At 75.0% G+C, this 56,157-nt stretch carries 51 protein-coding genes, 1 pseudogene and 2 riboswitches (2 of these 54 running past the window's edge); of the genes and pseudogenes, 33 read left to right on the forward strand and 19 right to left on the reverse strand.

Annotation, left to right across the window (positions count from 1 at the left end):
- Positions 1–431: the beginning of an extracellular solute-binding protein gene (locus NPS70_RS02160; RefSeq protein WP_256522020.1), read on the reverse strand. It extends 847 nt beyond the left edge of the window; only the first 431 of its 1,278 coding nucleotides appear in the window; its start codon is at positions 429–431; the stop codon falls past the left edge of the window.
- A 349-nt stretch (positions 432–780) separates the two neighbouring features.
- On the opposite strand from NPS70_RS02160, the gene NPS70_RS02165 reads away from it, so the two are divergent.
- Positions 781–1,806 (forward strand): LacI family DNA-binding transcriptional regulator, encoded by a 1,026-nt coding sequence (locus NPS70_RS02165; protein WP_256522021.1) that lies wholly within the window; start codon positions 781–783, stop codon positions 1,804–1,806.
- Positions 1,807–2,213: 407 nt separating this feature from the next.
- Here the strand turns inward: NPS70_RS02165 and NPS70_RS02170 are convergent, their stop codons facing one another.
- From NPS70_RS02170 to NPS70_RS02190, 5 genes are all read right to left on the reverse strand, one after another.
- The gene (locus NPS70_RS02170; RefSeq protein WP_256522022.1) at positions 2,214–5,024 is read right to left on the reverse strand and encodes a DUF5682 family protein; all 2,811 of its coding nucleotides are present in this window, start codon (positions 5,022–5,024) and stop codon (positions 2,214–2,216) included.
- Positions 5,021–6,145, reverse strand: coding sequence for an AAA family ATPase (locus NPS70_RS02175; RefSeq protein WP_256522023.1), 1,125 nt, complete (start codon positions 6,143–6,145; stop codon positions 5,021–5,023). Before NPS70_RS02175 ends, NPS70_RS02170 begins: the two co-directional genes overlap by 4 nt.
- Positions 6,146–6,227: 82 nt before the next feature.
- Positions 6,228–7,610: a VWA domain-containing protein gene (locus tag NPS70_RS02180; protein ID WP_256522024.1), complete on the reverse strand. Its 1,383-nt coding sequence runs from the start codon at positions 7,608–7,610 to the stop codon at positions 6,228–6,230.
- Positions 7,607–9,034, reverse strand: a complete 1,428-nt coding sequence (locus NPS70_RS02185; RefSeq protein ID WP_256522025.1) for a hypothetical protein — start codon at positions 9,032–9,034, stop codon at positions 7,607–7,609. Before NPS70_RS02185 ends, NPS70_RS02180 begins: the two co-directional genes overlap by 4 nt.
- A complete protein-coding gene (locus NPS70_RS02190) occupies positions 9,004–9,519 on the reverse strand; it encodes a hypothetical protein (RefSeq protein WP_256522027.1) in 516 nt (171 codons plus the stop codon). The genes NPS70_RS02185 and NPS70_RS02190 overlap by 31 nt, the downstream gene beginning before the upstream one ends.
- Before the next feature lie 447 nt (positions 9,520–9,966).
- Here NPS70_RS02190 and NPS70_RS02195 point away from each other — a divergent pair.
- The 3 genes and pseudogenes from NPS70_RS02195 to NPS70_RS02205 all read left to right on the forward strand — a co-directional run.
- A pseudogene (locus tag NPS70_RS02195) lies at positions 9,967–10,620 on the forward strand (phytanoyl-CoA dioxygenase); the annotation flags it as partial.
- 177 nt (positions 10,621–10,797) lie between these two features.
- Positions 10,798–13,038, forward strand: a complete 2,241-nt coding sequence (locus NPS70_RS02200) for a helix-turn-helix domain-containing protein (protein ID WP_256522218.1) — start codon at positions 10,798–10,800, stop codon at positions 13,036–13,038.
- Between the two features lie 12 nt (positions 13,039–13,050).
- Entirely contained in the window at positions 13,051–13,608 is a 558-nt protein-coding gene (locus NPS70_RS02205) for an XRE family transcriptional regulator (RefSeq protein WP_256522028.1), read from the forward strand.
- Positions 13,609–14,071: 463 nt separating this feature from the next.
- Here NPS70_RS02205 and NPS70_RS02210 read toward each other — a convergent pair whose 3' ends face one another.
- Entirely contained in the window at positions 14,072–15,697 is a 1,626-nt protein-coding gene (locus NPS70_RS02210) for a hypothetical protein (protein WP_256522219.1), read from the reverse strand.
- A gap of 463 nt (positions 15,698–16,160) precedes the next feature.
- On the opposite strand from NPS70_RS02210, the gene NPS70_RS28660 reads away from it, so the two are divergent.
- From NPS70_RS28660 to NPS70_RS02230, 4 genes are all read left to right on the forward strand, one after another.
- Positions 16,161–16,745 (forward strand): TetR/AcrR family transcriptional regulator, encoded by a 585-nt coding sequence (locus NPS70_RS28660; protein ID WP_256522029.1) that lies wholly within the window; start codon positions 16,161–16,163, stop codon positions 16,743–16,745.
- Between the two features lie 45 nt (positions 16,746–16,790).
- Complete coding sequence (locus NPS70_RS02220; RefSeq protein ID WP_256522030.1) at positions 16,791–17,291, forward strand: nitroreductase family deazaflavin-dependent oxidoreductase; 501 nt, start codon at positions 16,791–16,793, stop codon at positions 17,289–17,291.
- A gap of 118 nt (positions 17,292–17,409) precedes the next feature.
- Entirely contained in the window at positions 17,410–18,072 is a 663-nt protein-coding gene (locus NPS70_RS02225) for a TetR/AcrR family transcriptional regulator (protein WP_256522031.1), read from the forward strand.
- A complete protein-coding gene (locus NPS70_RS02230; protein ID WP_256522032.1) occupies positions 18,072–18,971 on the forward strand; it encodes an endo alpha-1,4 polygalactosaminidase in 900 nt (299 codons plus the stop codon). The genes NPS70_RS02225 and NPS70_RS02230 overlap by 1 nt, the downstream gene beginning before the upstream one ends.
- Positions 18,972–19,103: 132 nt before the next feature.
- On the opposite strand, the gene gdhA is transcribed toward NPS70_RS02230, so the two are convergent.
- Together gdhA and NPS70_RS02240 are read right to left on the reverse strand one after the other, a co-directional pair.
- Positions 19,104–20,459: an NADP-specific glutamate dehydrogenase gene (gdhA, locus tag NPS70_RS02235; protein ID WP_256522033.1), complete on the reverse strand. Its 1,356-nt coding sequence runs from the start codon at positions 20,457–20,459 to the stop codon at positions 19,104–19,106.
- Between the two features lie 154 nt (positions 20,460–20,613).
- Complete coding sequence (locus tag NPS70_RS02240) at positions 20,614–22,284, reverse strand: FAD-dependent monooxygenase (RefSeq protein WP_256522034.1); 1,671 nt, start codon at positions 22,282–22,284, stop codon at positions 20,614–20,616.
- Positions 22,285–22,525: 241 nt separating this feature from the next.
- Between NPS70_RS02240 and NPS70_RS02245 the strand changes: the two genes are divergently transcribed.
- The 7 genes from NPS70_RS02245 (at position 22,526) to NPS70_RS02275 (ending at position 27,846) form a co-directional block, all read left to right on the forward strand.
- Positions 22,526–23,647 carry a SchA/CurD-like domain-containing protein gene (locus NPS70_RS02245; RefSeq protein ID WP_256522221.1) on the forward strand — a complete coding sequence of 374 codons (1,122 nt, stop codon included), beginning with the start codon at positions 22,526–22,528 and terminating at the stop codon, positions 23,645–23,647.
- A 73-nt stretch (positions 23,648–23,720) separates the two neighbouring features.
- Entirely contained in the window at positions 23,721–24,146 is a 426-nt protein-coding gene (locus NPS70_RS02250; RefSeq protein WP_256522035.1) for a cupin domain-containing protein, read from the forward strand.
- The gene (locus NPS70_RS02255) at positions 24,143–25,411 is read left to right on the forward strand and encodes a beta-ketoacyl synthase (protein WP_256522037.1); all 1,269 of its coding nucleotides are present in this window, start codon (positions 24,143–24,145) and stop codon (positions 25,409–25,411) included. The genes NPS70_RS02250 and NPS70_RS02255 overlap by 4 nt, the downstream gene beginning before the upstream one ends.
- Positions 25,408–26,646 (forward strand): beta-ketoacyl synthase N-terminal-like domain-containing protein, encoded by a 1,239-nt coding sequence (locus NPS70_RS02260; RefSeq protein ID WP_256522038.1) that lies wholly within the window; start codon positions 25,408–25,410, stop codon positions 26,644–26,646. Before NPS70_RS02255 ends, NPS70_RS02260 begins: the two co-directional genes overlap by 4 nt.
- 78 nt (positions 26,647–26,724) lie before the next feature.
- Positions 26,725–26,982: an acyl carrier protein gene (locus tag NPS70_RS02265; protein ID WP_256522039.1), complete on the forward strand. Its 258-nt coding sequence runs from the start codon at positions 26,725–26,727 to the stop codon at positions 26,980–26,982.
- Positions 26,983–26,984: 2 nt separating this feature from the next.
- Positions 26,985–27,473 (forward strand): SRPBCC family protein, encoded by a 489-nt coding sequence (locus NPS70_RS02270; protein WP_256522040.1) that lies wholly within the window; start codon positions 26,985–26,987, stop codon positions 27,471–27,473.
- 40 nt (positions 27,474–27,513) lie between these two features.
- On the forward strand, positions 27,514–27,846 hold the full coding sequence (locus NPS70_RS02275) for a TcmI family type II polyketide cyclase (protein WP_256522042.1): 333 nt from the start codon (positions 27,514–27,516) through the stop codon (positions 27,844–27,846).
- A gap of 75 nt (positions 27,847–27,921) precedes the next feature.
- On the opposite strand, the gene NPS70_RS02280 is transcribed toward NPS70_RS02275, so the two are convergent.
- Entirely contained in the window at positions 27,922–28,965 is a 1,044-nt protein-coding gene (locus NPS70_RS02280; RefSeq protein WP_256522043.1) for a methyltransferase, read from the reverse strand.
- 79 nt (positions 28,966–29,044) lie between these two features.
- Positions 29,045–30,112: a nitrous oxide reductase family maturation protein NosD gene (locus NPS70_RS02285; RefSeq protein WP_256522044.1), complete on the reverse strand. Its 1,068-nt coding sequence runs from the start codon at positions 30,110–30,112 to the stop codon at positions 29,045–29,047.
- Between the two features lie 183 nt (positions 30,113–30,295).
- Here NPS70_RS02285 and hemC point away from each other — a divergent pair, with 183 nt between their 5' ends.
- Positions 30,296–31,231 (forward strand): hydroxymethylbilane synthase, encoded by a 936-nt coding sequence (gene hemC, locus NPS70_RS02290; RefSeq protein WP_256522046.1) that lies wholly within the window; start codon positions 30,296–30,298, stop codon positions 31,229–31,231.
- A 60-nt stretch (positions 31,232–31,291) separates the two neighbouring features.
- Here hemC and NPS70_RS02295 read toward each other — a convergent pair whose 3' ends face one another.
- Positions 31,292–31,837, reverse strand: a complete 546-nt coding sequence (locus NPS70_RS02295) for a hypothetical protein (protein WP_256522048.1) — start codon at positions 31,835–31,837, stop codon at positions 31,292–31,294.
- A 302-nt stretch (positions 31,838–32,139) separates the two neighbouring features.
- Here NPS70_RS02295 and NPS70_RS02300 point away from each other — a divergent pair, with 302 nt between their 5' ends.
- From NPS70_RS02300 to NPS70_RS02320, 5 genes are all read left to right on the forward strand, one after another.
- Complete coding sequence (locus NPS70_RS02300) at positions 32,140–32,961, forward strand: metallophosphoesterase (protein WP_256522049.1); 822 nt, start codon at positions 32,140–32,142, stop codon at positions 32,959–32,961.
- On the forward strand, positions 32,958–33,698 hold the full coding sequence (locus tag NPS70_RS02305) for a 4'-phosphopantetheinyl transferase superfamily protein (RefSeq protein ID WP_256522051.1): 741 nt from the start codon (positions 32,958–32,960) through the stop codon (positions 33,696–33,698). The genes NPS70_RS02300 and NPS70_RS02305 overlap by 4 nt, the downstream gene beginning before the upstream one ends.
- Positions 33,699–33,918: 220 nt before the next feature.
- A riboswitch (cobalamin riboswitch) is annotated at positions 33,919–34,043 on the forward strand.
- 80 nt (positions 34,044–34,123) lie between these two features.
- Positions 34,124–35,188, forward strand: coding sequence for an ABC transporter substrate-binding protein (locus NPS70_RS02310; RefSeq protein ID WP_374211921.1), 1,065 nt, complete (start codon positions 34,124–34,126; stop codon positions 35,186–35,188).
- 14 nt (positions 35,189–35,202) lie between these two features.
- Positions 35,203–36,354 carry an iron ABC transporter permease gene (locus NPS70_RS02315; RefSeq protein WP_256522054.1) on the forward strand — a complete coding sequence of 384 codons (1,152 nt, stop codon included), beginning with the start codon at positions 35,203–35,205 and terminating at the stop codon, positions 36,352–36,354.
- Entirely contained in the window at positions 36,351–37,166 is an 816-nt protein-coding gene (locus NPS70_RS02320; protein ID WP_256522055.1) for an ABC transporter ATP-binding protein, read from the forward strand. The genes NPS70_RS02315 and NPS70_RS02320 overlap by 4 nt, the downstream gene beginning before the upstream one ends.
- Before the next feature lie 7 nt (positions 37,167–37,173).
- On the opposite strand, the gene NPS70_RS02325 is transcribed toward NPS70_RS02320, so the two are convergent.
- Positions 37,174–37,986 (reverse strand): class I SAM-dependent methyltransferase, encoded by an 813-nt coding sequence (locus tag NPS70_RS02325; protein ID WP_256522056.1) that lies wholly within the window; start codon positions 37,984–37,986, stop codon positions 37,174–37,176.
- The gene (locus NPS70_RS02330; RefSeq protein ID WP_256522058.1) at positions 37,983–39,188 is read right to left on the reverse strand and encodes an alpha-hydroxy-acid oxidizing protein; all 1,206 of its coding nucleotides are present in this window, start codon (positions 39,186–39,188) and stop codon (positions 37,983–37,985) included. The genes NPS70_RS02325 and NPS70_RS02330 overlap by 4 nt, the downstream gene beginning before the upstream one ends.
- 507 nt (positions 39,189–39,695) lie before the next feature.
- Between NPS70_RS02330 and NPS70_RS28440 the strand changes: the two genes are divergently transcribed.
- Complete coding sequence (locus NPS70_RS28440) at positions 39,696–40,601, forward strand: class I SAM-dependent methyltransferase (RefSeq protein ID WP_308314969.1); 906 nt, start codon at positions 39,696–39,698, stop codon at positions 40,599–40,601.
- Positions 40,602–40,769: 168 nt separating this feature from the next.
- Here NPS70_RS28440 and NPS70_RS02345 read toward each other — a convergent pair whose 3' ends face one another.
- On the reverse strand, positions 40,770–41,840 hold the full coding sequence (locus tag NPS70_RS02345; protein WP_256522060.1) for a hypothetical protein: 1,071 nt from the start codon (positions 41,838–41,840) through the stop codon (positions 40,770–40,772).
- 195 nt (positions 41,841–42,035) lie between these two features.
- Positions 42,036–42,785, reverse strand: coding sequence for a (2Fe-2S)-binding protein (locus NPS70_RS02350; protein WP_256522061.1), 750 nt, complete (start codon positions 42,783–42,785; stop codon positions 42,036–42,038).
- Between the two features lie 167 nt (positions 42,786–42,952).
- Positions 42,953–43,074, reverse strand: a riboswitch (cobalamin riboswitch).
- A gap of 173 nt (positions 43,075–43,247) precedes the next feature.
- Between NPS70_RS02350 and NPS70_RS02355 the strand changes: the two genes are divergently transcribed.
- Complete coding sequence (locus tag NPS70_RS02355) at positions 43,248–43,514, forward strand: metal-sensitive transcriptional regulator (protein WP_256522063.1); 267 nt, start codon at positions 43,248–43,250, stop codon at positions 43,512–43,514.
- A 94-nt stretch (positions 43,515–43,608) separates the two neighbouring features.
- Here NPS70_RS02355 and NPS70_RS02360 read toward each other — a convergent pair whose 3' ends face one another.
- Positions 43,609–44,940 carry a sodium:proton antiporter gene (locus NPS70_RS02360; RefSeq protein WP_256522064.1) on the reverse strand — a complete coding sequence of 444 codons (1,332 nt, stop codon included), beginning with the start codon at positions 44,938–44,940 and terminating at the stop codon, positions 43,609–43,611.
- 380 nt (positions 44,941–45,320) lie between these two features.
- Between NPS70_RS02360 and NPS70_RS02365 the strand changes: the two genes are divergently transcribed.
- Both NPS70_RS02365 and NPS70_RS02370 read left to right on the forward strand, forming a co-directional pair.
- On the forward strand, positions 45,321–45,623 hold the full coding sequence (locus NPS70_RS02365; RefSeq protein ID WP_256522066.1) for a metalloregulator ArsR/SmtB family transcription factor: 303 nt from the start codon (positions 45,321–45,323) through the stop codon (positions 45,621–45,623).
- A complete protein-coding gene (locus tag NPS70_RS02370; RefSeq protein ID WP_256522067.1) occupies positions 45,620–46,012 on the forward strand; it encodes a VOC family protein in 393 nt (130 codons plus the stop codon). Before NPS70_RS02365 ends, NPS70_RS02370 begins: the two co-directional genes overlap by 4 nt.
- 66 nt (positions 46,013–46,078) lie before the next feature.
- Here the strand turns inward: NPS70_RS02370 and NPS70_RS02375 are convergent, their stop codons facing one another.
- Complete coding sequence (locus tag NPS70_RS02375) at positions 46,079–47,683, reverse strand: ABC-F family ATP-binding cassette domain-containing protein (RefSeq protein ID WP_256522069.1); 1,605 nt, start codon at positions 47,681–47,683, stop codon at positions 46,079–46,081.
- 293 nt (positions 47,684–47,976) lie between these two features.
- Here NPS70_RS02375 and NPS70_RS02380 point away from each other — a divergent pair, with 293 nt between their 5' ends.
- Together NPS70_RS02380 and NPS70_RS02385 are read left to right on the forward strand one after the other, a co-directional pair.
- Positions 47,977–49,182, forward strand: coding sequence for a cation:proton antiporter (locus tag NPS70_RS02380; RefSeq protein ID WP_256522071.1), 1,206 nt, complete (start codon positions 47,977–47,979; stop codon positions 49,180–49,182).
- A gap of 123 nt (positions 49,183–49,305) precedes the next feature.
- On the forward strand, positions 49,306–51,207 hold the full coding sequence (locus NPS70_RS02385) for an alkyl/aryl-sulfatase (protein WP_256522075.1): 1,902 nt from the start codon (positions 49,306–49,308) through the stop codon (positions 51,205–51,207).
- A 696-nt stretch (positions 51,208–51,903) separates the two neighbouring features.
- Here NPS70_RS02385 and NPS70_RS02390 read toward each other — a convergent pair.
- Positions 51,904–52,161 (reverse strand): lipopolysaccharide assembly protein LapA domain-containing protein, encoded by a 258-nt coding sequence (locus tag NPS70_RS02390; protein ID WP_256522077.1) that lies wholly within the window; start codon positions 52,159–52,161, stop codon positions 51,904–51,906.
- Positions 52,162–52,341: 180 nt separating this feature from the next.
- Here NPS70_RS02390 and NPS70_RS02395 point away from each other — a divergent pair, with 180 nt between their 5' ends.
- The 6 genes from NPS70_RS02395 to NPS70_RS02420 all read left to right on the forward strand — a co-directional run.
- Positions 52,342–52,782: a DUF6325 family protein gene (locus NPS70_RS02395; protein ID WP_256522079.1), complete on the forward strand. Its 441-nt coding sequence runs from the start codon at positions 52,342–52,344 to the stop codon at positions 52,780–52,782.
- 98 nt (positions 52,783–52,880) lie between these two features.
- On the forward strand, positions 52,881–53,177 hold the full coding sequence (locus NPS70_RS02400) for an SHOCT domain-containing protein (protein ID WP_256522081.1): 297 nt from the start codon (positions 52,881–52,883) through the stop codon (positions 53,175–53,177).
- Between the two features lie 341 nt (positions 53,178–53,518).
- On the forward strand, positions 53,519–53,869 hold the full coding sequence (locus NPS70_RS02405; RefSeq protein ID WP_256522082.1) for an NADH-quinone oxidoreductase subunit A: 351 nt from the start codon (positions 53,519–53,521) through the stop codon (positions 53,867–53,869).
- A complete protein-coding gene (locus tag NPS70_RS02410) occupies positions 53,860–55,074 on the forward strand; it encodes a hypothetical protein (RefSeq protein ID WP_256522083.1) in 1,215 nt (404 codons plus the stop codon). Before NPS70_RS02405 ends, NPS70_RS02410 begins: the two co-directional genes overlap by 10 nt.
- Positions 55,067–55,996: an NADH-quinone oxidoreductase subunit H gene (locus tag NPS70_RS02415; protein WP_256522084.1), complete on the forward strand. Its 930-nt coding sequence runs from the start codon at positions 55,067–55,069 to the stop codon at positions 55,994–55,996. The genes NPS70_RS02410 and NPS70_RS02415 overlap by 8 nt, the downstream gene beginning before the upstream one ends.
- Before the next feature lie 19 nt (positions 55,997–56,015).
- On the forward strand, positions 56,016–56,157 hold the 5' portion of the coding sequence (locus NPS70_RS02420; RefSeq protein ID WP_256522085.1) for an NADH-quinone oxidoreductase subunit J. The gene runs 428 nt beyond the window's last position; 142 of the gene's 570 nt are visible here — the first part of the coding sequence; its start codon is at positions 56,016–56,018; its stop codon lies off the right edge, out of view.

Genomic DNA, 56,157 nt, shown 5'->3' on the forward strand with positions numbered 1-56,157 from the left:
CCGTCGTACCTGGTGGACGCCGCGGCCTGCGGAAGGAAGTCCTTCTCGTCCTTCAGCGCGGAGGTGCCGTCGAGCGGGGCGAGGTAGCCCAGGTCGGCGAACTCGGGGGTCCAGGCGACCTCCGAGCGGATCACGTCCGGGGCGCCGGAACCCGCCTGGGCGGCGTTCTTGAACTTGTTCTGCGCCTCACCGAACGGGACGTTGACGTAGTTGACCTTCACCTCGGGGTGGAGCTTGGTGAAGTCCTCGGCGATCTTCTTGAAGACCTTGTCCTCGCTGCCGACCGTGGAGGTGTCCCACCAGGTGACGGTGCCGCTGAGCTCGCCGCCCGCGCTCTTGCCGCCGCTCTCGCCGCCGTTGTCCCCACCGCACGCCGTCGCCGACACGGCCAGTGCCGCGACCAGAGCGGTGGCCGCTATGCCACGCCGCATGTGAACTCCTTCAGTGAAGCCCGGAAGGGCGGAGGCTCAGACCTGGCCTCCCGCCGACCGCTTCCTCGCGGTGCCGGGTTGCCAGGAACGTAACAGGGCTGAAAACCATCGGAAAGACCTTGCGGCAACTTTCTGCAAGCCGGGGGGATCGTTACATCCGCGTGTCTGGAGAGTTGCCGTTCACTCGCTTGACACGGCGGCGGAACCAGGGTGCCCGGCCCCGCAAGACTTCGGCAAGACCTCCGCAAGACTTTGCAGCGCTGTGACGAGCCTCTCGCCGGGTGCGGACGAACGCACCGATCACACACCTGGTGGGCAATTCACCCACCGCCCGGTACAGTCCCCTTCCATGACCGCGCGGCTCGCCGACATCGCAGCCCAGGCGGGGGTCAGTGAAGCCACAGTCAGCCGCGTGCTCAACGGCAAGCCCGGCGTGGCCGCGGCCACCCGCGAGTCCGTTCTCGCCGCACTCGACGTGCTCGGCTACGAGCGGCCCGTCCGGCTGCGCCGCAGCAGCGCCGGACTGGTCGGGCTGATAACCCCCGAGCTGGACAACCCCATCTTCCCCGCGCTCGCGCAGGTCATCGGCCAGGCGCTGACCCGCCAGGGGTACACCCCCGTCCTGGCGACGCAGACTCCCGGCGGCTCCACCGAGGACGAGCTGACCGAGATGCTGGTCGATCGCGGTGTCGCCGGGATCATCTTCGTCTCCGGACTGCACGCGGACACCACCGCCGACACCGGGCGCTACGACCGGCTGCGCGCCCAGGGGGTGCCACACGTCCTCGTCAACGGCTTCTCCCCGGCGGTGCAGGCGCCGTTCGTCTCCCCCGACGACAGGGCGGCCATGCACCTGGCGGTGGGGCACCTGGCCTCGCTCGGGCACTCCCGGATCGGGCTGGCCGTCGGGCCGCGGCGCTTCGTGCCGGTGCTGCGGAAGATCGAGGGCTTCGAGCGGGCGATGGCGGAGCACGTCGGGCTGACCGGGGAGGAGGCGCAGGCGCTGGTCCAGCACTCCCTCTACACCCTGGAGGGCGGCCAGGCGGCCGCCGCCGCACTCATCGCCCGGGGCTGCACGGCGGTGGTGTGCGCGAGCGACATGATGGCGCTGGGCGCCGTGCGGGCGGCACGGCAGCAGGGACTGCGGGTTCCGGAGGACGTGTCGGTGGTCGGCTTCGACGACTCGCCGCTCATAGCCTTCACCGATCCCCCGCTGACGACGGTCCGGCAGCCCGTGCAGGCCATGGGGCAGGCCGCGGTGCGCGCCCTGCTGGAGGAGATAGGGGGCACGCCCGCCCCGCACAGCGAGTTCGTCTTCATGCCGGAGCTGGTCGTGCGGGGGTCCACGGCTTCGGCCCCCGTGGGCCGGGCCTGAGCGGTCCCCTCCCTCCCCGGCGGGGTGCGTTGCCGCCGCGGCAACGGCCGCGCGGTCGCCGGTCCCGCCCGGGACCGGAGGCTGCGGTCCGCCGCGATCCTTCCTCTCGGACGGCGGCCGGAGGCCCGAGGGGTCTCCACGGCGGCGTGGCGGCTCCAGGAACGCATCCCTCCGGGCGGCGCCGGGCAGCGGGCCCGCCCGCGCTCTCCGCGCCCGGGTGTGCCGCCCGGCCCAGCCGGAGAGCGCGGCGGACAGGGTACGGGCCGGGGGCTGCCGCTCGGATGGATCGGGGCGGACCGGGACGTCCGCCGAGGTCCGGGCCGGAGCCCGTCAGCCGGGCGGCGCGGCCGGTGCCGGGCGGGAGCGGAGGAACCGCCGGCCGATCCCCTCCCGCCCGGCAAGCCCGGTCATCCGGCGGCGAGCAGCCGCGCCAGCGCGGAGGCCGTCGACGGATGGCGGGCCGCCAGGGCCGCCCCTCCGCCCTGCGGCGTGGTCCAGCCTCCGTCACAGCCCAGCAGTGCCGCCAGGGCGTCGCACGCGGCGGGGTGCTCGGCCAGCAGAGCGGCCCCGGCGGCGCCCCGCGCCGGCCGTTCCGCACGAGGCTCCTGCTCGGCACGCCACGGCGGAGTCCAGGCGTCCAGTGCCTCCAGGCGCCCGGGGAAGATCCTGCCGGCCTCGCGTATCAGCAGCGGTGCGAGTTCGGCGCCACCGCCCTTGAGCGTGGTGATGAGCGTCGGCAGCCACGGCAGCAGGACCGGGTCGGGCAGCCTCCCGAACGCGTTCGACACCACCTCCACCACGAGGTCCGTCAGCGCCGGTACGGGCTCCAGGGCGTGGACGAAACCGCTGAGGTAGCGGGGGAAGGCGGGCACGACCAGCGGGTTGCCGAGCATGTCGTCGCAGCGGGTGCGCAGTTCCTCGCGGGAGACCGTCCCCAGCTGGACCTGGGCGGCCCACAGCAGGGCCGTCCTGGACGGCTCGTCGGGGTGCGACTGCGCCACCGCCAGCTCCAGCTGGGAGCGGTCGCAGCCGAGCGAGAGCGCCAGGGACTCCATCCCGAACAGGAAGCCGAGCATCGCGGCCACCTGCCGGACGGTGGCGTCCTCGTCGGTGAAGGCGGTGGGCAGCAGGGTGCAGTAGTGGGCGTAGCCGGTCCTGACGAAGGACTCGATCCACGAGGGCAGCCCGTGTTCCGCGGTGCGGTAGTAGGCCAGCAGCCGACGCACCCGGCGCAGCACCTCCGGTGCCCCGTCGACGCTGCGCTCCGCGGCCAGCACCTCCAGGGCGCGGGTGCCCAGCTCGTCGGCGAGGCGCCGGCTGCCCAGGTACAGCACCGCGTCCTCGACCGCGCCCAGGACCTCGGCCGCGGTGGCGCGGGGTCCGTAGGCGGTGCGCCGCAGCCGCTGCTCCAGGACCTGCTCGATACTGACGCCCTCGTACCCCAGCTCGATCAGGGCCCGCTGGTGGGTGCCCAGAGCCAGGTCCCAGGACTCCTGGAGGGATCGTTCGCCGAGTCCGCGCTCACCCATGATCGGACGGGCCGCCCCCGGCGGCAGCAGGCGGCGCAGCATCCACAGCGCGTCGGAGCAGGGCCGGAGCTCCGGACTGCCCACCAGGTCCAGCAGTGCCCGTTTCACTCCGCGCTGCTCGATCTTCAGGCCGAGCGGGGCGAGGCGGTCGTACACGTCGCGGGCGAGCGGGGGCAGGGCGTCGTAGCCGACCCGGCCGATCCGGTCGCCCCCCATCATGATCTCCACGAGGCGGGCGACGTCCCGCCGACCGGGGACACCGTCCTTCTCGATGCAGGTCACCGCGGCGTCCTGGAAGTCGTACGGGGTGGGCTTGGCCCGGTCCCGCATCCCGGCCAGGAGGATGGAGGTCTCGAAGACGGCGATGGCGTCCGCGGTGGAGGCGAGGTAGCCGTTGCGGCGGGCCGCCCGGACGATGTCCACCGACCAGCCCAGCAGTTCGGCCTCGTCCAGTGTGTCGATCACCGGCGGTCTGCGCAGGAATCCCGAGAGACGGTCCTCGAAGGGTGCCGGCGGGGCGGGAACCGGTACGGCGGCACCCTTCCCGGCCCGAGACCCCGCCGCGCCCGCCTGCCCCGCCAGCCGGTAGGGCCTGACACGGGTGCGCTTGAGGTTCTTGGCCCACTGCGTCGCCGCGATGGAGACCGATCCGGAGGCGAGACCGAACTGGGACTCGATGGCCACGTGGCTGGAGGGGATGAGCCCGTGCTGCCAGGTGGTCCCGCTCGGCGGCGCGATCCGGTAGGTGTCCGAGCCGGCCACCCCGAACTCCTCCACGCGGCTGGCCGCGTGGAAGGCGCCGCAGACGTAGAGGCAGTCGGCCGGGTCGATGGACCCGGCGGCCAGGTGGCGGCGCATCCGCGTCCACATGTACCGCTCGCGGTCCTCGTCGACCCGGACCCGGTCGCCGTCGCCCGGTGCGAGCCGGCGGAACAGGCTGCCGACGAGGAACATCACCTGGCGGTAGGTGTCGTGGTCGCCGTCGCCGAGCGGCACCTCCACGTACTGGTGCCACCACTCCGACCAGTGGCGCACCTTGCCGTGCCGCAGCAGGTGCTCCTCCAGTTCGGCGAAGCGGGGCCGCAGGTCGCCGATCTCGATGCCGACGGCCTCGCCGTGCAGCGCCGCACCGTCCTCCGCCGGGCGCCCCTCCTCCGCCTCCTCGTCGGCCGTCCGCTGCTCACGGGGCTCCTCGGGCTGCTGCCCTCGGGCGTCCCACTGGAAGACGTGGTCCGAGGAGCGGTCCACCAGGACGAGTTCGACACCGGGGGTGTCCAGGGCGTAGGCGATGGCCTGGTACTCGGCGGATGCCTCGGTGATCGGGGCGACGACCGACAGCGGGGCCCACTCGGCCGGGAAGCCGTCGATCTCGCTGGCGAAGGCCTGGACCGCCACCGGGAGGCGGCAGTTGCGCAGCTCGCTCAGCAGGGGCGCCATGTCCTCGCACAGCTCCAGGTACACGACCTTGGGCTGCTTCTCGCGCAGGCGGCGGGCCATGGCCGTGGCGGAGGCGGGCGAGTGGTGGCAGACCGGGAAGATCTCCAGCGGTTCGTTCAGCGCGCGGTCGACGTCGTCGACCATCCCGAGGAGGATGCCCTCCAGGGCGTCCTGTCCCCCGGCGAATACCTCGGCGGCCTGGTGCAGTTGCTCCCGGAGCGCGCCGAACGGGGTCGGGTCCTGGGCGCTCACGACAGCGTGGCGATCGCGTCGCGGCCGCCCTCCAGGAACTCCGGCCAGGAGCCCCCCTTCTCCTTGCTGCGCGGCTCGACCACACCGTGCAGGTACTTGTTCAGGATGGCCAGGTCCTCCGGCTCCCGGCGGGTGAGCGAGCCGACGAGGGAGGCGGCGAGAGTACGCGCGGTCAGGGTGCGCTCGCCGAAGAAGGTGCTGTGCAGCACGGCGTCCTCCAGAACGCCGATCTGCTCGGCCGTGGAGAGCGCGGACTCCAGCTTCTCGTCGTCGCTCCCCGCCGCGGCGGAGGTGGCACGCAGGTCGGCGAAGCTCTGGAGCAGGACGTCCAGCAGGGTGGGCGGAACGTCCAGGTCGATCGCGTGGCGGCGCAGCAGCTCCTCGGTGCGGAAGCGGACGATCTCCGCCTCGCTCCTCTTGTTGGTGACGACCGGGATGCGGACGAAGTTGAAGCGGCGCTTGAGCGCGGAGGAGAGGTCGTTGACGCCGCGGTCGCGGCTGTTGGCGGTGGCGATCACCGAGAACCCGGGCTTGGCGAAGACGATGTTGTCCCCTCCGCCGTCGCTCTCCAGCTCCGGGACGGAGATGTACTTCTCGGAGAGTATGGAGATGAGTGCGTCCTGGACGTCGCTGGTGGAGCGGGTGAGCTCCTCGAAGCGGCCGATGGACCCGCCCTCCATCGCGGTCATGATCGGCGAGGGGATCATCGACTCCCGGGACTGGCCCTTGGCGATGACCATCGACACGTTCCACGAGTACTTGATGTGGTCCTCGGTGGTGCCGGCCGTGCCCTGGACGACGAGGGTGGAGTTCCGGCAGATGGCCGCGGACAGCAGCTCGGCCAGCCAGCTCTTGCCGGTACCGGGGTCGCCGATCAGCAGCAGTCCGCGGTCGGAGGCGAGGGTGACGATGGAGCGCTCGACGAAGCTGCGGTCGCCGAACCACTTCTGGGCGATCTCCCGGTCGAGGCCGTCGGAGCGCTCGGAGCCGAGGACGAACAGACGGACCATCTTCGGGGACAGCCGCCAGGAGAAGGGCTTGGGGCCGTCGTCGATCGACTCCAGCCAGTCGAGCTCCTCGGCGTACTTGATCTCGGCGGGAGCGCGCAGCAGGTCGGACATGGAAGGGCCTTTCGGGTGGGTGCGTGGGCGGGGCGCGGTGGGCGGGGCCCGTTTCGGGCCGGACCGCCGCAAGGGCGGCCCCTCAGGTGAGGAAGGTCTTGAGTTCGTGGACGAGCTTGTCGATGTGGCCGGAGATCACCGGTGTGCCGAGGGCCTTGAACCGCTCCCGGAACCAGGGGTTGACCTCCTGGCGCCCGGAGCTGGTCACGGAACCGACGGGAATGAACTTCGCGCCGGAGCGGTGGACCGCCTCGATGCCCTCGAACAGCGGCTGGGACCGGTCGAACTCGTAGAAGTCCGAGATCCAGACCATGACGGTGTTCTTCGGTTCGGCGATCTTCGGCCGGGCCATGGCCATGGCCACCGGGCCGTCGTTGCCGCCGCCCAGTTTGGTGCGCAGCAGCACGTCGAAGGGGTCGTTCACCCAGGGGGTGAGGTCGATGGCCCGGGTGTCGTAGGCGATCAGGTGGACGTCCACCTTGGGCAGGCCCGCGAAGATCGAGGCGAGGATGGTGCAGTTGACCATGGAGTCGACCATGGAACCGGACTGGTCCACCACAACAATCAGCCGCTGCGGCGTCGTCCTGCGGACGGTGTGCCGGTAGTAGAGACGGTCGACGTAGAGGCGCTCCTCCTCCGGGCTCCAGTTGGTGAGGTTCTTCCAGATGGTGCGGTCGAGGTCGAGGTTGCGGAAGACGCGCTTGGGCGGGACCGAGCGGTCCAGCTCGCCCGCCGTGGCCTTCTCCACCTGGGTGCGCAGGACCTCGGCCACCTCGTCCACATAGCGGCGGATGAGGGACTTGGCGTTGGCGAGGGCGACCCCGGAGAGGTTGCCCTTGTCCCGGAGCAGCTGCTCGATCAGGGACATGCTGGGCGTCAGGCGCGCGGCCAGCCGCGGGTCGGCCAGGACCTCCCGCAGGTGCATGCGGCCCACCAGGTCGGCTTCGATGGACCCCAGCTCGCCTCCGAGGCCGCCTTCCCTGCCCGCACCCGCGGCCCGGTCGGCCCGTAGGGCACCCGGGCGGCAGCCGAGGGCCCTCTCCAGCCAGCCCGCGTCCGACTGCCAGCGCGCCAGCCGGTCGGCGGTGACGGTGCCCGAGCCGGTGGCGAACACGTTCAGCAGGACCTTGGAGGCGAGGGCCGCCCTGCGGACCTCTGCGGCCCGGTCGCGGTCGCCGTCCGGCTCGGCCTCGGGCGTCATCAGTCCGTCGAAGGCGTCGGCCAGCTCCGGATGCCGCTGGACGACCGAGTCGACGGAGGTGCCGGGGTCGAGCAGAGCGGGCGGCAGGCCGATGTCCTCGACGACGGCGAGACTGGCGGACTCCAGCGTCTGGTGCTCCTCCGGGTCGAAGAGCCGGGACAGCAGGCGCCAGTAGAGGACCTGGCGCCGGTTGTCGTGCGGGTCCGGTGTGCTCGGCGCCCCGTCGGGACGGGGGCCGGTGTGCTCCGTGGAGTGCTCCGTCATTTGCGCAGCAGCCTTCCGGCTCGTTCCCTCAGACCGGCGACGGCGTCCGTGGCGGCCTTCTCGGCCCGCGTTCCCGCCTTGTCCGCGGTGCCCCCCGCCCATGCTCCGGCGTGGACGGCGACGGCCTTCTTGCGGACCACCGTCTCCGCTGCGAGAGGCTGGACGGTGAAGCGCCCGGCGTCCCACCGGAGGAGCCCGATGCAGGCACGGGACCGGGCGACCGACTCGGCGGTCAGCGGTCCGGCGGCGGGAAGGCGGTCCACGTCGACGGCCAGGCGGTGTCCGGCGAGTTCGAGCTCGGTCGGGCCCCCCTCCTCCGCGCGGACCGCGTACCCCTCCAGCAGGATCGGGACGGCGATGCGGACCGGGTGCCGGTCGAGCGGAGCGGTCGCCGCCGCGGTCGAGGTGGGCAGTACCACCCGGGCGGTGGCGAAGGGGTCGGCCTCGTCCGCGGGGCGGGCGTGTGCCTCGTCCCACAGCAGGTCGCCCTCGTCGGTGAGGGGCATGGCGTCGAGCTCCATCGCCCGTCCCTCCCCCGCGGCGGCGAGAAGGGACAGATGCGGCCGGAGCAGTTGCCACAGGCCCGCGCCGACCACCGTGTCGGGCTTGGGCGCGGATGCGGCGGCGCGGACCAGGCGGGGCGCGCCGCCGTCCGACGGTTCGAACACGGCGTGGACCTGGGCCTGGACGGCGGTGGCGTGCTCCTGGAGGTCGACTCCCAGCGGCAGCAGGCGCCCGGTGGCCGGCGTCGTCGCGGGAGCGGGGGCCGCACCGGGCAGCGTCAGCAGCAGGGACCGCATCCACAGGTCGGCCCAGCGGCGCTCCGGGACACGCTCCAGCGTCGCGCCGGGGCAGGACGCGGCCAGTTCGGCGGCGAAACCGTCGAGCAGGGCGGCCTGGCGGCGCAGCAGGGTGTCGGGCAGCATCGCGGAGACGACCGGCGCCGCCCCGGCGGCGAGGTCGTGGTCGAGGCCCCGCCAGCCGCTGCGGGCCAGGTCGCACAGCCAGCTGCGCGCCGCGGCCGACAGGGTGGACGCGGGCTCCGGAGAGGGCTCCTGCCGATCCGGTGCCCCTGCGGGCTTGGGGCGGCCGGTGGCTTCGTCGACGCGGGTGGCGAGTGCGTCGTGGACGGAGCCGAGCAGCGCGGCACGGGCGGCGGCCAGGGCGAGGAAGTGCTCCTCGCCGGCGGCTCCGGCAGCCGCCTTGCCGGCCGCCTCGGCGACCCGGGCGGCCAGCGGGGTGCCGGCGACGGCCTCGGCGAGCCGGTCGAGCCCCTCGGCCTGGGCGGGACGGGGCCGCAGCAGACCGTCGGTGAGCACCGCGTCGAAGGCGTCCACGGCGGCGAGCGCCTCGTCGAGGCCCTCGATCGGTTCGCCGAGCAGGTCGGTGCGCATCAGGCAGCCGCCCTCGTCGTCGGGAACCACTGCATCTCGGGCAGCGGCGCGGTGGTCGGGGGCAGTTCGAGGTAGGCCAGGTGGCGCAGGAAACGGCTGAAGACGGGTGCCGCCGCCGAGGTGTCGCCCTGGGCGGGACGTGTCTGGGTCATGGTCCCGAGGAGGGTGGCGGCGTCGGGCTCCTGGGCCGTCTCGACCTTCAGGTACCGGGCGACGCGCTCGGCCCCGTACTGGAGGACCGCCTCGGTGACCAGGGCGCGGAGGTGGTTGCAGAAGGTGCCCCGGGCACCGCCGCACGGGCGGTTGTTGTTGGTGCTGCAGGCGAAGGCGTACGTCCCGGCGGAGATCGACGAGACGTAGACGCGGCCTATGTCCGAGCCGCTGGAGACGACTCCCTGCAACCGGCCGTCGGCCAGTTCGACGAACGGCACCTTGGCCAGCTTCCGCGGCCGCGCAGGCGCCACCACCCGTGCCGTACTCGACTTCTCCCAGACCGACAACACGTCAACTCCCATACGTAGGGCAAAGAAGGGGGTGTTCCAGCCACCCCGGCGGAACACGAACGAAGGTATCCCCGGCCACTGACAACGGACCTCGCCCGTCCACAGCACCGGTACGACAATCGTTCGGGGATGCCGCCGGGGCAGCCCTGAGCGGCAGCGCGCCCCCCTCCTGCGCGCGGCCCCCGCCACCGGCGGGCCCCGGGCCAAAAGCTCCCGGCCGGACGGATCGCCCGGGACCGGTGCCGGGCGGGCAGGCCCCGCGGGAGACGACCGCCCGGTGGCCTCCGGCCACGAGGACCGGGCGCCCTCCGGAGGCCGCCGTTCCCGAGGAGCAGCAAGCGCCGGTGGGGACCCGGCAGAAGCGGTTCGGGGGAGGCCGGGTGTCCGGGGCCGCCGCCGGCGCACGAGGGGGCCACGGACGACACGGCCTCGGTCTCCCGCTTCCTCCGCGACGGCTTCGTGAAGGCGGAGGGCGCCGTCGCGCCCCCGCGTGGCCGCGGACTGCGCGGTGCTGCCGTGGAGTGCGACGGGCTGCGACCCGGACGACCCGGCGACCTGGACACGGCCCGCGCACCGGGTGGGCAGCATGGCACGGGGACCCTTCGCCCCGGCGCCCAACTCCCCCTTCCCGCATCGCGCGTACGAGCTGCGCGTCGGTGCGGGCCGCCGGGAGCCGGGCTACTCGCCGGGCACCGTCCCGCTGCGCTTCGCGCACGAGGAGGAGCCGCACGGCACGGGCCGGCACATCGAGGGAGCTGCCTGCCGGAGGGCGACAGCGGGCACTTCACCCATCTGCGCTCCCGGGGCCGGGCCCTGACGACGCTGTTCCCGTTCAGCGAGGCCGGCGAGGAGGACGCCCCGAGGAGGATCCGGGTCGGCTCGCATCTCGACGCGCCCAGGGTGCTGGAGGAGTACGGGGAGGGCGGGGCGGGCGTCCTGGTCCCCGGGGGACGTCCTCCCGTGCCGTCCGTGCCTCGTCCACGCGGCGCGGCCGCACCACGGGGCGCGGCCGCGTCTCACGGCCCAGCCGCCGCTGGTGCCCGCCGTGCCGTTCGACCGGGACCGGGCCGGGCCGCCGCCCACTCCCCCGTGGAGGTCGCGATCCGCCGGGGCCCGGCCGGGACGCTCCGGCCACCGGCTCTCGCTGAGCAGCGCGCGCGTCCTCCGCCGTGGTCCGCTCGGCGCCGACCGCGCGCGTTCCGCTCCCCCGCCACGCCGCGTACGGATTCCGTACGCGGAAGGGACGCGAGCCGTACGGTCGATGACATAGGGTGCGGTGGGAGGTACGGCATGTCCGAGTTGTTCGATGCGGTCGACGCGCTGGTCGCGTCCCGCTCTCCGCTGCCTCCGCCCGAGGAGCGCAAGCGGCTGCGTACCGCGCACGGTCTGACGCTGGAAGAAGTCGCCGCGGCGTTGAAGGTGCGCCGGGCCACGGTGTCGGGCTGGGAGTCCGCGAGGAAGCCGACCGAGCCGCGCGGGCCGGAGCGCGAGGCGTACGCGCGGCTGCTGAAGCAGCTCGCGGAGCTGTACCCGGCCGCGCCGGAGGAGGTGGCCCCCGCCCCGGACCTGCGCGTGCCGACCGCGGCCACGGGCGCCGCCCACGGGCAGGCACCTGCTCCGCGGGGACCTGAGGCACCCGGCCCGGAGGCGGCAGGCGCCCCCGAAGGTTCCCGGAGCAGCACTGCTCAGGAGGCTGCGCCGCGTCCGGGGCACACCACCGGGACGACGTCGCCGGCGTCGCGCCGTCCGGGCGCGAAGAGGGCGGCCCCGGCCGGTACCCCGGCGGGCGGCACGGATCCGCGGTTCGAGAACGGGCCGCTGGCGGTCGTCGACGTCGAGGACGGGAAGGCGCTGGCGTACTGCGCCGGCGGGCTGGTCCTGGACGTGCCCGCCAAGTCCCTGCCGTCCCTGGTGGAGTGGACGCTGAAGGAGGCGAGGCTCGGTCAGCCGAGGCTGTCCCGGCCGGGCAGGGACGCCGATCCGCTGCTCGTGCTCACCGGTGCCGCGCTGGAGCGCTACGGCCTGCCCACGACGCTCACGGAGGAGGAGCGGCTCGCCGGGCGCCTGCCCGAGGGCCACCCGGCCGTCAAGCAGCTGACCCGTGCCCAGTGGAGGCTGACGCGGCGCGGGCTGGGGCCGTGGGCGCGGATCTACCGCCCCGCACAAGGGTCGGAGCGGGCCTGCGTGCAGCTGTGCATCCCGGCCTGGCAGGCGCTGGACACCCGGCACTGGGGTTCCGCGGCCGAGCTGCCGCCCGCGGAACTCGCCCGCGTCCTGGGCGTGTACGCCTCCCGGGTGATGACGCCGCGCGGCTCGACGGCCGTGACCGGCCTGGAGCTGATGACCGCGCTGCACCCGCCGACCCGCGCATCCGAGCCGGACGCCGACGGCAGGCGGCACTCCGAGCACAACCCCGGCTCGCTGGGCAAGGATCCGATCGACCCGGTGAACTGGCCGCCGTGCGAGGTGCCCGACGGCCACCCCGTCCTCAAGAGCCTGCCCCGCTTCCACGTCCGCGGCCCGGCGGAGAAGCTGTTCGAGGAGGCGTACGACTGGGCGCGGCCGATGACCGACGCGGAGTGCACCCTGCGCCACCTGGTCGGCATCGACGTCAACATGGCCTTCGCCGCGGGCGCGAACGGGCTGAGCGTCGGCCTCGGGGAGGCGACGCACGTCCGGAACCCGGTGTTCGACCCGAAGCTCCCCGGCTCCTGGCTGGTCGACCTCTCCCACGTCGACCTGTCGAGGGTGCGGGCCGGCAAGGAGTGGGTGGAGCTGGACGGCTCGCTGCTGCCCTCCCCGTTCACACCGAAGGGCGAGCGCCCGGAAGGACCGGCCTGGTACGCCACGCCCACCGTCGCCTACGCGGCGGAGCTCGGCTACGACGTCGCGCCGCTGGAGGCGTACGTCCGGTACGAGAACGGCCGCTACCTGGACGGCTGGTACCAGCGGCTGCGCGACGCCTACCTCACCACGATGGCCGACCTCGGCGTCGGCGCGGACCTCACCCCGGCGGACTTCCTGACGGCGATGGACGGCTACAAGGACCGCGACCCGGAACTCGCGATCGTCACCACGGCCGTCAAGGCCACGGTGAAAGGCGGCCTCGGCAAGCTGCGCGAACGGCCCCGCGGCGAGGGCTGGCGGCCCGGTGAGCCGTGGCGCGCCCTCGCCCGCCCGACGTGGCGGCCCGACATCCGCGCGGCGGTCATCTCCCGCACCCGGATCAACCTGCACCGCAAGATCGTCAAGCACGCGGCGTTCACCGGCCAGTACCCGGTCGCGGTCCTCTCCGACTGCGTCGTCTACGCCGCCAACGGCACCAGCCCGCTGGACTTCCTGCCCTACCGCGAGGGCAGGCCCCTCCCGGGTGGGTTCAAGCTCGGCGTCAACCCCGGCCTGGTCAAGCACGAGGGAAGCCAGAGCGTGCTGTGGGGCGAGGAAGTCCGCGACCGGTTCGACGCGCCGGAACTCAACCTCGCCCGGTACATCAAGGACGGCACCGTCACCGACGCCGACAGCGGAGAGTAGGGGAAGGCGACCATGAGCCTGTTCGGGGACGGCCTGGACGCCGCGGTGCAGAATGCCTTCACCCGCCCGGCGCCCAAGAGCGCCGGTGCGCAGATGCGCTACCTGGTCAAGCAGCTCAAGGGCACCAGGGCCGTCGCCCGGACGCTGGAGGTCTCGCAGCGCACCGTCGAACGCTATGTCACGGGCCAGATCAGGACGCCCCGCCCGGAACTCGCCGCCCGCCTGGAGCGGGAGGTGAAGGCGCGGTGGCAGCCGCAGATCCGGGCCCGGGCCCGGCGGAAGGCCGCGACCACCGACGGGATCGTCGTCGACACCCGCGCCCGCATGGGCTACACCGCGCCCGTCGGGTCGACGGACGAGTCCCGTATCCGGCACCTGACCGTCGCCCTGCCCCCGCGCTACGCGGCACGCCTCTTCGACGCCCGGGCCGCGGGTGCCGACGAGCGGGTGCTCAGGGAGATCACCGCCGAAGCGCTCAGGGAGGTCTACTTCCAGGACGGCGGCCGACGGGCCGGCAGCCTGGAGGAGGTCCGCCTCACGGATGTGGAGCACCTGGAGTTCGACCTGTAGCCGGGCGGCGTACCGCCCACGGCCTCGGCGGCGGCAACCGGGACGAAGCAGGGCACGTGCCGCCGCGGCAGGCGCCCTGCCGCTCGCCGCTACCCGACGATCGCTTCCGGGGCCCCTCCGCCCCGCCACCGACTCGGCCTGGCACGCGGCCGGGTGCCCGCAGGAGCAACGCTGATCCACAGGGATCGCCTTCCGCCTGCGTGGTCCCTCCGGCGGGGCCAGCCGGAGGGACCACGCGGTCGCACCGGGGCCGCCCGGCCGGGCGTGCAGGGCCGCCGCCCGAACGCCTCCACGGGCGATCCGGGCGGCTGCGGAGCCGAGGGGGCGGTGCCGGGACCCGGCCTCGCTCCGTGCCGCCGGCGGGCAGCCCGGTACCCGCCGACGGCAGGTGCAAGCACACCCGTTCGACGGGTGAATCGGGCGACGGGGCATGGACGAGACCACCGGCCGGGTGGGGCCGTTGCTACAGCAGACCGCCCAGCGGCAGGGTCCGCTCGGCGAGTCGCCCGTGCAGCCGTCCGCCGGTGGTGTCGGCCTCGGCGAGCCAGTCGGCGGCGAGCAGCAGGTCCACGTGTGCGGGGATCCGGTCCGGCCGCAGGTCGCAGAACGCGGCGGCCCGCTCCAGGTCCAGGCCGCCGTCCCCGGCCGGTCCGAGTCCGCCGTCCGCGCGGGCGTGGGCAGCCGTGTACAGGGCCAGGAGGCGGGTGGCGGCCGTGGCCTTCTTCTTGCGGAGCTTCCGGTCGCCCACGGCCTTCTGCGCCCAGCCGGAGATTCTCGCCCGGGGGGTCTTGCCGAAGCCGAACGGGCGGGTCCGCTCGGGCAGCAGGGCCGGGACGGTGACGGTGGCGGGGTCCTCGGGGCGGGAGGCCATGACCTCCGCGACGGTTCCGGGCAGACGCACCCAGTCCGCCTCCACCAACCGCTCGAGCACCTCCTCGGCGCTGCCGGAGAGCCAGCCGGAGAGGTCCTGACCGGTGACGTTTCCGGTACCGGCGCGCGCGGCGCGCAGGGTGAGCATGAGCACCGCCAGGCGCACCTCGGCCCGCGGGTCCGGGGCGTGGGCGGCGACGTACTCCAGCACGGCACGGGCGTGGGCGGCCTGCTGCCGGGTCAGCAGCCGCTCCACCACCGGTCCGCCGCCGGGCTGGGGGCCGCCGCGGTTGGCGTGCATCTCCCGGGTGGTCTGCGCCGCCTTCTCGGCGCGAACGGCCTCGTGGCGCAGGGAGGCGTCACCGCCGACGTCGGCCCACAGGCGGAAGGCGCGGGCCTTGCGGTCGTGGAGTTCGGCGAGCAGGGCGAGGTCGGGTTCGGGGCGCTGCTGGTAGGCGCGGAAGGCGTCGCCGAGTTCGATGAGTTCCGTCCGGAGCACGTCCGGTTCGAGGTCGTGCGGCACGGTGCGCTGCGCGATCTTCCCCCACCGCCTCACCCGCCGGGGTGCGGCGGCAGGGGTGGCCCTCCGGGCGCCGGGGAGCCGGGCGTCCCCGGCGCCCGGAGCTGCCGCACCGGCGTCGCGGGCGGGGGCCTGGTCGGAGAACACGGGTGCCGCGGGCCCGGCCGTGCCGACCGCGGGCTCCTGCGCCGTCGCCCGGTTCGCCGGTTCCCGGCCGGGCTCCGCCGGGGCGGGGCGGGGCGGGGGCTGGGCGGTGTCCAGGACCCGGCTGTCGGGGGTGGCGGCCGCGCAGCGCGCGCACAGCTCCGCGATCCGCCACAGCCTTCCGGCCCGGTCCGCGTGCACCGCCAGGACCACCGGGCCGCCGCACCGCACCGCGCCTTCCGGCGGGTTCGCCCCGCGCCGCGCGGTGACGGGATCGGGGGTGTGCCACGCGCAGTCCGCGGCACGGCAGGCGCACCACGCCGTGCCGCGCGGCCCGCCTCCCTCCCGGATGCCTGCCAGGTGCATGTTGACGTGGGCGATCGCGGCCCTGCGCCCCGCGGCGGCGCCGCCGGGGACGCGCTGGTCGGCGCAGGCCGGGCGCGAGCAGGAGAGCTTCACCGCACCGGCTGACGGGCGGCCGTCAGGATCCAGGCGCACCGTCCATACCCGTCCTGCGACGCGCTCCTGCTGCCGTGTGCCGGCCTCCACCACCATGTAGGAACCTTCCGCTCGTGCCCTGATCCGGGGACCTCGGTGCTTCTCCATCACTGGGGATGATGACCGATCAGACGGGGGGCAGACGGCCGTTCCGGCCGGACGCGCCCGTCCCGCGAAGGCGGGCGGCGCCCTCCGCCGCGAAGGTGTGCCCCGGCAGCGGCGCGGGCGGTGGTGCGCGGACAGCACGGGCGAGGAGGGTGTGCGGCGGGCGGAGAGGGGGCGAAGCCGGTGCCCGCTGCCGCGTCGGGCAGGGCTCGCCCGTATCGGGAGGGCATCCGCACCCGCCCGGACGGCCCCGGCTCGGAACCGGTGGCACCGGTCCGGCCGAACAGGGCGGCGCGAGCCTCCCGGACGGCCGGTCCGGGACGGCCGCCCGGGCCCGCGGGCCGGCCGGCCGGGGGTCCGCCACGGGGATCTGCAATAATGACCGACCAGTCAGTCATCTACGGAGGGATCACGGGTGCCCAGGCAGGTGGATCGCGAGGCCCGGCGGGAGCAGGTCCTCGACGCCGCGGTGCGGGTGTTCGCCCGACAGGGCTACGCCGCCAGCAGGATCGAGGACGTCGCCCGCGAGGCCGGCGTGGCCAAAGGCAGCGTCTACCTCTCCTTCGGCAGCCGTGAGGAGCTGCTGCGCGCCGCCTTCGACGGGCTCGCGGACCGCTCCGGCGCACTGCTCGCCGACGTCGGGCGCCGACCGGGCGGCGCCGCGGAGCGGCTCGCGTTCCTGGTGCGCTCGGCGATGGAGCTGCTGGAGCGCGAACGCGACCTCGCCCGGGTGCTGCTCGACGTGTGGTCCGCGGGGGCGCGCCGGCCGACCTGGATCGACATGGCCGGCTTCTACCGGGAGTACCGGGCGGCGGTCACCGGGCTGCTGGAGGAGTGCGACGGACGTGCCGGCGCACCGGCGGTCGCACCGTCCGCCCACGCCACCGTGCTCGTCGGAGCGATCGAGGGGTGCGTCCTGCAGTGGCTGTTCGACCCGGAGGTCGAACTGGGCCCTCTCGTCGAACCGCTCGTCACCCTGCTGGTGCCACCACGCGGCTGACGGGTCCGCACCGGCACACCGCAGAAGAGGAAGGAGAGGACGACCATGCTCAATCCGCTCAGAGGGGGACCGCCCGGAAAGGGGCTCCGGCGCCTGGCGCTGCGCGCGCCGATCGGGCTCTACCGCATCGGGCTGGGGGGCCTGCTGGGACAGCGCATGGTGCTGCTGACGCACACCGGACGGGTTTCCGGCCGGCCCCGCCAGGTGGTGCTGGAAGTGGTCGACCGGCTCCCGGAACCGGGCTGCTACCTGATCGCCTCCGGTTACGGCGAGCGCTCGCAGTGGCTGCGCAACATCCTGGCGACGCCGGAGGTGCGCTACCAGGTGGGGCGCCGTACCCGCCGGGGCACCGCCGTCCCGCTGCCGCCGGAGGAGTCCGGCAGGGCCCTCGCCGACTACGCCCGCCGGCATCCGCGCCTGGCCGGGCGCCTGATGCGGTCCGTCGGCCACGCGCCGCGCACCCCGGCCGACTTCGAGGCACTGGGTGCGGACCGCCGCGGGGGCGTGCCGCTGATCGCCCTGCGCCCGTCACCCGGCGGCGCATAGCGCCCGGCGGAAGGCTCCCCGGGCCGGGAGGCGGGCCGCGTGCGCCCGCGCGGGATGCCGGGCCGTGCGACCATGGTCGGCGGAACACCCGGCCCGACGGTCCCGACGAGGTATCCCCGTGACGAAGCCCGCCGCCCGCGAGCCGCAGCGCCGCAACTCCCGTTCCAACCGCGCCCGGATCCTGGCCGCGGCCCGCCAGGAGCTGGCCTTCCATCCGGACACCACCCTGGAGGAGATCGCCCGCGCCGCGGGAGTCGTGCGGCGGACCGTCTACGGGCACTTCCCCGGGCGGACGGCCCTGCTCGACGCGCTGGCGGAGGAAGCGGCCCGGTCGCTGGCGGCGGCCGTCCGCGCGGCCGGTGCGGCCGGCGGCCCCGGGGAGGCTGCCGACCGCGCCCTCGCGCGCTTCGTGCTCACCATCTGGCCGGTCGGCGACCGCTACCGCATGCTCATCTCCCTCGCCCGCCGTGATCTGGGCCATGAGCGGATCGCCGAGGTGCTCGCCCCGGCCCGGGAGGCCACGGGCGCGGTCCTGGCCCGGGGCCAGGCGGCGGGCCTGTTCCTCACCCGGGTGCCCGCGCCGGTGCTCGCCGCCGCGCTGGAGGCCCTCACCCTGTCCCTGCTGGAGAGCGTGGGCCGCGGGGCCTGGAAGGACGACGGCCGGGCCACGGCCGTGACGGCCCTGATGGCCGTCGGGGTTCCGGCCGAGCGGGCCGAGTCCGAGGTCCGCGCACTCGCGGAGACCCCGGGGGCCCCGGCCGCGCACGGGGACGGCGCCTGATGCGCGGGCCGCGGGCCGCGGGCCCGCACCCGCGCGGACGGCTCTCGGCAGGCCGGGCGGCCCGCGCCGCGGCGGCCGCGGCGACCGCCGCCCTGCTGCTGTTCACGGCGGCCTGCTCCGGCGGCGGGGAGCGGGAACCGCACCCGAGCGCACCCGGACCGGGGGCTTCCGGGGGCGTGCGGCCCCCCGAGCCCGGCACCGTCTTCGACTACCAGATCGGGGGGCCCTACGCCCCGCCGGGCGCGGTCAGCGCCGTGGCCCGGGACCGCAGCGCGGAACCGGCCGCGGGCCTCTACAACGTCTGCTACGTCAACGCCTTCCAGGCGCAGCCGGGTGACGAGGTGGACTGGTGGCGCACCCACCACCCGCAGCTGCTGCTGCGGGACGGCCGCGGGGCCCTGGTCGTGGACGAGGACTGGGAGGAGCCGCTGCTCGACATCTCCACCGAGGCCCGCCGCAGCGCCCTGATGAAGGTGATCGGCCCCTGGATCGACGGCTGCGCCGAGGACGGCTACGACGCCGTCGAGCCCGACAACCTGGACTCGTACACCCGGTCGGACGGCCTGCTCACCGAGGACCACGCCGTCGCCTTCGCCCGTCTGCTGAGCGAGCGGGCGCACGCCCGCGGGCTGGCGATCGCGCAGAAGAACGGCGCCGAGCTCCTCGGGGCCCGGGGCCGGATGGGCTTCGACTTCGCGGTGGCCGAGGAGTGCGGGCGCTACGACGAGTGCGCGGCGTACCAGGAGGCCTACGAGGGCCGGGTGTTCGACGTCGAGTACCGGGCGCGGGACTTCGAGAACGCCTGCCGGAGCCGGGGCGGGGCACCGCTGTCCGTGACGCTGCGGGACCGGGAGGTGCGGCCCGCGGGAAGCCCCGGGCACGTGCACCGCACCTGCTGAGAGGCGGGCCCGCCCGGCAGGGCCGCAGCCGGGGCGGCACCGGACCGGCGGGCGCAGGGAGGTCCGGACGCCCGCCGGGCGCCGGGCACGCCGCGAGGGCGGCGCCCGGAGCGCCCGGCCGGTCGTTCGGGGTCAGACCACGCCCTGGGCCGACATCGCGTCGGCCACCCGGAGGAACCCGGCGATGTTGGCCCCGGTGACGTAGTCGCCCGGTCTGCCGAAGCGCTCCGCGGTCTCGTGGCACACCCGGTGGATGCCCGCCATGGTCACGGACAGCTCGGCCGCCACCCGCTCACGCCCCCAGCTCTCCCGGGAGGCGTTCTGCCGCATCTCCAGGGCGCTCACGGCGACGCCGCCCGCGTTGGCCGCCTTGCCGGGGCCGAAGGCGACGCCGGCCTCCTGGAAGACGCGGACCGCCTCGGGGGTGCAGGGCATGTTGGCGCCCTCGGAGACGGCCCGGACCCCGCCGCGCACGAGCGCCCGCGCGTCGTCGGCGTGCAGCTCGTTCTGGGTGGCGGAGGGGAAGGCGACGTCCACCGGCACGTCCCAGACGCTGCCCGAGGGCAGGAAGCGCGCCGAGCCGCCGCGCCGAGCCGCGTAGTCGCTGACCCGGCCGCGCTCCGCCTCCTTGACCGTGCGCAGGAGTTCGAGGTCGATGCCCTTCTCGTCGACGACACAGCCCTGCGAGTCGGAGCAGGTGACGGGATGGGCGCCGAGGGCGGACAGCTTCTCGATGGTGTAGAGGGCGACGTTCCCGGAGCCGGAGACGGAGGCGGTGAGGCCCGCGAGGTCCTGGCCGCGGGCGGCGAGCATCTCGGCGGCGAACAGCACACTGCCGTAGCCGGTGGCCGCGGTGCGGCCCTCGGAGCCGCCCCAGGCGGTGCCCTTGCCGGTGAGGACCCCGGCTTCCCAGCGGTTGGTGATCCGGCGGTACTGGCCGAAGAGGTAGCCGATCTCCCGGGCGCCGACGCCGATGTCGCCGGCGGGCACGTCGGTGTGCTCGCCGATGTGCCGGTGGAGCTCGGTCATGAAGGACTGGCAGAAGCGCATGACCTCGGCGTCGGACCGGCCGCGCGGGTCGAAGTCGCTGCCGCCCTTGCCACCGCCGATCCCCAGGCCGGTGAGGGCGTTCTTGAAGATCTGCTCGAAGCCGAGGAACTTGACCACGCCGAGCGAGACGGTGGGGTGGAAGCGCAGCCCGCCCTTGTACGGGCCGAGGGCGCTGTTGAACTCGACCCGGAAGCCCCGGGCCACCTGGACCCGGCCGCGGTCGTCCTGCCAGGGCACCCGGAAGATGATCTGCCGCTCCGGCTCGACCAGCCGCTCCACGAGGCCCGGCTCGGCGTACTCGGGGTGGGCCGCGAAGACGGGACCGAGGCTGTCCAGGACCTCGTGCGCGGCCTGGTGGAACTCGCTCTCACCGGGGTTGCGGCGCACCAGCTCGTCGTAGAGGGCGGCTTGGCGGTCCTTCGGAGGTTCAGCTGCCACAGCGTTTCCCTTCCTGCCCGGCCGTCGGATCGCTGCCCCGGCCGGAGCGGGTCGTCCAGGTGTCGTTGCCTGCGTGGAGTACGGCAGCCCCGTCCGTGACGTTCACGCACACACGAGGGGGAGGCGGCTCGGGCCGCCTCCCCCTCGGACGCTATCAGCCACCCGCGGCCGGTCGGGAAGCCCCCGGAGTGCGGTCCATCAACTCGGCGAGCACCTGCGTCAGCAGCGCCTGCGGGTCCTCGACGGGGCCCTCGGTGCGCCAGGCGACGAAGCCGTCGGGGCGTACCAGCACCGCCCCGGCGCCCGTGACGCCGTGCTCGGCCGCCCAGTCGGTCCCGGCCTCGGGGACCAGGTCCGCCTCCGGTCCCTCGCCGACGGCGTGGACGGCGACGGGGACGCCGAGGCCCGCGGTGGCCCCCGCCGCGGCGGCCCGCCACCGGGCGGCGCCCTCGACGCCGGTGAGCAGCACCGTCTGCCGCTCGTAGAGGTCGAGGGTGGAGACGGTCCGCTGCTCGGCCGGCCGGTACAGCCACACGTGGGGGGCGCGGCTGCCGGGTTCGCCGTGCAGGTCGGGCGTCTCGGGGACGATCGGGAGGGCGGGGTCCGCCCCGGCGACCGCGCCCGTGCGGTAGCGGTAGGCGAGGGCGACGGCGAGCATGCCGGTGCGGGGACCGCCGGGGCCCGGGGCGGGGTCGTAGCCGGGGTGGCTGTGCTCGCCGGAGCGGGCGGAGGCCCGCGCACTGGTGGCCAGCGCGACGGGGCGCCGCTCCGCCTCGTAGCTGTCGAGGAGGCCGGGACCGGCCTCGCCGCGCAGGACGGCGGCGAGCTTCCAGGCGAGGTTGTGGGCGTCCTGGATGCCGGTGTTGGACCCGAAGGCGCCGGTCGGGGACATCTCGTGGGCGGAGTCGCCGGCGAGGAAGACCCGGCCGTCGCGGTAGCGGTCCGCGACGCGCTCGGCGGCGTGCCAGGGGGACCTGCTGAGGACCTCGACGTCGAGGTCGGGCGTGCCCGCGGCCACGCGGAGGTGGGCGGTGAGGCGCTCGTCGGTGAAGGCGTCGAGGCTCTCGCCGCGACCGGGCTGCCAGGGGGCGTGGAAGACCCAGTTCTCCTCGTTGTCGACGGGCAGCAGCGCACCGTCGCCGCCCTCGCCGGTGACATAGCAGACGATGAAGCGGCGGTCGCCCACCACGGAGGCGAGCCGGCGGGAGCGGAACATGACGCTCACGTTGTGGAAGAGCTCGCCCGGCCCGCTGTGGCCGATGCCCAGGCGCTCGCGCACGGGGCTGCGCGGGCCGTCCGCCGCGACGAGGTAGTCCGCGCGCACGGTGCGGGCGGTGCCCGTGACGCGGTCCTCCAGGACCGCCAGGACACCGTCGGCGTCCTGTTCGAAGGAGCGCAGCTCGGTGGAGAAGCGCAGGTCGCCGCCGAGCTTGCGGGCGTGGTCGACCAGCACCGGCTCCAGGTCGTTCTGGCTGCACACGCACCAGGCGGACGGGCTGAAGCGAGCCGGTCCGCCCGGGGGCTGCACGCTGCGCACCAGCCACTCGTCGTCGCCCGCGGTGAGGCTCGACGTCTGGAGGATCCCGTGGTTGCCGGCGAGGAGGCGGCCGGCCTCGATGATGTGCTGCTCGACCCCCGCCGTACGGAAGATCTCCATGGTGCGGACGTTGTTGCCACGGCCGCGCGGATGACGGGAGGTGTCCGCGTGGCGCTCGACGAGCATGTGCTCGACACCCAGTCTGCCGAGGAAGAGGGAGAGGGACAGGCCCACCAGGGACCCGCCGACGACCAGGACCGGGACACGTACTTCGGCTTGTTGCTGCATCAGGGGCTCCTGCCAGGGCCGCAGGGAAGGGGACGACCTTTCCATGCCCCCGCTCGGGGCGTTGCCTCGGCTCTTCACCCGGCTGGTTCACACATCTCGCGCCACCCGTGGTAGGGGCCGAGGATCGAGAGCGGACCGCCACGGTGCGTGACGCGAGCGCTTTCTGTCCGCGCCCGGTGCAGGCCCGGTGTCCCGGGTGACCGCGTGGCGACATCCCCGTCCCATGAGAGGCGTGACGATCATGACGACCCTGTCCGAACGCATATCGCAGTCGGCCTTCGACGGATCCCGGCTGCGTGTGGTGCTGCTGCTCGACCTCCACGACGGTGCGCAGCAGGAGTTCCTCACCGCCTACGAGCACATGCGCCACCAGGTGGCCTCGGTACCGGGCCACATCAGCGACCAGCTGTGCCAGTCGATCGAGAACCCCTCGCAGTGGCTGATCACCAGCGAATGGGAGAGCGCACCGCCCTTCCTGGCCTGGGTGAACAGCGAGGCGCACCTCGACACCGTGAAGCCCCTGCACGACTGCGTGCGCGACACCCGCTCCTTCCGCTACAGCATCCTGCGGGAGACCGGCGGAGTGAACACCCCGGCCGAGCGCACGCGCGCGGGCGCCTTCCAGGCAGCTCCCCGCGTGGGCGACGGGGTGGTACGGCACGCGCTCACCTTCACCGTCCGCCCGGGCTCCGAGGAGAAGGTCGCCGCGATCCTGGCCGACTACGCCTCGCCCGAGGCCCGCGTCGACGACACCACGCGGCTGCGCCGCACCTCGCTCTTCCTGCACGGCAACCGCGTGGTGCGGACCGTGGAGGTGCAGGGCGACCTGATGGCGGCCCTGCGCCACGTGGCCCGCCAGCCGGAGGTGCGGGCCGTGGAGGAGGCGCTCAACCCGTTCCTGGAGCAGGACCGGGACCTCGACGACCCGCAGTCGGCGCGCACCTTCTTCACCCGCGCGGCGCTCCCGTCCGTCCACCACCTGGCGACCCGGGGAGCCCCGCACGGCGACGTGGAGCGCCGGGCGCTGCTCTACCCGGCCAAGCCGGGGTGCGGCATGGCGCTGGCCAGGCTGCTGGCGCAGCAGGACGAGGCGGCGGCGGAGGACCCGGCGGGCCTCGTCGACAGCAGCACGGTCTTCCAGCGGGACGACATCGTCGTCCGCCTGGTGGACGTGCGCGGGCCGCTGGACTCCGACCCGCTGCTCGCCGCCGCGGCCCGCGGGCCGCGCAAGGCGGCCGTGCTGGCCCGCCTGCTCGACCTCGACGCCCTGGGCGTCGGGGCCTGCGGCGACGACACGGACTTCGCACTGTCGCTGCTGCAACGCGCCGAGATGCGGCTGGTCACCGACCGCCGCGCGGCCTGAGCGGACGCACGGGCGCTCCGTACCCGCCCCCGCCCGGCCCGACCACCCCTCACCCCCTTGTGGAGGAGCGTTCATGAACACCACACACCGCATCGTCGACCTCTCCGAGACCCAGCCCAACCGCCGGCGCGGCGGGGACCTGCGCGCCGTGCTCACCCCGACGGCGGTGGGCGCCACCAGCGGCTTCATGGGGCTGGCGATCATCGCTCCGGGCGATCGGATCGCCGAGCACTACCACCCGTACTCCGAGGAGTTCGTGTACGTGGTCGCGGGTGAGCTGGAGGTCGACCTGGACGACGAGACCTTCCCCATCCGCACCGACCAGGGGCTGATGATCCCGCTGAACGTGCGCCACCGCTTCCGCAACGTGGGAGCGGTGGAGGCGCGGATGGTCTTCCACCTCGGCCCCCTGGCACCCCGCCCCGAGCTGGGGCACGTGGACACCGAGGAGACCGCCCGGCCCGAGGACGCGGCGCAGCCCACGGGGGCGGTTTCATGACCCGACGGGTGGCGGTGACCGGCGTCGGCATCGTCGCACCCGGTGGTGTGGGTGCGCCGGCGTTCTGGGACCTCCTCGCGGACGGCCGTACCGCGACGCGGGGCATCACCCTCTTCGATCCGGCCGGCTTCCGCTCCCGTATCGCCGCAGAGGTCGACTTCGACCCGGCGGTGCACGGGCTGGAGGCGCAGACGGTCCGGCGGGCCGACCGCTATGTGCAGTTCGCGATGGTCGCCGCGCGCGAGGCGCTGGCGGACTCGGGGCTGGACATGGAGCGGGAGGACCCGTGGCGGATCGGGGTGTCCATGGGCACCGCCGTCGGCGGCACCACCCGGCTGGAGCACGACTACGTGGCGGTGAGCGCCTCGGGCCGGCGCTGGGACGTGGACCACAGCGAGGCGCAGCCGCATCTGCACCGGGCCTTCTCGCCCAGCGCGCTCGCCTCCGAGGTGGCCGAGCAGACGGGCGCGCACGGGCCGGTCCAGACGGTCTCCACGGGGTGCACCTCCGGCCTCGACGCCGTGGGCTACGCCTACCAGGCGATCGTGGACGGGCGGGTGGACGTGTGTGTCGCCGGCGCCTCCGACTCGCCCATCTCGCCGATCACCGTGGCCTGCTTCGACGCCATCCGGGCCACCTCGGCCAACAACGACGACCCGGAGCACGCCTCGCGTCCCTTCGACGCGCACCGCGACGGTTTCGTGATGGGCGAGGGCGGCGCGGTGCTGGTGCTGGAGGACCTGGAGCGGGCGCGGGCCCGCGGGGCGCGGGTGTACTGCGAGGTCGGCGGGTACGCCACGTTCGGCAACGCCCATCACATGACGGGGCTGACGCGCGAGGGGCTGGAGATGGCCCGCGCCATCGACCGGTCGCTGGAGATGGCCCGGCGGGACCCCTCGGACGTGGACTACGTCAACGCCCACGGCTCCGGCACCCAGCAGAACGACCGGCACGAGACGGCCGCGGTGAAGCGCTCGCTCGGCGAGCACGCCTACCGGGTGCCGATGAGTTCCATCAAGTCCATGGTGGGCCACTCGCTGGGGGCCATCGGCGCGATCGAGGTCGTGGCCTGCGTACTGGCCCTGGACCGCCAGGTGGTGCCGCCGACGGCGAACTACGAGACACCCGACCCCGAGTGCGATCTGGACTACGTGCCCCGTACCGCCCGGGAGGCGAGGCTGCGCACCGTGCTGTCGGTGGGCAGCGGGTTCGGCGGCTTCCAGTCCGCGGTGGTGCTCAGCAGGCCGGACGGGAGGACGCGATGAGCAAGGATCGGGCACGACGTCCGGTGATCACCGGGATCGGCGTGGTGGCTCCGGGGGGTGTGGGCACGGACGCCTTCTGGAAGAACGCCCGGGAGGGCGTGAGCTCCCTCGACCACGTCACCCGCGAAGGGTGCGGCCATCTGCCGCTGAGGGTCGCCGGCGAGGTCCGGGGCTTCGACCCGGAAGCGCAGGTGGAGCAGCGCTACCTGGTGCAGACGGACCGCTTCAGCCACTTCGCGATGGCGGCGGCCGACATGGCGCTCGCGGACGCCGGATTCGCGGCCGACGCCCTTGCGCGGGACCCGTACGCGGTGGGTGTGGTCACCGCTGCCGGCTCCGGCGGCGGCGAGTTCGGCCAGCGCGAGCTCCAGCGGCTGTGGGGCCAGGGCTCCACCTATGTGGGCCCCTACCAGTCGATCGCCTGGTTCTACGCGGCGAGCACCGGCCAGATATCGATCCGCGGCGGGTTCAAGGGCCCCTGCGGGGTCGTGGCGAGCGACGAGGCGGGCGGACTGGACGCCGTGGCCCACGCCGCCGCGGCCGTGCGCCGGGGAACCGGCACCGTGGTGGTCGGCTCGGCCGAGGCACCGCTGGCGCCCTACTCGATCGTGTGCCAGCTGGGGTACCGGGAGCTGAGCTGCGTGGAGGAGCCGGAGCGGGCCTACCGCCCGTTCACGCCGCAGGCCTGCGGCTTCGTGCCCGCCGAGGGCGGCGCGATGCTGGTGGTCGAGGACGAGGGCGCGGCCCGCCGCCGGGGTGCCCCGGTGCGGGCCGAGGTGGCCGGCCATGCGGCGACCTTCACCGGTGCCTCGCGCTGGGAGGAGTCCCGCGAGGGGCTCGCCCGGGCGATCCGCGGGGCGCTGGAGCAGGCCGGGTGCGCGCCCGAGGAGGTCGACGTGGTCTTCGCGGACGCCCTGGGCCTGCCGGAGGCGGACCGCGCCGAGGCGCTGGCGCTGGCGGACGCCCTCGGGCCGCACGGCTCCCGGGTCCCGGTGACGGCCCCCAAGACGGGTACCGGGCGGGCGTACTGCGGTGCGCCGGTGCTCGACACCGCGGCGGCGGTGCTGGCCATGGAGCACGGTCTGGTGCCGCCGACCCCGCACGTCCACGAGGTCTGCCACGACCTCGCCCTGGTGACCGGCCGGGCGAGGCCGGCGGAGTTGCGCACCGCGCTGGTGCTGAGCCGGGGCCTGATGGGCTCCAACGCGGCACTGGTGGTGCGCCGGGCCGTCTGAGCCGGCCGAGACGTCCTCCGGGCCGTGCCGCGGCACCGGGGGCCGACCGCACTGTGAGAGAGAGAAGGTGGAGTTCGCATGACCGCACGACTGACGGCGGACGAGTTGTCCGCCCTGATGAAGAAGGGCGCCGGCATCACCGTCGACGCCGCGACCCTGGAGCGCGACCCCGAGACGCCCTTCGAGGTGTACGGCCTCGACTCCCTGGGCCTGCTCGGCATCGTCGGCGAGCTGGAGAACCGGTACGGACGGGCGCTGCCGCCCGACGCCGACCGCTGCAAGACCCCCCGCGAGTTCCTCGACCTCGTCAACGACTCCCTGATGGCAGGAGCCTGAACATGTCCGGGCACACCGAGAACGAGATCCTCATCGACGCACCCCTGGACCTGGTCTGGGAGGTCACCAACGACGTCGACCACTGGCCGCAGCTCTTCACCGAGTACGCCTCGGTGGAGGTGCTGGAACGGGACGGCGACCGGACGGTGTTCCGCCTGACCATGTACCCGGACGAGAACGGCAAGGTCTGGAGCTGGGTCTCCGAGCGGGAGGCGGACCGCGCCGCGCTGACGGTGCGCGCCAGGCGGGTCGAGACCGGGCCGTTCCAGTACATGAACATCCGCTGGACGTACGCGGAGACGCCGGAGGGGGCGGTGCGCATGCACTGGACCCAGGACTTCGCGATGAAGCCGGACGCCCCCGTCGACGACGAGTGGATGACCGAGAACATCAACCGGAACTCGAAGGTCCAGATGGGTCTCATCCGGGACCGCATCGAGCAGCGCGCCCGCACGGAGGACCGCGCGACCGCCCCGGTCAGCCGCGGCTGACCACCGCACCGATCCGACGCCCTCCGAAGGGACGCCCCCGATGCACCACGCACTGATCGTCGCCCGCATGGCCCCCGGCTCGGCGCCGGACATCGCGGAGGTGTTCGCCCGATCCGACGGCGGCGAGCTGCCGCACCTCGTCGGCGTCCGGCGGCGCAGCCTGTTCCAGTTCGGCGACGTGTACCTCCACCTGATCGAAGCGGACCGGCCTCCGGGACCCGCGATCGCCGAGGTCACCGAGCACGCGGCGTTCCGTGACGTCAGCGAGCGGCTCGCGCGGTTCGTGAGCCCGTACGACCCGGCGACCTGGCGGAGTCCGAAGGACGCGATGGCCGAACAGTTCTACAGCTGGCACAGCGGAACCGGCTCCTGACGGCGGCGCTCGGCGGCGGCCGGCCCTGCGGATCGCGGGGCCGGCCGCCGCCGTGCGGGCGCGGGTACGGGCCGGTCAGGCCGGGACGGTGCTCTCGAAGGCGTGCAGGTAGGCGTTGACCGGACGCACCTCGCCCAGCACCAGGCCCGCCTCGGCCATCCGGGCGGCCATGCTGCCGCGGGTGTGCTTCGCGCCGCCGACGTTGAGGAGCAGCATCAGGTCCATCGCCGTGGTGAAGCGCATCGAGGGGGAGTCGTCGACCAGGTTCTCGATGACGATCACCCGGGCGCCCGGGCGGGCGGCGCCGACCACGTTGGCGAGGGTGCGGCGGGTGGACTCGTCGTCCCACTCCAGGATGTTCTTGATGATGTAGACGTCCGCCTGCACCGGCACCGCGCGGCGGCAGTCGCCGGGCACGATGGCGACCCGGTCCGCGAGGGCGCCGCCCGCGCGCAGGCGCGGGTCGGCGTTGTCGGCGACCCCGGGCAGGTCGAGCAGGGTGCCGTGCAGCCCGGGGTGCTTCTCCAGCAGGCTGGCCAGCACGTGCCCCTGGCCGCCCCCGATGTCGGCGACGCTGGACACCCCGTCGAGGTCGAGCAGCTCGGCCACGTCCCGGGCCGACTGGACGCTGGAGGTGGTCATGGCCCGGTTGAAGACATGGGCCGATTCCGCCGCGTCCTCGTGCAGGTAGGGGAAGAACTCCTTGCCGAACAGCCCCTCGAAGACGCTGTCCCCGGTGCGCACGGCCTCGTCCAGCTTCGGCCAGGCGGCCCAGGTCCAGGGCTCGGTGCACCACAGGGCGATCCAGCGGAGGCTGCGCGGGTCGTCCTCGCGCAGCTGGCGGGACATGTCCGTGTGGGCGAAGCGCCCGTCGGCCTCCTCGGTGAAGACGCCGTAGCAGGTGAGTGCGCGCAGCAGGCGGCGGAGTGCCCGGGGATCGGCCTTGACGGCTGCGGCGAGGCGTTCCGCGTCCTGGGGGGTGTCGTCGAGGGCGTCGGCGACGCCGAGCCGGGCGGCTGCGCGCACGGCGGCGGCGCAGGCGGCGCCGAAGACGAGTTCGCGCAGGCGCATGGCGTCACGGGGTGGGGTGGTGGCGCTCGTGGCGGTGGTGGAGGTCATGGCGTCTCGTTTCTCGTGGGGGGTCTCGTGGGGGGCCGGCGCTCGGGCCGGTCGGACGGCGTCGTGCGGACGGGGCGGCTCAGCACAGGCCGGCGGGCTCGGACGTGCCGCAGAGGTTGGCGTCGAACCGGTTGCCGACGCCGGCCGTGTCGCGGTTGGCGAGGTCGGCGGCGGAGTTGCCGAGGACGAGGTTGCCGCGGATCACGTTGCCGGTCCCGGGGACGCCGACGACGCTCTTGAACAGGACGACGCCGCCGGAGAAGGGAGTGGCGCCGACGTTGCCGCGGACGGTGTTGGACTCGACGACGACGTCCTCGGTGCCGGTGAGCACGACACCCGCGCCCTGGATGCGGGGCAGGCGTGCGGTGGCCGGGCAGGACCGGTTGTTGGCGCTCACCACGTTCCGGCGGACCGTCAGCGCCCCGGCACGGGGGGTGGACTCGTCCCCGACCACGAAGAGCCCCGCGCAGTTGCCGGTGATGGCGTTGGCGTCGACGACCAGGTTGCGCACGCGGCGCACGGTGGCGCCGATGCGGTTGCCGGACATCTCGTTGCCCTCGATCCGGGTGCCGAGGGTGTCGGTGGCCCCGGCCTCCTCCGTGACGGTGTTGGCGACGAAGAGGCCCGCGTCCCCGTTGTCGCGCACGCTGTTGCCGGTGAGCAGCGAGCGGGTGGACCGCTCCTGGGCGATGCCCCAGGTGCCGTTGGAGCGGGAGGCCACCCCGGCGACCGTCAGGCGGTCCGTCCAGGCCGCCCAGAGGCCGTTGCGGGGGTAGCCGTCGAGGACCAGGGAGCGGATGCTCACCCCGGCGACGGGCGCCTCGCGGGTGCCCTCGACGCAGACGCCGTTGCCGTCGGCCGCACAGCTCCCGGCGGCCGCCGTGCCGGGGGCGGGACGCAGGACGGTGCCGTCTCCTGATCCGCGCAGGGTCAGGCCGGGTGTGGTGATGCGCACGCTCTGCCGGTAGGTCCCGGCGGTGAGCTGGACGGTGTCACCGGGGCGGGCGGCGTCGACGGCGTCCTGGATGGACTGCCCGGGGCCGATGAGGTGGGTGGTGGGAGCGGTGGAGTCCGCGGGGGCTGCCGCCACTCCGGTGGAGGCGAGGAGGACGGCGCAGCCGAGCAGGGTGATTTGTCTTCTCGTCATATTACGAAGCTATGCGGCGAACCCGGCGAAACACATGAAACAGCCACGGAGCGGTGTCGTGTCGCGCGCCGGGGCCCGCGTCGGGCATCGGCCCCGCGGCGCCCGCGGGTCCCCCCTCGGCGCCCCGGGGCGGGAGGGGCCGAAGGGGACGGGGCAGGCCCCCGGAGCCCCTATCGTGGGGCCATGACCGTGCCCGAGCTGATCCGCATCGTCTCCCGCTCCTCGCCGATGGCCCTCGCCCAGGTGGAGCGCGTACGCGCAGAACTCGCCGCCCGCCACCCCGGTGTCCGCACCGAGGTGGTGCCCGTCACCACCACGGGTGACCGCTGGATGGGCGACCTCTCCCAGGTCGAGGGCAAGGGGGCCTTCACCAAGGAGGTCGACGCGGCGCTGCTCGCCGGCGAGGCCGACCTCGCGGTCCACTGCGTGAAGGACGTCCCGGCCGACCGGCCGCTCCCCGCGGGCACCGTGTTCGCCGCGTTCCTCGCGCGTGACGACATCCGCGACGCACTCGTCCACCCGGGCGGCCTCGGCCTGGACGCGCTCCCCGCGGGGACCCGGATCGGCACCTCCTCGGTCCGGCGCACCGCCCAACTGGCCGCCTCCCACCCGCACCTGGCGTGCGTGCCGATCCGGGGCAACGCCAACCGGCGCATGGAGAAGCTGCACGCGGGAGAGGCCGACGCGCTGCTCCTCGCCGTCTCGGGGCTGGAACGCATCGGGCGCCGGGACGTGATCAGCCAGGTGCTCCCCGTGGAGACCATGTGCCCGCCGATCGGCGCCGGGGTGCTGGCCCTCCAGTGCCGCGAGGGCGACGCGGCCGTCATCGACGCGGTCGGCCCCCTCGGCGATCCCGCCGCGCACCGGGAGACCACCGCCGAGCGGATGCTCCTCCACGTCCTCCAGGGCCACTGCAACAGCCCGATCGCGGGCTACGCGCGGTCCGAGCGGAACGGGGACCTCTCCCTGCGGGCCAAGGTGTTCACACCGGACGGCAAGACGGTGCTCAACGCGCACGAGTGGGCGGGGCCGCTCGACCCCGCGACCCTCGGGACCTCGGTGGCGGTCGCCCTCCTGCGGCAGGGCGCACGCGAGCTCATCGACGGCATCGCGCACTGAGCGGGGCACGGGAGGGGCCCCGGTCCCGGCGCGGCGGGACCGGGAGCGCCGTCTCGCCCCCTACTCCTCGAAGTAGGCGTCGAGGACGGCGTCGAGCCCCGCCTGCCACTCCCCGAGGCGGCCGCGCCGGTCGGCCTGGACCTCGTTGGTGAACCACCGGTTCGCCGCCACGTGCACCACGACGGTGAAGCGGCGCCCGAAGCGGGGCAGCTTGACCTCGACGGCGCGGACCTCGTCCCAGCCGAAGTCCGCCTCCTGGTCGTCCAGGCGGAAGACGATGCCGCCGCCGTCGGCCGTGACGGAGCCGCGCCGGTCCCGGGCCTCGAAGGAGGGGCCGGAGCCGTCGTGGGGCTCCCGCGCGGCGCCGTGCGCCTCGTCGGCGCCGTCGGCCTCGCCGCCGTCGCGGGCAGCGGCGCCCTCCGGCCCACCCGCCTCCCACTCCTCGTCGGCCCCGGGTTCCCCGTGGGTCGCGGCACCGGTGCGGTCCTCGTCCGCGGCGCCCGCGGCCGGCACCGGCGACTGCGCGAGGCCGACGAGGGGCACGAAGGACGGGTCCGTACCCACGGCGAACTCGGGCTTGGCGTTCGGATCTATGCGCTGCTCCACGGCGGGCAGTATGGACGACGAACCTGTCGGAGGCCAATGAGCGGCGCACCGGTGCGGCCGGCTCGGCACGGGCGGCGGCGGGTCCGGCGCACGGGACGGCCCGCCGTGCGCACCGGCGGGAGGCACCGGGGGCGGACGCGACCGTTCCGGTGGCTCCCTCCCCCGCCCGGGACGGATTGGCCGGAATTCGCCGCTGTCCTCCGCCCCCGGACGCGCATTACCGTGGCGGCGGACGGCACACGCAGGCGGGCGGACGGGGGACCACGGTGGGCACGGGCTCGACGACGGGAAACCTGCTGGCCGTGAGCGACCTCCACACCGCGCTCCGGGACAACAAGTCCCGTGTGGACGCGGTGCGCCCGCGCACGCCCGGCGACTGGCTCCTCGTCGCGGGAGACGTGGCCGAGCTGACCACGGACATCGAGACGACGCTGCGCACCCTGGCGGACCGGTTCGCCAGAGTGGTGTGGGCCCCGGGCAACCACGAGCTGTGGACGGTCGGCGCGGACCCGGTGCAACTGCGGGGCGAGAAGCGCTACCGGTACCTGGTGGACATGTGCCGCGCCATGGGGGTCGTCACCCCCGAGGACCCCTACCCCGTCTGGGAGGGGCCGGGCGGTCCGCTCACCGTGGCGCCCCTGTTCCTGCTGTACGACTACTCGTTCCGGACCCCCACCGCCTCGACCAGGGAGGAGTCCCTGGCACAGGCCGAGGAGGCGGGCATCGTGTGCACGGACGAGTTCGTCCTCGACCCCGAGCCCCATCCCTCGCGGGACGCGTGGTGCCGTGCCCGGGTCGCCGCCACGGAGCCGCGCCTGGCCGCGGTCGACCCCTCGGCGCCCCTGGTGATGGTGAACCACTTCCCGCTCGTCCGGGAACCCACCCGGGTGCTGCGCCATCCCGAGTTCGCCCAGTGGTGCGGCACGGAGCTCACCGCCGACTGGCATGTGCGCTTCCCCACCGCCGCGGTGGTCTACGGCCACCTGCACATCCCGCGCACCACCTGGCACGACGGGGTCCGCTTCGAGGAGGTCTCGCTCGGCTACCCGCGCGAGTGGCGCCGGCGCGGGGTCGCCGAGGACCAGGACCCGTGCCGGCTCGTCTTCCCGGTGGAGGCGGCGTGATCGGGGCCCTCCTCCCGCCCGGCGTCCACCACGCCGAGGCCTTCGCGGACGACGAGGAGCCGGGCCGGTTCCCCGAGGAGACCGCCCTGGTGGAGCGTGCCGTGCCCGCCCGCCGCCGGGAGTTCGCCACCGTGCGGCGCTGCGCCCGCACCGCGCTGGCGGAGCTGGGGGTGCCGCCCGCGCCGCTGCTGAAGGGCCGTCGCGGCGAGCCCCTGTGGCCGCACGGGGTGGTGGGCAGTATGACGCACTGCGCCGGGTACCGCGGGGCGGTGGTCGCCGCGGCCGCCGGTGTCGCCTCGCTCGGGATCGACGCAGAGCCCGACGAACCGCTCCCCGACGGGGTGCTGAAGCTGGTCTCGGTCGCCGAGGAGCGCGAGCGGCTGGCGGCGGAGCCCTCCCCCGCCCCGGGGGTCTGCGGCGACCGCCTGCTGTTCTGCGCGAAGGAGGCCGTCTTCAAGACGTGGTACCCGCTGATGCGGCAGGAGCTGGACTTCCACCAGGCGTCGGTGCGCTTCCACCGGACCGGCGAGGCCTGCGGCACCTTCCACGCCGCGCTCCTGGTGCCGGGCCCGCAGGTGGCGGGGCGCCGCCTCGACGGGCTGAGCGGCCGCTGGACCGCCCGGGACGGCCTGCTGCTCACCGCCGTCACCCTCCTCGCGGACGGGACCCATCCGCAGGGCACGTCCTCCGGCAGGGGCGGCGCGGCCGCGGGCTCCCCGGCCGCGGCACCCCTCTGAGGGTCCGTCCGGGGGTGCGGGCGGGGCCTGCCGGGCCGCACGCGGTGTGCCCGGCGGCCCCGCGCTCCTGCCGCCGTGCCCGCCGGTGCCCGGAGCGGCTCCCGGCCCAAGGCGCCCGCGCCCCCTTCCGCGCCCCCGGTCCGCTGCCGTGCGCCGTCGGGCGGTCTTGGGGGGCCGGATTCGGACACGTAGTATCGCCTCGTCACTACCGCGACGGGAGACAGGAAGCCGGTGCGATTCCGGCACGGTCCCGCCACTGTGACCGGGGAGTGGAACCCTGCGGACGGCCACGGCGCGCAGCGCGGGAAGGCCAGGGGGAACGTCGATCCGGGAGTCAGGAAACTGACCCGTCGCGGGCCCGGTCCAAGGAGCGCGGACTCCGCAGGAGGCTTCACGTGTACGACGACGTCACCCGTCGCCCGGCCATGCCCATATCCCCCCTTTCCCCCCACTCCCCCGGCGCCCGCCACGCCCCGGCGCGCGACCGCCGGGGCGTCCCGGGGCGCCGCACGGCGTGGGTGCTGGCCGCGGCGCTCACCGCCGGGCTCCTCGCCGGCTGCGGCACCCAGGAGAGCGGCGGCGCCCGCGACGCGGACGCCCGTGCCGCCGCCGAGGGCTTCCCCGTCACCGTCGAGAACTGCGGCACACGCACCACCTACCGGGAACCGCCCTCGCGCGCCGTCACCATCCACCAGCACCCGGCGGAGCTGATGCTGGCCCTGGGGCTCCAGGACCGGATGGTCGGCACCGCCTTCCCCGACTCGGCGGTGCTCCCCCAGTACGCGGACGCCTTCGGCGCCATCCCCGAACTGGCCGAGCGGGAGCCCTCGTTCGAGACGGTGCTGGAAGCCGAGCCCGACTTCGTCTACGGCGGCTACGGCAGCGCCTTCGACGAGAAGGAGGGCCGCTCGCGCAGGGCCTTCTCCGACGCGGGCATCGACACCTACCTCAACCGCGAGTACTGCGGCGAGGACGAGGTGCACATCGCCGACGCCTACGACGAGATCCGCACCGTGGGCAGCATCTTCGGAGTCGACGAGCGCGCCGAGAAGCTGGTGGCCGGGCTGAAGGCCCGGGTGGACGAGGCCACCTCCGCCGTGGACGGCGTGGACCCGGTGTCCGTGTTCGTCTACGACAGCGGCGACAAGGCGCCGTTCACGGCGGGCGGCAAGGGCCTGGGCACCGAGATCATCCGCCTCGCGGGCGGCCGCAACGTCTTCGACGACCTCGACGCGGTCTTCGGCGACGCCTCCTGGGAGCAGGTCGTCGCGCGGAAGCCCGAGGTCATCGCGATCTACGACTACGCCGGGTCCGGCAGCGTCGAGGAGAAGAAGGAGTTCCTGCTCGCTCAGCCCGCGCTCGCCGATGTGCCGGCCGTCCGCGACAGGCGCTTCGTGGTGCTGCCGCTGACCGCGACGCTGGTCGGGGTGCGTCCGCCGCTGGCGGTCGAGGAGATCGCCCGCGCGCTCCACCCCCAGCGGTTCGCGTGAGGCCGCGGGGCGCCGTGGGTGCGGCCCCCGCCGGCACCGGGCAGCGCGGCCCCGGCCCCGAGCCGGGGCCGCCGCCGCACCCCGCCGGCGGGCGGACGGCCGCCACCGGCCGGGCCGCTGCCGGCGGGCGCGGCGGCCGCCTGGCACCCGTCCTGCTCACCGCGCTGCTGCTCGTCTCCGTCACGGCGGGGCTGGGGGTCGGGTCGGTGCACGTACCCCCGGGCGAGGTGTGGGGCATCGTGACGCATGCGCTGGGCGCCGACTGGGCCGAGCCCGCGTGGTCCCGGGTACGGGAGACGATCGTGCTCGACGTCCGCGCGCCGCGGGTGCTGCTCGGCGTGGTCACGGGAGCGGGGCTCGCCGTGGTGGGGGCCGCCATGCAGGCGCTGGTCCGCAACCCCCTGGCCGAGCCCTACCTGCTCGGGGTGTCCTCGGGCGCCTCGCTCGGTGCCGTGATCGTGGTCGTCACCGGGGCCGGGCTCCTCGGCCCGGTGTCCCTGTCGGCCGCCGCCTTCGCCGGGGCGCTGCTGTCCATGCTGCTGGTGTACACGACGGCACGGGCGGGCGGGCGGATCACCTCCATGCGGTTGATCCTCGCCGGGGTCGCGGTCGCCGCCGTGCTGACGGCGCTGATGGACCTGGTGCTGCTCACCTCCGACCGGGCCAACCACGCCCGGGAGGTGCTCGCCTGGACGCTCGGCGGCCTCGGCGGGGTCCACTGGGGCAGCCTGTGGCTGCCCGCGGTCGCGCTGCTGCTGGGCATCGGCGTGCTGACGGTGCAGGCACGGTCGCTGAACCTGCTGCTCGCGGGCGAGGAGGCCGCGGCCACCATGGGTCTGGACGTGGCACGCTTCCGGGCCCGGATGTTCGTGCTGCTGTCCCTGGTGACCGGCTGCCTGGTGGCCGCCGCCGGGCCCATCGGCTTCGTGGGGCTGATGATGCCGCACATCGTGCGGCTGTTCGTCGGCGGCGACCACCGGCGGGTGCTGCCGACGGCGGCCCTCGCCGGAGCCTGCTTCCTCGTCTGGGCGGACATCGCCGCACGGACGGTGGCCGCACCGATGGAGATTCCCGTGGGCGTGCTGACCGCGCTGTGCGGCGGGCCGTTCTTCCTGTGGCTGATGCGCCGGGACGCGCGGCGGGGCGACGAGCGGGGGCGGGCATGAGCGCGGCAGGACTGACCGTCGAGGACCTCACCCTGAGCGCAGGGGCCCGCCGGGTGGTCCAGGACGTCTCCCTGGCCGCCGCCCCCGGCGAGGTGGTCGGCCTGGTCGGCCCCAACGGCAGCGGCAAGTCGAGCCTGCTGCGGGCGGTCTACCGGGTCCTGCGTCCCGACGAGGGGCGCATCCGGGTGGACGGCGACGACCCCTGGAGGATGACCGCACGGACGCTGGCGCGCACCCTTGCCGCCGTGGTGCAGGACCCGGGTGCGGCCTTCGACCTGACCGTGCGCGACGTGGTGGCCATGGGCAGGACGCCCCACAAGCGGCTCCTGGACGGGGACACCGCCGAGGACGCGCGGCTGGTCGCCGCCGCGCTGTCGGCCGTGGACGCCGAGGACCTGGCCGACCGCGGCTTCGACCGGCTGTCGGGCGGTGAGCGGCAGCGGGTGCTGATCGCCCGGGCACTGGCCCAGGAGCCGGCGCTGCTGGTGATGGACGAACCGACCAACCACCTGGACGTGCGGCACCAGTTGCAGGTGCTCGGCCTGGTGCGCAGGCTGCCCGCCACGGTGCTGGTGGCCCTGCACGACCTCAATCTGGCCGCCTACTACTGCGACCGCATCCACGTGCTGCGGGCGGGGCGGATCGTGGCCTCGGGCACGCCCCCGGAGGTCCTCACCCCGCGTCTGCTGGAGGAGGTGTACGGAGTGGTGGGCGAGGTGCGGGTGCATCCCCGGACCGGGGCGCCGCAGGTCACCTTCCTGCCGGACGAGGCGGACCGGGAGGCCGCCGCGTCCGGTGCGCAGGACGGCTGACGTCGGCTCAGGCGTCCCTGGCGGGCCGGGTCGCGGTGAGGGTGACCGTCGCCATGCCCATCTCGACCAGCCCGGGCCGCGAGAGCCGGTCGAGCACGGTCGGGACGTCCCCGGGGAGGACACCGGGCAGCTCCCCGATGCCCGGGGCGAGGTGAGCGACGGTCAGGCGCCAGAAGCGGCCCATCGGGGTGTCGTGTGCCACGGTCGGGACCGTGGTGCGCAGGGTGACGTCCGTGAGGCCGTGGGCGGCGGCGGTCCGGGGGAGGTCGGGGCCCCAGTCGGTGCAGTCGGTGCCGAGGCGGTCGGCCAGGACCTGCAGGGCGCCCAGCGAGACCCGCCGGTAGTGCGGGTCCCGTGCGGCCTCCAGGGGGAACCGGGCGGGTTCCTCGACGACGAGGCGGCCGCCCGGGGCCAGCCACCGGACGATCCGGCCGAAGACCTCCCGGCGGGTGGGCAGGTGGTGGAGCAGGTAGCGGACGTGGACGACGTCGAAGAGGCCGTCGGGGAAGTCGTCGGCCGTGGCGTCGTGGCGGAGGACCTCCAGCCGGTCCCCGCGTACCGCCTCCAGGAAGCGGAGGTCGAGCTCCGTCGCGGTCACCCGGGCGGAGGGGAAGAGGTCGAGCATCCGCAGGGCCACGCTGCCGGTACCGGCGGCGAGTTCCAGGCAGCGGCGGACCGGGCGGGAGGAGGGCCCGCCCGTGGTGAGGGCCTCGACGGAGACCGGGTCCAGGACCTCGGCCAGGGCTGCCAGGCGCGCCGCCTCGTCCGCCCCGGTGTGGCTGAAGATGCGGTCGCCGTAGCGCTCGGCGTGCGTGGTCATCGGGTCCTCCCGGGCATGGGTGCGGTGACGGGGGTGAGATCGGCGGGCGAGAGGGTGCCGGGGCCGCGGTGGCCGGTGAGGGCGAGCGCCCCGGTGAACTCGGACTCCAGGCACCGCAGGACGTGGGAGACGCCGTCCTGTCCGCCGACGGCGAGGCCGTAGAGCCAGGGCCTCCCGATCATGACGGCGCTCGCGCCCAGCGCGAGGGCGATCAGGACGTCGGTCCCGGTGCGGACGCCCGAGTCGAAGAGGACGGGCAGCCGGCCGGCGACGGCCTCGACCACGCCGGGCAGGCAGTCGAGAGCGGCCGTGCCGCTGTCGAGCTGGCGCCCGCCGTGGTTGGAGACGACGAGCGCGTCGGCACCCGCGTCCGCCAGAAGCGCCGCCTCGTCCGGCCGGCAGACCCCTTTCACGACCACGGGCAGGTCCGTCCAGGCGCGCAGCAGCGCGAGGTCCCCCGGGTGGAGGGCGGGGCGGGTGTAGAGGCGGTTCCAGGCGGCCGCGGCGGCCGGGACCTCGGCCGGGTCGAGGGCGGCACCGCCCGGGACCGGCCGGGCGCCGATTCCGGCGAGCTCGCGGAAGCGGGGGTCGGACACGTAGTTCCCGAGGCCGTGACCGTGCCGGAAGGGGAAGAACCCGGAGTCGAGTTCACGGGTGCGCCAGCCGGCGACATGGCAGTCGCCCTGGAGCACGAGGGCGGTGTATCCGGCGTTCTCCGCGCGTTCGACGAGCGAACGCGCCAGCTTCTCGTCGTCGGGCCAGGCGAACTGGAACCAGCGGCGGCCCCGGGGGGCCGCCGCGGCGACCTCCTCCAGCGAGGTCGAGGTGGCCGAGGACAGCACCTGGACGACCCCCGCGTCGGCGGCGGCACGGGCCGCCGCCCGCTCGGCCTCGGGGTGGGCCAGGTCGGCCACCCCGGCGGGGGCGAGCATCACCGGCACGGACATGGGGGTGCCCAGCACCGTGCAGGACGGATCGCAGCCCGTTCCGTCGCGCAGGATGCGGTAGTTCAGCCCCCAGCGGGCGAAGGCGTCCTCGTTGGCGGCGACGGTGCGCTCTCTTCCCGCACCGCCCGCGATGTAGTCGAAATACGGTCGCGGCAGGATGTCGCGGGCGGCATCCACCAGCCCTTGGACGGTGAACGGAAAGGGGCTTCCTCCATCGGCGAAGACCTGACTCTGGTAGCCGCCCGTGTAGGACATCGCGGATTCCTCCCCCGTTGCGAAGACGACGCCGATTCTGACCGCGAGAGGGGAGGGGTTCAAGGGCGCACGGAGCGGGCGCCCCGGATTCACGAATTCCGCTCCCCCTGGCCCGCGTGGCGGGGAACAGGGCCCCACCGAAGCCAAACCACCACTTCAGGACGACCTTTGGCGACGGGGGGAAGAATCGGGGGTTGAACCCGGATCCGCTGCGAAATCGACGTCCGAGGCCCGTTGTTCCACGAATCCGGCTTGCCCCGGCCGGCGCCCGGAGAGGCGCGCAGCAAAGCCTCAGAGCACCGGATGCAGGCATTCCGGCCTCTGTTTCCGGCCGATTCCCGGGGGCTCTGAAAAGCGGGCCCCTTAGGCTCGTCGCGCGATCGGGTCGCGGAAAAGCGGCCCGTCACGCGACCGGGTTGCGCGACGGTCACCCGCCACGCGCCGCCCTCGTCCGCCGCCGGGCGCCGTGACCGCGACCCGCGCCGGGACCCTCCCGGTACGGGCCGGGTGCGTGGACGGCGCGGCGACGCACCCCCGCGCGGGCGCGCCCGGCCCGCCACGACCACCCACGAAGGGACCAGGACCCTGCAGAGCGATCTGACGACCCGTGGCACGCCCGTCGACGAGCGCTACGGCGACCGGCTGTTCAACGGCGCGGGGGACGGGGAGCTGGCGCGCCTCACCGCCTTGGCGCAGGCGTTCGACCCCGCCACCCGGCACCGGTTGGGCGCACTGGGGATCCGGCCCGGATGGCGCTGCTTGGACGTCGGCGCGGGGCCGGGCAGCATCACCGGCTGGCTCGCACAGCGGACGGGCGACGGAGGAGAGGTCCTCGCCGTCGACCGGGACACCCGGTTCCTCGAGCCGCTGAGGCGGCAGGGCATCGGCGTCCTCCGGGCGGATCTGCTGGACCCGGCGACCGACCCCGGCCTGTTCGACCTGATCCACGCCCGGTTCGTGGTGATGCACATCCGCGAACGCGGGCAGGTGCTGCGGCGGCTGGCGTCCTGGCTGCGGCCGGGTGGCCTGCTCGTGGTCGGCGACAACGCCGACCTGGGCACACCCGGATCGCCGAACGCACGGTACCGCGCCACCATGGGCGCGCTCTGGCTCGCCCTGGAGCAGGCCATCGGCACCGACGTCGACCACGGCCGACGCCTTCCCTCCGCTCTGGCGGCCGCGGGGCTGGTCGACATCGGGGCGGCGGTGGACGTCCCGCCCGTCGGACCCGGCACCCCGATGTCGAGGTTCTGGCGGCTCACCCTCGCCCAGGCACGCCCCCTCGTCGTGGCCACCGGCCTGGCGGACCACGCGGACGTCGACGCGGTGGAGGCGTACCTGGAGGCCCCGGACACCTGGGACCTGTCCCTCGGCCTGGTCACGGCATGGGGCCGGCGTCCCCGCGCCGAGTAGGGCGGGCGCCCCGGCCGCGGGGGATTCCCGTGCGGCACCGCCGACGCCGACGGGCGGACGACGGGCGGACGACGGGCGGACGGGGAGACGGCGGGCGGACGGGCGCGAGGCGCCCGGCGGGGGTTCCCCGCCGGGCGCCTCGCGCGGGCCGGACGAACCTTCGGCCCGTCAGGACGCCCCGCACAGCGCGATCGCCTGCACCTTGCCCTTGACCTGCTGCGCCACCCAGCCGTCACCCGAGCCGGACGGGGAGCTGGTGCGCACGTAGTCGTAGATGTTCCCGCCGTTCGCGCGGTGGAAGGTGTTGGAGAAGAAGCCGCCTCCGACGACCCTGCTGCCGGAGGGGCAGGTCGCCTTGACCGCCTGCGCGTCGCCGCTCGGCTCGCTCACCACCACACCCGGCGCCTCGTCCGCGGGCACACACAGCGCCACCGCCTGCACCTTCCCCTTCATCTGCTGCGCCAGCCAGGCGTCACCCGCACGCGACGGGGAGTTCGCGAGCACCGCGTCGTACATCGTGCCGCCGTTGGCGTAGTGGAAGGTGTTCGAGAAGAAGCCGCCTCCGACGACCCTGCTGCCGGCGGGACAGGTCGCCTTCGCCGTCTGCGCGTCGCCACTCGGCTCGCTCACCACCACACCCGGCGCCCGCTCCGCGGGCACACACAGCGCCACCGCCTGCACCTTCCCCTTGACCTGCTGCGCCAGCCAGGCGTCACCCGCACGCGACGGGGAGCTGCTGCGCACGTAGTCGTAGATCGTGCCGCCGTTGGCGTAGTGGAAGGTGTTGGAGAAGAAGCCGCCTCCGGCGACCCTGGTGCCGGAGGGGCACGTGGCCTTCGCCGTCTGCGCGTCGCCGCTCGGCTCACTGACCGCCACGCTCGGCGCCTCCTCCGCGGGCACGCACAGGGCGACGGCCTGCGCCGTGCCCTTCAGCTGCTGCACGGTCCACCCGTCGCCCGCGCGCGTGGGCGCGTTCGCCCGCACCGCGTCGTAGATGTCGCCGCCGTTGGCGTAGTGGAAGGTGTTGGAGAAGTGGCCGCCTCCGGCCACCCTGGTGCCGGAGGGGCACGTCGCCTTCGACGCCTGCCCGTCCGCGCTCGACGGACCGACCACCACCTGCGGCGCGGTGGGTGCGGCGGCGGGCCGCGCCCCGGCGGGCGCCGCCCCGGTGAGCAGGAGCAGCGGCAGCACCGCGGCGGCGGCGCAGAGCCGGACCCGGGCAGGAGCCAGTGCGTTCATGTGGGGGAGCTTCCTTCCTCGGCCGCGACCCGCCCGCTGCGGATCGCCACCGCTGCGGACTCCCCGCCCCCACCCCCGCCAAACACCCTGAGTAGTTGCACAACTCCTGTGAGTGACATTCGTCGTATCGCATGGACCGGGGAAAGGATTCGCCCACCTCGACACCGACCGCGGCGGCGACGCCGCGGTGCCCGGTCAGCCCCGGACCCCCCGCACCGGGGCGCCGCCCCGTCGCCGGTGGAGCACGCACTCCCCGCACATCCCGGCACCGGGTGCGCGGTAGTACAGGCAGCAGCTGCCCCGCCGGTAGGCGAGCGGGTCCCGGTCGAGGACCCCCTCCCCCGCCATCGGCTCCCGGTCGAGGAGCGCGCCGGCCAGGGCCACCGGGTCGCCCCCGGCGCCGGGGGCGCGCTCGCCGAGCACCCGGGCGGCACCGACCAGGGCCGAGGCCGCATTGCCGCGCAGGGTCAGCGGGGAGAGGGTGAAGTGGCGGCGCAGGGCCGCGGCGAAGGGCTCCAGGTTGCGCACCATCACGGTGTCGTGGAGCGCGTCCACGAGAGCCGCCGGGGACGGCTCCTCCGCGGCGGTCCCGGATGGCGGTGCGGTCGCGGGCCCGGGCAGCCAGAGTTCCATCGGGCCCGCCGCGGGCGTCCGCCACAGCAGCCGGCCGGGGGCGAGGTCGGGCACCCGCCCGGTGAGCACGGCCGCCCCCAGGGCGACGGACCAGAGCCGGGCGGCGGTGCCGATGTGCAGGGTGGAGGCGGCGACGCGCCGCTGGTCGGAGCCGAGCCGCCGGCCGACCTCCGCCACGTACTCCTCCAGCACGCGCCGGTCACCGTAGAGGGCGGAGAGCGGCCGGAACCCGGTCGCGTCGGGCCGCTCGCCTGCCGTGACCGCGAAGTAGGGCCCGACCGCCGCCACTCGCGCCAGCAGTTCCGGGGTCACCGCCCGGCCCCGGCGCGAGCGGTGCGGACCACCGCGCGGGGCCCGGTCCGCCGGGGCGTTGCGCCGCGCCGCGGATCGTCGTACCAGGGGCTGCCGCCGGGGAGGCACACGGTGCCACCGTCCTCTCTCGGGGAACTCCGCCCCGGGGTGCCGAGGTGCGACGGCGTCAGTCTCCTGACTCGGGATCGACGCTCCCCCGGCCTTCCGGCCCCTCGCACGGGCCGTGGCCGCGGCGGGTCGCTCCCCCTTCACAGTGGCGGTACCGTGCCGGATTCCCACCGGCTTCCTGCGCGCCGTCGCCTGTCCGGCGCAGCATCCCAGACGCGGCGCTCGGCGCGCCACCGGGCCTGCCGGGGGGCGGGGACGGCGGCGCCCGCGCGCGGAGCGGTTGCCACCTCCGGAAAATATACCCATAGGGGTATCCTGGGTCAGGGTGGAAGACGGAGGACGGGAGGAAACCCGGTGAAAGTAGAAGAAGAGGCGGCCCCCGCGGTCCTCAACCGCCTGCGCCGCGCCCAGGGCCAGCTCGCCGGTGTCATCGCCATGATCGAGTCGGGCCGGGACTGCCGGGACGTCGTCACCCAGCTGGCCGCGGTCTCCCGCGCGCTGGACCGCGCCGGGTTCAAGATCGTGGCCAGTGGGATGCGCCAGTGCCTGACCGACCCCGGCGAGGAGGCGCAGCCGCTGACGGAGCAGGAGCTGGAGAAGCTGTTCCTGGCCCTGGCCTGAACTCCGCGGCGCACGCTCCGGAGCCCCGGCCGACCACCGGACCGCCGCCCCCGGAGCAGGGCGCGGCGGGTGGTCGTGCGCGGCCGGGCCCGGTTCAGTCCCCGGCGGTACGCCCCGGCCCGGCCTCGGCCGGGTCGGGAGCCGGTGCGGCGCGGGGACCGGCGACCCTGCCGCCCTCCGGCCCCTCTCCCGGTGCCGCGTCCCGGCGGTCGGGCCCGGACCCGGTGTCATCCTCGTCGCCGCCGGGGATGCCCGCCAGGTCGTCCACATGGAACATGCGCGCGATGGGCACGTCGGTGCTGCTGTGGGCGACGATCGACGCCGCGATGCAGACGGCGATCAGCGTGTACGCCTCCTCGCCCTGCGGGATCCCCGCCTGGAGCACCAGCAGGCCGTAGACCACCGAGGCGAAGCCCTTGGGCCCGAACCACGCCGCGACCAGCTTCTCCCGCCGTGTGAAGCGCGTCCCCACCAGCGACAGCAGCAGCGAGGCCGGGCGGATCAGCACGATGGCGAGGAAGACCGCCGCGTACCCGCCGAGGGACAGGTCGCCGAAGAGCTGCGGGGTGAGCAGCGCACCGAAGACGAGCAGCGCGGCGAACTTGGCGAGTTCGGCCAGCGCCTCGCCGAGCGGCTCGAAGGCGGACTTGGCCTCCGGGGAGACGGCGGTGAGCACCGCACCGGCGGAGAAGGCCGCGAGGTAGGGGTTGGCGTGGGTGAGGTGGCACAGGCCGTAGAGGATGACGCCGATCGCGAGCGGCAGCAGGGGCTGCAGCTTCGGCTCCGGACCCAGCAGGCGGAAGCGCACCAGGTAGTTGACGAACAGCGGCAGGACCACGCCGAAGGCCAGTCCCAGCCCGAGCTCCAGGGCGATCTTGGCGGGCGAGGACTCCGCGCTGCCGGCCGTCGGACCGGCGGCCGCGATGAGCAGCAGGACCACGGGGAGCGCCAGCCCGTCGTTGATGCCGCTCTCCACGTTGAGCAGCTGGCGGAGCTTGGCCGGGACCTCCTTGCGTCCGACGATCGCCGAGGCGAACACCGGATCGGTGGGGGCGAGGACGGCTCCCACGAGGAAGGAGGTCGTCCAGTCCAGTCCGACCAGGTAGTGCGCGATCACGGCCATGCCGACCAGCGCGAGCGGCATGCCGAGGCTCAGCGCCCTGGCCGGGTTGCGCCAGTTGCGGCGCAGCGCCGGGAGGGAGACGTGCATGCCGTCGGTGAAGAGCACGGCGAAGAGGGCGAGGTCCGCGGTGACGCCCACGATGCCGCTGTCGGGCGTGACGTGGATCAGCCCGAGGAACCCGTCGCTGACGAGGGCGCCGCCGACGAGGAAGAGCAGCGAGGTGGAGAGCACCGTCCGGGCGGCCAGGCCCGAGAGGAGCACGGCGATGAGCAGCGCCGCTCCGAAGACAGCGACAAGGACCATGACCTGGACTTCCGTTCGGCGAGTGCGGCCGCCCGCCGGTCGTGGCCCGGTGCCGGCCGACCGGTCGCCACCCGTCGGCCACCGCGGTCCCGGTCCGCGGGAACACGCCCCCGGACGACCGCTGTCGGCACCCTCCCGGCCGCGTCGCGGACGGCGGAGCCGCGGCCGGGCGGCACGACGGTAGCGCAGCGCGCCCCCCGGTGGGCTACCGGGGTCCCGCGTGGCGCGCGGGCGCCTCCGGGGCCCCGGGGGCGCCCGCGGCCGTACTCCGTCAACTCCCTCGCCCCTGGCCCGGGTCCGGTTGCCGCGGTGCCCGGTACCGGGGGTACGGAGTGCGCGCCTCCTTGATAGGCAAGCAGATGCTTGCCTATGGTGGGGGTGTGGCCGACGACGTCTTCAGAGCCCTCGCCGACCCCACCCGCCGCACCATCCTCGACGAGCTCGCCGAGAGATCCGGGCAGACACTCTTCGAGATCTGCGGGCGGTTGAGCACGAAGCACCGGCTCGGCCTCTCGCGCCAGGCGGTCTCCCAGCATCTGGCGGTGCTGGAGGCCGCGGGTCTCGTCGAGACCCGGCGGGAGGGCCGCTGCAAGTTCCACGAACTGAACACGGCCCCGCTGCGGCGGATCACCGAGCGGTGGCTCGGACCCGGCACCGCGGGCCCCGAGGGGAGTTCCTCTTGAAGATCCATCTGACCAGCGTCTTCGTCGACGACCAGACCAGGGCGGAGCACTTCTACACCGAGATCCTCGGCTTCGTGAAGAAGCAGGACGTACCGGTGGGCGGGACGGACCGGTGGCTGACCGTCGTCTCCCCCGACGAGACCGGCGGGGCCGAACTCCTCCTGGAGCCCGCCCGCCACCCGGCCGTGGGCCCCTACCGCGAGGCGCTGGTCCGGGACGGCATCCCGCTCGCCCAGTTCGCCGTCGAGGACGTGTACGCGGAGCACGCGCGCCTGAGCGGTCTCGGCGTGCGCTTCACCCAGGACCCGCTGGAGGCGGGGCCCGTCACGACCGCCGTCTTCGACGACACCTGCGGCAACCTGATCCAGATCGCGACCGTCCCGCGGTAGCGGGCGCCGGGCCCGCGCCCGGCCGGAACGGGGGCGCGGGCGGGCGGGCGCGGGCGGGCGGAGGGGTCAGGCGAGGGCGACCAGTTCCCGGTACTCCTCGCTCCACAGGTCCTCGTCCGCCTCGGGCAGCACCAGGACGCGGTCGGGCCGCAGGGCGTCCAGGGCGCCCTCGTCGTGCGTCACCATCACGATCGCCCCCGGGTAGGCCCCCACCGCGTCCAGCACCTCGTCGCGGGAGGCGGGGTCGAGGTTGTTGGTCGGCTCGTCCAGCAGGAGCACGTTGGCGCCGGAGTGCACCAGCCCGGCCAGGGCCAGGCGGGTCTTCTCCCCTCCGGAGAGCACCCGGGCGGGCTTGTCGGCGTCGTCGCCGGAGAACAGGAAGGCGCCGAGCACCCGGCGGGCCTCACCGTCCGTCAGGTGCGGCGCGGCCGCGGCCAGGTTCTCCCGGACCGTGCGGCCGGGATCCAGCGTGTCGTGCTCCTGGGCGAAGTAGCCCAGCCGCAGGCCGTGGCCGTGGACCACCCGCCCGGAGTCCGGCCGCTCGGCGCCGGCGAGGATGCGCAGCAGGGTCGTCTTGCCCGCGCCGTTCAGACCCAGGACGACCAGGCGGTTGCCGCGGTCGACGGCGAGGTCCACCCCGTCGAGGACCCGGTGGGCGCCGTAGGACTTGCCCAGGGCCACGGCCCCGAGCGGCATGCGGCCGCAGGGCGCAGGCCGGGGCAGCCGGATCCGCGCGGTCCGCTCGGTGCGCCGCACCGGCTCCAGTCCGGCGAGCATCCGGTCCGCGCGCCGGGCCATGCTCCTGGCCGTGACGGCCGTGGCGGAGCGGGCCTTCATGCGGTCGGCCTGGGCGTGCAGGGCGGAGGCCTTGCGCTCCGCGCTCGCCCGCTCCCGGCTCCGGCGCCGCTCGTCCGCGGCGCGCTGGGCGAGGTAGGCACTCCAGCCCGTGTTGTGCTGGTCGATCGCCGCCCGGGTGGCGTCCAGGTGGAAGACCCGGTTGGCCACCTCCTCCAGGAGCGCGGTGTCGTGGCTGATCAGGACCAGCCCGCCCTGGTGGGCCCGGAGGTGGTCGCGCAGCCAGGCGACCGAGTCGGCGTCCAGGTGGTTCGTCGGCTCGTCCAGCAGCAGCGTGCCGCCGCCGCCCGCGAAGAGGATGCGCGCCAGTTCCACGCGGCGCCGCTGCCCTCCGGACAGGGCCCCCAGCGGCTCGTCCATCACCCGCTGGGGCAGTCCGGTCCCGGCGGCCACCCGGGCGGCCTCGGCCTCGGCCGCGTAGCCGCCGCCCGACTGGAAGGCGGCCTCGGCGCGTGCGTAGGCGTCCATCGCGCGCTCCAGGGCCTTCGGCCCTGCCGCGTCCGCCATGGCCTGCCCGGACGTGCGCAGGGCGCGCAGCGCGGCGTCCAGGCCGCGGGCGGACAGGATGCGGTCCGTGACGGTCACGGACGGGTCGGCGGCCCGGGAGTCCTGCCCGAGGAAGCCGACCCGACCGGTACGGGCGATGGTCCCGGCCGCGGGCCTGGTGATCCCCGCCAGGGCGGTGATCAGGGTGGTCTTTCCGGCACCGTTGCGGCCGACCAGGCCGACGCGGTCGCCCGGGGAGACGGTGAAGGAGATGTCGGACAGCAGCAGGCGCGCGCCGGCGCGCAGCTCGATGCCACGTGCGGTGATCATGGGGTGACGCTCCGAGTATGCAGGAGGACGGACTTCTGGCGGGGAAGCGGGTCCTCGGCTAGGAGACTCGGGGCGTCGACATGCGGCCACGGTAACCGGGCCGCCCGGGACGGCGCACCCCGTTTCCCGCGCCGCGGTCCGCGACCACCGCCCCGGCGGCCGCCACCCCGCCGCCGGCTCGCGCGCCCGGGCCCCCGGCCGGCCGTGCGTGCGCGCCCCCACCCTCCTCGAAGGACACGCACGCACATGGCAATGCACGGGGTTTCGCCACCTCGCGCCGGAAGAATGCCCCTATGGGGCATCCTGAGCACTTCCTCCTGGTCATGGTGGCGGCCGCACTCGCGCCCGTGCTCGCCTTCGCGGGCCTCCGCTGGTGCCGCATCCCGGTGATGATCTTCGAGATCGCCCTGGGGGTGCTCCTCGGGCCGGACGTTCTCGGGTGGGTGGACTCCGACGCGGTGCTGGACACCCTCTCGGAGCTCGGGCTCGCCATGCTCATCTTCCTGGCCGGCTACGAACTCGACTTCGGCGCCGTCGGGCGCGCCACCATGCACCGCGCCGTCTGGTCCTGGCTGATCGCCCTCGGCGCGGGCATCGGCCTGGCGGCCGCGCTCTCCGGCGGGGACGTCGACCGCGCCCTGATCGTGGGGACGGCACTGACCAGCACCGCGCTCGGATCGGTGCTGCCGATCCTGCGCGACAGCGGGCGGCTGACCGGCCGCTTCGGCACGGTGATGCTCGCCTTCGGCGCCGTGGGGGAGTTCGGGCCGATCGTCGCCATGGCACTGCTGCTGAGCGGGCGCCAGCCCCTGACGTCCGCCGTGGTCCTCGCGGTCTTCGCCGTCATCACGGTGGTGGCCGTGTGGTGGGCCTCCCGGCCGAGGCCCTCCTGGTTCTCCACGGTGGTGGAGGCGACCCTGCACACCAGCGGGCAGTTCGCGGTCCGCCTGGTGATGCTGCTGCTCGCGGCGATGCTCGGGCTCTCCGCCGCCCTCGGGCTCGACGTGCTGCTCGGCGCCTTCTCCGCGGGCATCCTCGTCCGGCTGATCCTCTCGGGGGCCGCGGCCGAGACGAGCCGCGAGGTGATGGGCAAGGTGGAGGCGATGGGCTTCGGCTTCCTGGTGCCGCTGTTCTTCATCGTCACGGGCGTCGAGTTCGACCTGGACGCCCTGCTGGAGGGCGGCACGGCACTGCTGTACGTCCCCGTCTACCTGCTGCTCTTCCTGGCCGTGCGCGGGCTCCCCGTGTACGCCCTCGCCCCGCGGGACCTGCCGCGGCGCGACCGGACGGCCCTCACCTTCTTCGCCGCCACCTGCCTGCCGCTGGTGGTCGCGATCACCACCATCGGGCTGGACGAGGGGGCGATCGCCTCGGACCAGGCAGCGGCACTGGTCGGCGCCGCGATGCTCTCCGTGCTGATCTACCCGCTGGTCGCGCTGCGCGCCGGCCGGGCCCCCGCGGGGTCCGGCGGCGGAGGGGAGGACCGTGCGCGCCGCTGAGCGGACGCCGTCCCGGGGCCCCACCCCGACGGTCCACCCCGGCTGGCAACCGGGTGATCGGGCACGCAGGCTGGCAGCGGACCTGTCCCGGTTCCCCCGCCGCGTGCCGCAAGGGAGTGCGAGTTGACCGCTACCTCAGCGCCCAAGCCCGCCGGGAAGGCGGTCCTGCGCTCCAACGACGCGGTGCGGGAGCGCTTCCCCTTCGACGACACCCGCGACCTCCAGGACGCCCGGCGGGGGTTCCTCGGCACCGCGCGGGACGGCCGGATCACGGACTCCGCGGGCCGCACCGTATGGGACCTGGACGCCTACGGCTTCCTCGGCGAGGACTGCCCGCCGACCGCCAACCCGAGCCTGTGGCGCCAGAGCAGGCTGGTCTCCGACCACGGTCTGTTCGAGGTGGTCGAGGGCGTCTACCAGATCCGCGGCTTCGACCTGTCGAACATGACCGTGGTCGAGGGCGAGCGCGGCGTCCTGGTGGTGGACCCGCTGATCTCGGCCGAGACGGCGGCCGCGGCACTGGCCCTGTACCGGGAGCACCGCGGCACCCGTCCCGTGACCGCCGTGCTGTACACCCACAGCCACGCCGACCACTTCGGCGGGGTGCGCGGGGTGGTGACCGAGGAACAGGTCGCCGCGGGCGTCCCGGTCATCGCCCCGGAGGGGTTCCTGGCGCACGCCGTCAGCGAGAACGTCCTCGCGGGCACCGCGATGGCCCGCCGCGCGGCCTACATGTACGGAGCGGCGCTGCCGAAGGGCCCCCGGGGGCAGATCGGCGCGGGCCTGGGGCAGACGACCTCGACGGGCGCGGTCGGGCTGATCCCCCCGACACTCGACATCACCCGCACCGGGCAGAGCGAGACGGTCGACGGCATCCGGATGGTCTTCCAGCTCACGCCGGGCACCGAGGCACCGGCCGAGCTCAACATCCACTTCCCCGGCCGCGCGGCCCTGTGCATGGCGGAGAACGCCACGCACAACCTCCACAACCTCCTGACGCTGCGCGGGGCGGAGGTGCGCGACCCCCGGGTGTGGGCGCGCTACCTGACCGAGGCCGTCGAACTGTTCGGCGAGTCCACCGAGGTGGCCTTCGCCTCCCACCACTGGCCCGTGTGGGGGCGCGAGCGGGCGGTCGCCTTCCTGCTGGAGCAGCGCGACCTGTACGCCTACCTGCACGACCAGACGCTGCGGATGCTCAACCAGGGGATGACCGGCGCGGAGATCGCCGAGGAGATGCGGCTGCCCCCGGCGCTGGAGCGGGCCTGGCACACGCACGGGTACTACGGTTCGGTCAGCCACAACACCAAGGCCGTCTACCAGCGGTACCTGGGCTGGTTCGACGGCAACCCCGCGCACCTGTGGGAGCACCCGCCCGTCGAGGCGGCGAAGCGGTACGTGGCGTTCATGGGCGGCGCCGGCGAGGTGCTGCGCCGGGCCCGCGGGTCCTTCGAGGACGGGGACCTGCGCTGGGTGGTGCAGGTCGTCGGCCATGTGCTCTTCGCCGACCCGGGCAACGCCGAGGCCCGGGAGCTCCAGGCGGACGCCCTGGAGCAGTTGGGCTACGGCAGCGAGAACGGCACCTGGCGCAACTTCTTCCTCACCGGGGCGCTGGAGCTGCGGCAGGGGACGGTCGGCTCGCCCACGGTGACCGCCTCCCCCGACCTGCTGCGGGCGCTCAGCCTCGACCAGCTCTTCGAGAGCCTGGCCGTCCGGCTGGACGGACCGCGCAGCTGGGACGCCGCGATCACGGTGCGCTGGGACGTCCGGGACGGGCCCCGCATCACCTGGCGGCTGCGCAACGGGGTGCTCACCCATGTCAGGGGCTCCGGCCCGGCCGCCGACGAGCCGGACGTGGCGGTCGGGCTCGCCGAGGCCGACCTGCGGGCGGTCCTGCTGGGGACGCTCGCCCCCGAGGACCTGGCCTCCGGGGGCAGGGCCCGGGTGACCGGCGACATCGGCCGGGTCGTCGAGCTCCTTCGGTACCTCGGCGACCCGGACCCGGACTTCGCGATCGTCACGCCCTGACCGAACGACCGCCCCTCACGCCGGTGCCCGCGTGCCGGAGGCGGCGGGACGCCTCCGGCCGGAAGGGCCCCGGATGGCGGACCGTGCAGGTCTCCGCCGCCCCCGGCGTCCGGGCGGCGCGGGGCGGTGAGCACCGGGCCCGCCCGGGCACCGCAGCGGGGCGGACCACGGCCCAGGACCGGCGGGCCCGCAGACCGTCCGCCGTCCCACGGCCCTGCCGGACCGGCCCGCCGCGTGCGCGCCCCCCGCGCGCGCCGCCTCGGCCGCGGAGCGGCACCAGGCGCTCCTGCGGCTGTCGTCCGCGGTGCTGACGGACCCGCTGCTGTACGCCACGGCCTCCCGGCCCGACCCCCGGGGCCTCCGTGAGCCATCGGCGCACGAAGGGAAAGGCAGGCGCCGACCGCGCTCGACAGCCCTCGGTCCGCGGGGCGGGTTTCCGGAGCACCCGGTGGCCCGTGGTGTCGCCGCCGGGCCCGCGAGGCCGCCGTAGACCCCCGGCCCCGTCGGCGTCGCCGTCGGCGTCCGCCTCGGCCCGGCCCCGGGCTCCCGCCCGGACGGGAGGTGGTCTCGCGTGCCCGCGGCGCACTCGCCCACCGCCGCGGCGGTGGGCGAGTGCGCCGCCCGGGTCCGCGGCGCTCCGCGCACCACCGGACCGGCGGGCCGGCGCGCAGCCGCCGTGCACGGCGGCTGCGCGCCTCACTTCCCCCTGCCCCTGATCAGCAGGGCCCCGCAGAGCCCGCCGATGACGAACATGCCGAGCAGGGCCAGGTAGAGCGGCATGGTGACGACGGGTACCAGCAGACGGATCTCGACCTTGCGGGTGTTCTCGACGATGAAGACGACGGCGAGGGCGACCAGCACGAGCGCGGTGACGCGGGAGGGTGTGAGGGACTTGGCGCGCCCGGTCCCTCCGGAGGAACGTCCGCGCGGCTTCTTCTCGGATGCTGGGGTCATGCCCCCAGCATCCGCACCCGGGGGCGCGGTGCTGCGGTGGACTGGCGCGAACGGGTGACGCGGGCAGCGGCAGCGTCCCGGGCGTCGGGCGGTGCCGCATCCTCGATGAGCTTTGTCCTGCTATGCGACTTATCCTCTTGTCTGTTCGCTTCACCCGGAGTGACGGAAGGGTGGCATCCCATGGTCCATGGCCTGACGGCCGACTCGGTCGGCCCGGTCGACGTCGCCGTGGTCGCCTTCGAGGGCAACCGGTTCAACGGCGAGATCGTCCCCGCGCTGCGCGAACTCCAGCAGAACGGGACCGTCCGCATCCTCGACCTGACCTTCGTCCGCAAGGACGGCGACGGCTCGGTCGGCGTCGTCGAGCTCGCCGACCCCGAGGTGGCCGAGGAGTTCGAGCGGATCACCGACGCCCGCTTCGACCTGCTCAGCGACGAGGACCTGGCGGCCGTGGCCGATGGCCTGCCGCCGGAGTCCTCGGCGCTGGTGGTGGCGTGGGAGAACACCTGGGCCTCGCGGCTGGCCGCCGCCCTGCGCGACTCCCACGGCCGCATGGTCTTCATGGAGCGCATCCCCCGGGACGACGTCCTCGCGGCGATCGAGGCGCTCGACGCGGAGTGAGCGGCGCCCCGCACGGCGGCACGTCCGCGCGCGGCGCGGAAAGCGCCCGCGGGGGCCACGGCCGGCCGCGGGGACGGCACGAGAGGAAGGGGGCAGTCATGCCTCAACGGTTCGGACGGCCCGGCCTGCTGGGTGCGATGGCCCGCACCGCCGTCGTCGCGGGCACCGCGACCGCGGTCTCCGGCAGGGTGGAGCGCAACGCGGCCCGCCGCGACATGGAGCGGCAGGCGCAGGCGGAGGCCCGGCAGCAGCCGGCGCCCGGCCCGGGCGCCGCACCGGCGGCGCCCCCCGCCGACCGGGTCTCCCAGCTCACCGCGCTGGCGGAGCTGCGGGACCGGGGCGTCCTGACGGACGAGGAGTTCGCGGCGGAGAAGCGCCGGATCCTCGGCGGCTGACGGCACCCGGCGGCGGGCGCACCGGCGGACCGGGCGTCCGCCGCCGACGTGCCCGCAGCCGGCGCGGGGGCGCCCCCGCAGCCCGCCCGTCCGTGGCAAACGGGGCGCTTTGGCGCGCCGTACGGGCGCGCCGCCCTCCGCCGTGGGCCCGGGACCCTGATCATCCGAGGCACGCCGGTCCGCCGGGGAAGCGCTCCCCCGCAGGGATGCGCGGCCGGCGCGCAGGACGGCGGTGGAGAGGGGAACGGGGATTTGAGCACCCGAGCGGACGGCCGCGCCGCGGGCGGCGGGGTCCGGCGCCGCGCAGCCGTGCGGTCCGGCCGCCGGGGCGGTGGGCTCCGGTGAGCGCCACCGCGGCCGCCCTGTCCCTGCTCGGCCTCGCGGCACTCGCCGTGCTGGGCCTGCACGGAGCGGCGCGCGCCCTGCGGGTGTCCGCCGACCCGCTCCCGGTGATGCCGTTCGGCTCCGGCCTGGAGCCGGCCGAGCACGCGGTGAGCCGCTTCCATGTGCGCTGGTACACGGTGACGATGCTGTTCCTGGCCTTCGACATGGAGATGGTGTTCATGTACCCGTGGACGCTGGTGGTCTCCGCCATGGGCCCGGGGGCCGTGATCGAGATGTTCGTCTTCCTCGCGATCCTGGTCGCGGGCGTCGTCTACGCCTGGCGGGAGGGCGCGCTGCGATGGACCTGACCCGCCGCGCCCTGCGTGCCGCCGCGGCCCGGCCCCGGGTCCTGCCCGCCGCCCTGCCGGGCGGGACGCCCGCCCGGCTGGAGGCGGAGCGCCTGCTGCGGCTGCGGGACTGGCCGGTGGCCGCCACGCCCGCGGGGGCCGACCTGCTGCTCGTCACGGGCCCGGACTGCCCCGCCCTGCACGACCCGCTGGCGCGCCTCTGGGGCGATCTGCCCGCGCCCCGGGCCCGGGTGCACGCCGCCACGGCGGCGGAGGTGGCCTCCGCGCTGGACACGGGGCGGGAGCGCCTGGCCGCCTGGTCCGGCCGGGGCTCCGGGGCGCAGGGGCACGCGGGCGGGAACGACCGGGTGCAGGAGCCCCCGGAAGGCGGAGGCGGGCACGCCCACGGGCAGGCGGACGACGGGGACACCGGGACGGGGATGCCGATGCCGGGCGGCCTGCCCATGGCGGAGACCGGCCCCGACCGGGACGGGCTGGCGCTGGACCGCCTGCACCTCGCTCTGGGCCCCTTCCTGTGCGACTGGCCGACGGGGCTGACCGTCCGGCTGGTCCTCCAGGGCGACGTCGTCCAGGAGGCCGTCTGCGAGGACCCGGCGGCCCCCGGCGGCACCCCGTTCTGGTCGGGCCCCTGGCTGCGCGCGGCGGCGGGCGAGCCGGTGACCGCGGGGGCGGCCGCGCGGCACCGGGCCGCCGCCACCTGCGACAGCCTCGGACGGCTGCTGGCGGTGGCGGGATGGCCCGAGCAGGCGGTGGCTGCCCGGCGGTTGCGCGACGGGCTGCTCGCCGGTGCGCCGGCCGGTGCGCTCCGCGGCCCGGCCGACCGCCTGGCCCGCCGCGTCGGCCGGTCACGGGTCCTGGCCTGGCTCACCCGGGGGATCGGCCGGGTGGACGGCGGGCGGACCGGGGGGTCCGCCCCGGCCGGACCGCCCGGGGCGGACGGCGATGCGACGGACCGCTACCGCCGGTGGCTCGACCGCCTCGGCCGTGACGTGCGGCACCTGGACGACCCGGCCCCGCTGGACCCCTACGCCACCGAGTCCCCGCGCGGACCGTGGGAGCCCGCGCACCCGCCGTCCGCCGCGCTGCTGGCGCTGCTCCCCGCACTTCTGGTCGGCGCCGAACTCGCCGCGGCGCGCCTCATCGTGGCCGGTCTCGACCCGGATCCCGAGGAACTCGCGGGCGCGGGGGTGGCGCCGCGTGGTTGAGAGGGGTCCCTGGTGGACGGTTGCGGCGGCCCCCCTGCTGCTCGCCGCGCTGGCCGCCCTGGCGGTGGCGGCCGACGCGCTGCTGGCCGCCCGGGGCGCGGGGCGCCCGGTCACCCTCACGGCCGCCGCGAGGCCCTTCCTGGCGCTGCCGCGGGCACTGGTGGCCGGGCCCAGGAGGCTGCCCGCGCCGGACCTCCTGCTGTGGCGGGCCGGTGTGGTCACCGTGCCGGTGGCGGCGGTGCTCTCGACCCTGGTGATCCCGTTCGGGAACACGGTGGTGGCCGACCCGTCGGTCGGGGTGGTCTGGTTCAACGCCATGGAGGTGACGACCTGGGCGGCCCTGTGGCTGGCCGGCTGGGGCCCCAACGCCGCCTTCTCCCTGATCGGCGGCTACCGCTTCCTCGCCCAGGGGCTCGCCTACGAACTGCCCCTGATGTTCGCCCTGATCGCCGCCGCCACCGGGGCCGAGTCGCTGCGGGTGGGCGACATCGCCGCGGCACAGCAGGGGCTGTGGTACGCGGTGTGGATGCCGGTGGCGTTCGCCGCGCACCTCGCGGGCGTCCTGGCGTTCTCCTTCCTGGGACCGTTCGCGCACCCGGCGGGGCGGGACGCGGCCGGGGGCGTGCTGGGCGAGCTCTCCGGCCCCGACCGGCTGCTGCTCCAGGCGGGCCGGTGGCTGTGGCTGGCCTCCGGCGCGGCGATGGCGGTGCCGCTGTTCCTCGGCGGCGGGGCCGGACCGGGGTTGCCCGCGTGGGCCTGGTCGCTGGTGAAGACGCTGCTGGTGCTCGCCCTGCTGGTGGTCGCCGCGCGCCGGCTGCCCGTGGTGCGGCCCGACCGCTACGTGGAGCTGGCCTGGGTGGTGCTGGTTCCGCTGACGATCCTTCAGGTGCTGGTGCCCGCCCTGGTGGTGCTGGGCCGTTGACGCGAGCGGAGGGATCCCGATGGACACGACCGACACCGTGCTGCTGACCGTGCTGGGCGTCCTCGCCCTGGCCGGCGGGGTGCTGGTGTTCGTGCTGGACTCGATGGCCCGGGTCACCTTCGCACTGCTGGTGTCGCTGGCCTGCTCCGGGGGCGTCGTGA

The sequence above is a fragment of the Streptomyces sp. C10-9-1 genome (genome assembly GCF_024497955.1).
Lineage (GTDB): Bacteria > Actinomycetota > Actinomycetes > Streptomycetales > Streptomycetaceae > Streptomyces > Streptomyces sanyensis.

Bases quoted from the DNA above. Each gene is read 5' to 3' on its own strand.
- NPS70_RS02260 (WP_256522038.1), top strand. From the start codon at position 25,408: ATGAGCAAGGATCGGGCACGACGTCCGGTGATCACCGGGATCGGCGTG.
- NPS70_RS02280 (WP_256522043.1), bottom strand. From the start codon at position 28,965: ATGACCTCCACCACCGCCACGAGCGCCACCACCCCACCCCGTGACGCC.
- NPS70_RS02230 (WP_256522032.1), top strand. From the start codon at position 18,072: ATGCGCGGGCCGCGGGCCGCGGGCCCGCACCCGCGCGGACGGCTCTCG.
- NPS70_RS02180 (WP_256522024.1), bottom strand. From the start codon at position 7,610: ATGACGGAGCACTCCACGGAGCACACCGGCCCCCGTCCCGACGGGGCG.
- NPS70_RS02390 (WP_256522077.1), bottom strand. From the start codon at position 52,161: ATGACCCCAGCATCCGAGAAGAAGCCGCGCGGACGTTCCTCCGGAGGG.
- NPS70_RS02265 (WP_256522039.1), top strand. From the start codon at position 26,725: ATGACCGCACGACTGACGGCGGACGAGTTGTCCGCCCTGATGAAGAAG.
- NPS70_RS02240 (WP_256522034.1), bottom strand. From the start codon at position 22,284: ATGCAGCAACAAGCCGAAGTACGTGTCCCGGTCCTGGTCGTCGGCGGG.
- NPS70_RS02250 (WP_256522035.1), top strand. From the start codon at position 23,721: ATGAACACCACACACCGCATCGTCGACCTCTCCGAGACCCAGCCCAAC.
- NPS70_RS02400 (WP_256522081.1), top strand. From the start codon at position 52,881: ATGCCTCAACGGTTCGGACGGCCCGGCCTGCTGGGTGCGATGGCCCGC.
- NPS70_RS02220 (WP_256522030.1), top strand. From the start codon at position 16,791: ATGCTCAATCCGCTCAGAGGGGGACCGCCCGGAAAGGGGCTCCGGCGC.
- NPS70_RS02175 (WP_256522023.1), bottom strand. From the start codon at position 6,145: ATGTCCGACCTGCTGCGCGCTCCCGCCGAGATCAAGTACGCCGAGGAG.
- NPS70_RS02275 (WP_256522042.1), top strand. From the start codon at position 27,514: ATGCACCACGCACTGATCGTCGCCCGCATGGCCCCCGGCTCGGCGCCG.
- NPS70_RS02345 (WP_256522060.1), bottom strand. From the start codon at position 41,840: ATGAACGCACTGGCTCCTGCCCGGGTCCGGCTCTGCGCCGCCGCCGCG.
- NPS70_RS02255 (WP_256522037.1), top strand. From the start codon at position 24,143: ATGACCCGACGGGTGGCGGTGACCGGCGTCGGCATCGTCGCACCCGGT.
- NPS70_RS02330 (WP_256522058.1), bottom strand. From the start codon at position 39,188: ATGTCCTACACGGGCGGCTACCAGAGTCAGGTCTTCGCCGATGGAGGA.
- NPS70_RS02205 (WP_256522028.1), top strand. From the start codon at position 13,051: ATGAGCCTGTTCGGGGACGGCCTGGACGCCGCGGTGCAGAATGCCTTC.
- NPS70_RS02165 (WP_256522021.1), top strand. From the start codon at position 781: ATGACCGCGCGGCTCGCCGACATCGCAGCCCAGGCGGGGGTCAGTGAA.
- NPS70_RS02200 (WP_256522218.1), top strand. From the start codon at position 10,798: ATGTCCGAGTTGTTCGATGCGGTCGACGCGCTGGTCGCGTCCCGCTCT.
- NPS70_RS02310 (WP_374211921.1), top strand. From the start codon at position 34,124: ATGCCCATATCCCCCCTTTCCCCCCACTCCCCCGGCGCCCGCCACGCC.
- NPS70_RS02270 (WP_256522040.1), top strand. From the start codon at position 26,985: ATGTCCGGGCACACCGAGAACGAGATCCTCATCGACGCACCCCTGGAC.
- NPS70_RS02210 (WP_256522219.1), bottom strand. From the start codon at position 15,697: ATGGTGGTGGAGGCCGGCACACGGCAGCAGGAGCGCGTCGCAGGACGG.
- NPS70_RS02380 (WP_256522071.1), top strand. From the start codon at position 47,977: ATGGGGCATCCTGAGCACTTCCTCCTGGTCATGGTGGCGGCCGCACTC.
- NPS70_RS02190 (WP_256522027.1), bottom strand. From the start codon at position 9,519: ATGGGAGTTGACGTGTTGTCGGTCTGGGAGAAGTCGAGTACGGCACGG.
- NPS70_RS02395 (WP_256522079.1), top strand. From the start codon at position 52,342: ATGGTCCATGGCCTGACGGCCGACTCGGTCGGCCCGGTCGACGTCGCC.
- NPS70_RS02360 (WP_256522064.1), bottom strand. From the start codon at position 44,940: ATGGTCCTTGTCGCTGTCTTCGGAGCGGCGCTGCTCATCGCCGTGCTC.
- NPS70_RS02325 (WP_256522056.1), bottom strand. From the start codon at position 37,986: ATGACCACGCACGCCGAGCGCTACGGCGACCGCATCTTCAGCCACACC.
- NPS70_RS02285 (WP_256522044.1), bottom strand. From the start codon at position 30,112: ATGACGAGAAGACAAATCACCCTGCTCGGCTGCGCCGTCCTCCTCGCC.
- NPS70_RS02320 (WP_256522055.1), top strand. From the start codon at position 36,351: ATGAGCGCGGCAGGACTGACCGTCGAGGACCTCACCCTGAGCGCAGGG.
- NPS70_RS02410 (WP_256522083.1), top strand. From the start codon at position 53,860: ATGGACCTGACCCGCCGCGCCCTGCGTGCCGCCGCGGCCCGGCCCCGG.
- NPS70_RS02375 (WP_256522069.1), bottom strand. From the start codon at position 47,683: ATGATCACCGCACGTGGCATCGAGCTGCGCGCCGGCGCGCGCCTGCTG.
- NPS70_RS02245 (WP_256522221.1), top strand. From the start codon at position 22,526: ATGACGACCCTGTCCGAACGCATATCGCAGTCGGCCTTCGACGGATCC.
- hemC (WP_256522046.1), top strand. From the start codon at position 30,296: ATGACCGTGCCCGAGCTGATCCGCATCGTCTCCCGCTCCTCGCCGATG.